The organism is Microcoleus sp. LAD1_D3 (assembly GCF_036702135.1).
Lineage (GTDB): Bacteria > Cyanobacteriota > Cyanobacteriia > Cyanobacteriales > Microcoleaceae > Microcoleus.
Map to the genome: position 1 here is coordinate 1 of NZ_JAUBSB010000009.1, position 57671 is coordinate 57671.

Consider the following 57671-nt stretch of genomic DNA (forward strand, 5'->3'; position numbering starts at 1 on the left):
TAAATCCCACAACCGGGCTGTTTTGTCCGATGATGCCGTAGCGATGTATTTGCCGTCGGGACTAAAACTGACACTCCTTACCCAACGTTGATGGCCTTTAAATTCTTGTATCAGCTTGCCTGTTAAATCCCACAACCGGGCTGTTTTGTCCGATGATGCCGTAGCGATGTATTTGCCGTCGGGACTAAAACTGACACTCCATACTAAATTTTGATGTCCTTTAAACCGATTTTGTTCTCGGATGTTGTCGAGAATCTGGTTGAGGGCAATCTGGGGAGTAGATATCGGGTAATCAGCAAGGGAACGAACATTTTTGACTGTAGCTTGGAGTTCTTTTCCAGTCTTCACGGCAGAGATTAAAGCATCTATTTGGTTATTGTGCAACTCAAACTGTCTCAAAGCATCACTTGCAGCGCGCTCTAATTCGGTCAATTTCTGTGATGCTGCTGACAACTGTTCTGCTTTCTGCCGCGCCTCTGCTAATATTTGCTTTTCGGCTTCAGTTTGCTTGAGTTTTTCACGTAATTCTAGTAATTCCGCACCGCGCTGTTTTCGGATAAAAGGTACTAAATAATCGTGGACAAGTTGGTAACGTTCAATCGGAGTTGCTGGCACTTCTAACACCAATCCCGATTTAACGACAATCTCTAAAACCAAATCTAATCTTTTTGACTCTGTTCCTAAGTCTGCTGCTAACTCAGCCAAAGTTTTCTGAGGACGAGTGTTGTTTTCATCCGTCAGCAAGTACAAGACAAGTTCGGCAATATCTTTATTCTCCTGGCCGCAGTCGGCGATAACTTCTGCTAAAAATTCCTCAACCAGTTTGACCTTAGCCTGACTGCCTAGTTGCTGATATTCAGTCAGTCGAGTAATCTGCCGTTTTTCTAGTTGCGTTCCCACAATTTGGAACTCAATCGGCCGCACTTCGCGCACTTCACCTGCTAAATCTTCTACCAGCGCGTTTACCAAATCTTCGGATAAGTCAAGTTGAGAGCGTTTTGTTAAGGTTTGGAGAACAATTTTCGCATCTGCTATCGAAAATTTACCCAAGTAATAGCATATTTTTTTATTGAGAATGTCGTTATCAATAATTGACAAATTGCTGGCGCGATTCCATTCTAACAAGTAGAAAAGATAATCTTCCCGCAGCAACAGGATAATTTTGAGTTCACCAATCTCATTTAAACATTCAGCCAAAAAATCATAGAACTCTCTCCGGCTAGTTTGGTCTGGATAAGCAAAGAAAAATTCCTCAAACTGGTCAAAGATTAGTACCGTCAATAAATTGCGATTTTGATTCAGTCGTAACTGTTCCAGAATAGCTGTCGGCGTGTCAATAGGACTAGATAAACTCTCACTTTTTATTTTTTTTATTCCCAAGCTCAAACACTGACCGCAATCCATCACCCAATCATGATAAGACTGCAATAAAATAGGCAATACGTCCCGCGCGTCAAAAGTTGTAAGTTGCAGGGCTGGAACTAACCCCGCTTGAATAATCGAACTTTTTCCTACTCCAGATTGTCCGTGAATGATTGTCAGCTTGCAAGCAGGTGTACCTATCCGTTCAATTATCCGTTTAACATCCTGCGAACGCCCGGAAGCGGCGACAATTTCCTCAACAATTTCAGCTTTTGACTGACCTGATTCTAAAGCAAGATTAATTGTTTGTTGCGGCGGCTGCAAACGGCCGACGCCAATAAAAGCTTGCAGTCGATATTTGATTTTAACTTCCTGTTGTTCTAGTTTTAAATCAAATGCTTTTAAATATTCGCTTTGCTCAAAATAGAGAGTGCTCAACTCTTCTAAAATCCTTAGATAAAGCTGCACATCATCTTGAGGCTGCGTATTGTCTTTAGCCGCTTCTAAGTTTTTAACAGCCTCCGACTGTTGACTGAGTTTTCGCTGCGCTTTTGCCCAAAGTAACAGATATAAACCAGTCTCTTTTTTGGCGGCTTCTGCTTGTTCTAAAACAGACAGTGCTGATTTAGATAATTCGCAAGCTTTTTCCCACTCATAACGTTGCAGCGCTACCTCAGCCAAAAAGCCGTAATCTTCAGCTACTTGACTCGAAGTGCCACAATATTCGTGCATTTCTAAGGCTTTGACTGCTAAACTTTGCAACTCTTCCCAAGCTTGTAAAAGTCGCAGCACTTCGCCAAGTTCGCTAATACATTTAGCCGCTAAATCATTTCGTTGTGCTTGCTCAAAACTCTCCAGAGATTGCTGCAAATACTGTCTAGATTTTTGCCAATAATCCTGACTTCCTGCCCGGTGCAATTCTGCTTTGCGGTTGTAAGCTTGAGCAATTTTCTGGGAGACAAGTCCTTGTCTTTCTAACTGGTGATTTTGCTGCCAAAATGTCAAACTTTGCTGATAATGTTCGAGTGCTGAATCTCTTTGATTTTTCTGAAGTTTAACTAAACCCTGAATAAATTGCCAACTAGCTTGCAATTCCGGGCCTAATGCTGCATTTAGCAGGTCATTCTCCAACAACTCAATTTCACAGTCATCTAACTTGAAATTCTCAACATTAGCAAAAGCTTGACTTGCTTGTTGTTGCAACAAATTCATCAAATCATCGGGCGGCATGGTAAACTGAATTGGAGGAGGAGCCCATGACTTCAAATCATTCGCCGATCGACTAAATTTAGACAGTACGGAATCCGTCACCCATAATATCAACGGAAAAGCAAAATCTTGTTTGAATTGATCTCGCGCTCTATTAGCCCCAGCTAGCAGGTCATCAAGAGCAACCACCGATTCGATACCCACAATTATTAAAGCTTTCGGCGGTTGCTCTTGGACGGCATTGAGAATAGTTTGATGAAGTATTTTAGTAGCAGGCTCAAGGACTAATTCTTGATATTCAACTGTCGAGCGATCGCGCAGCTTTTCCAGCATTGCAGAACGCAAGCTAGCATAATTGCAGCGCACTATAGTTAAAGAAAACTTTCCTTGAAAGCGGGCGATCGTCCGTACCAAAGTAGAGAGCGATCGCTCATTTTCTGCTGCAATATCTTCGGCTAGATTTGAGTTTACCATAATCTCAAGAATTTTGCTGCTGCCACAGCTTAAATTTGTCAGTTTCCATCAACAGCGGATTCAACGCAAACCAATTTCCTTGAGTGTCTACATATTCAAAAACCCACAGGTTTCGCAGCAAATCTTGGTATTCTTTATCTCCATTAATGCTTTGTTCTTTCACCACCTTAAACAGTAATTCCCACTCATCATTATCAATGCCACGACTCAGACTGTCGCGGAAACTGCGAATCACTGATTTCAACACATGTTGCGAAATAGGAGGGTCTTCTTGCTGCAAGCAACCAAACAGCATCCCCATCAAGTTTCGCAGATGACCTCCGCTGACTCGGCACAATTCATCTAAAGTTTCAGGACTGTCAAAAACTTGGGTAATTAATGTGATATGTTCCTCGGTTGGCACATCGGGAAAAGCCCGCGACATCACCATGCGCCGCAGCAAATTCATCCCCTCCACACATTTGCTGCCGTCTCTATTCTTTACTGGTACCATGGGCAAAACTTTCGGGTCAACTCCGCCCCCCAAGCGATTTTTCAAAATTTCACTTTCATTGCCAAAAATCAATCCCAACGGCAGGGTATAAACTAAATGGCAATTTAGTTTCCGTAACTGATCGCCCCGGTCAATAAAGATATATTCTGGCAACAGTCGCCCCGCTGCATTGGGTCGAGAAACTATCCTGTCTAAGTTGTCAACAATCACCACCAATCCTTTTTTACCCCGCTGCTTTAGCTGATTAATTGCTACATCAATAATTTCTTCATTAATCAGTTCTAACATTTTAGTAGCTTGCGGTTCCATGTACTGTCTCAGTTTCGATCGCAAGTCGGGATTACTTTTGGTTTTGGCAGTAATTTTGGCGATGCCTAAAGGCAGAGAAACTTCCAGATTTCCGTCTGTATTGCCCTTATATTTGCTGCCCAAAAGTTCTCCCTCAGCTTCTAAGATCACAGGGGTTTGTAAAAAATCCCAACTATTTTTTAAGAATTCTTTAAAGCGCTGGGGCTGCAAGGAAATTTTGCCCTCTTCCAAGCTTTGCGTGACTCGCCGTGCGATCGCTAACATGATATCTGTCAAATCCAGATCCATTTCATCGAGGTCTTGTGTTGACTCGAAGTAAACTACATGAAACCCCTCATCTGTCAACTCTTTTTCCAATCGCGACAATTCAGTAGACTTGCCGCAACCAATATGTCCGCTAAATAATTGGCAAGTCCGTTTATCTGGTGACACGCGGGTAATTGTTCGTTTGAGTATGTTAATAACTTTTCCGCCGCGCACCTCAGAAAAATCAATGTAGTAGCGCTGATCTTCGGCATTGCCCAACATCAGGGAGTGACTGGGGTTGCAGGCGTCGCAGAATCGATCGAAATCTAGGTTCATAAAATTTTCTAAATTAGTTATTGTAGTTATTGTAGGGTGGGTCAGGGCTGAATGTTTTGACCAGACACTAAACATTTTTCCCGCTAAGCACCCTACGGTTAGTTAGCTGACCACCCATACGCCCAAGACTATTAGTGTGAACCTGGATGCTGTTTCCAATATTGGTAGGCGGCATAGGCCAAGGTGACCGCGCCGGTCACGATCGCAGATTCATCGACCTCAAATTGCGGGTGATGGAGGGGATAGTTCGGTTTGTCAGTCAGTCCCACTCCTAAGCGAAACATGGTTCCCGGTGCGTGTTCTAAGTACATCGAAAAATCTTCCGCGCCGAGGGATGGTTCTGGTAAAATCTGGACGCGCGATCGACCTAAAGCTTCTACGGCCGCAGTTTCGACTAATTGCGTGAGTTTGGGGTCGTTTTGGACTCCGGGCACGCCGCGCTTGTAGGTGAGTTCGTACTTAGCGCCGTAAGTCGCGCAAACGCTAGAAACAATTTGTTCGATCCAAGCCGGCAGTTTTTCGTGGGTTTCGGGATGCAGCGATCGCACGGTTCCCAATAATTTTACTCGATCGGCAATCACGTTCGGCGCTCGTCCGCCGTTAATTTGCCCGATCGTCAAAACCAGTGGCCTCAAAGGATTTTGCGTGCGGCTAATTGCCTGCTGCAAGGTGGTAATTATCTGAGAAGCAATCCAAATTGCGTCGATCGCCTCGTGGGGACGCGCACCGTGGCCGGATTCGCCCATCACAATCAATTCTAGGTCATCTGCCGCCGCCGTCAGGGCCCCGTGGCGGATACCAATGCAACCGCCGGGAATCGTCGGAAAAACGTGCACTCCGAGGATGCCGTCAACATCTTGCATCGCCCCATCTTTAATCATCCATTGAGCACCTTGGGCAATCTCTTCCGCCGGCTGAAACAAGAAGCGGACGTGACCGGGCAATTTTTCCCCTAGCTGAGACAATATCATGGCTGCGCCCAAACCGACTGTGGTGTGGATGTCGTGGCCGCAGGCGTGCATGACTCCCTCGTTGCGGGAGGCAAATTCTAAGTTTGTGCGTTCTTGAATCGGCAAAGCGTCCATATCGGTGCGAATTGCCAGCCACCGGGACTCGCTGCTGTTGCCTTTGAGTTCGCCGAGCACTCCTGTTTTGCCGATTCCTTCGATCGCGCGGACTCCGCTGGATGCGAGAACTCCGGCTACATAGGCGGCGGTTTGATATTCTTGACCGCTGAGTTCGGGGTGGGAGTGGATGTGCCGGCGAATTTCGATTAAGCGGGGTGCTAGGGTGGCGGCTAATTCTTGGATGCGGGGAAGCATGAATTTAGTTGGGGAATGCGGTACAAGCTGTAGTCAACTAGGTTAACGCAAATGTTTGGGGGTGAACAGGGTTATAAGGGGCAAAAGTGCGATCGGGCTTTTAGATGGCAATGCTATTTCGTTTGTGAATAAGATTTTTTTTTCTAACCGCAGAGGGCGCAGAGGACGCAGAGAAAAGAGAGAAAAGAGAGTTAGGTATAAACGGGAAATAAACGTCTAGATTCTAGATTCTAAGGCTGAGTTTTAGTTGATAATATCATGTCCGGTCGAGCAACCGCGATTTTTGTAGGGGCGGGTTCACCAACAATACCTGCCAATAATTTACCATCTCAAAAACCCGCCCCGACCTGGATATTATGGTTAAGCGATCGGACATGATATAATTTCGGGTTATGATATCATCAAAGAGTAATTTTATTACAATTATTACCTATGATTAGCTTTGGGTTTTGGAATATAATTATTATAATTACAGTCGCTTTATTTTTCAAATTTAATTGGCGATTAGATAGCGAAAAAGCAGCATGGCAAGATTCTTTGTTTTTAAAACATCCTTCGATGCAAAGGTTGACTCAGTTTTTTAGTCAACCTATTGTTAACTTTATTTTGCAAGCAGTTATTGTATTAGTTCTCACCCGATTTCTCAGTTATACTGGTTGGTTGGTTTACAATCTGACTAATCGGCCCGATCCGCCTTACTGGGATTTTAAGTGGTTTTATGTAGCGAGTAGATTAGCCCATCAGCATTTGAGTCCCTTTAATGTGGAGGTGTTTAACATCGGTTTCTGTAGCATCACAAAAGTGTGTGGGTTTATTCCTTCTTTTGTTTATCCACCTAATATCATTCCTCCGCTGTGGTTTGTGGGCTATTTCCCGATGAAGACTGCATTCACAATCTGGATTTGGCTGCATCTTATTGCCACAGGTTTTGTTTTATGGGGAGCGAATATCTTGTTGGTGTCGCACTCACGAGCTTTTAGGACTATTTGTAGTATATCAGTTGCATTCCTCTACGGTTTTGTCTTCGATCTTCAAGTTGGCAATGTGGCAACTTTTATTGCCGTTCTGCTGTTATGGATGTTTATTTATGCTAGAACAAATCACGATGTAATTGCAGGAATTTTATTAGGAGTTGCCCTTTTTAAACCAACATTAGTTATATTGTTTATTCCTTATTTTTTAATCAAAAGACGGTTTCAGCTAGTTTTTATATCTCTAGTGACGGTAACTTTTTTGGCAGTTATAGGTCTAGCTGTAACGGGCAATTCTTTAACAGGATTTATACAGGATGCGACTCGTGGATTTCCACTCTGGCTCAATGATCCATCGAATAATGCTTATATTTCTATGAGTCGCCTTGATTTAAGGGTTATGGGGCCGAGATTTTTCCCCGATAGTCCCTTCGTGGCGAAGCTATTTTCTGACTTGATTGTTCTGCTGCTAGTTGGTTTAGTGAGTTGGTATTTTTACAAAAAACAATCTCGCAATGCTTGGTCAAAAAAGGTTGACTTATCTGAAATGGTGCTAATTTCTACTTTGAGTATTGCTATCAACTATTCTCAGCCCACGAGTTCTGTGATGTTAGCACCGGCGGTGGTTTTTTTGCTGAATGATTTATGTTTTCAGATTAAAAATTGTGCGTTCTCTAGGCAAAGAATGTCGGTTTGGTTATTGGGCGTTGGCTGTGTCATGGTGCAAACCGCAGTGATTCATGGCGGGCTGTTGGTGTTTCTAGGAAAGCGGTGGAACTGGAAGGGGGGGGAATTGCCTTATTTGTTTAAAGTAACTATTTTTTCACTACCGAGTTATGCGATTTTAGGCCTTACGTTAAGTGTTTTAGTCTTAGCAATTACATCTCTTCGTCAAAAACAGGTTGCTGAATTTGACCCTTTGGATCAGGTTTCGGGTTAGAGGAAAAACACAACCGGATCAAAATATTTGTAGAAGAGCCAAAGAATATCTCTAAAAGGGAATGCCTAGTAGTCCACTCTCATCACTTTCGTCTGTAAGTCTAAGTCTTACAAATGAATTAAAATTAAAATCTGCTGCAAACTCAGAGTATGGAACACTATCTGAATTTAAAGTACAGATATATTGAAAGCCACATCTTCTAGATTCTGCATCGGCAAATTCAAGAGCAAGTCTCACTTGTCTCTCATCAACACCATCAAAAATGGTACTGTCATGAATTAATATACGTGGTGAAGGATCGCGTTCAGACCAAAGCTGTGCCAGCATTAAGTCATAACAAAATATTTTCATGTTATCGATACCTTCGCTGCCATCACGGCTAATCTCTACATTGAACTGAAAACCATTGTCGCCTACATTAATAATTAACCTTCCTGGGGCACCGTAAAGACGCCGAGAGTTTGTATTGAATAGCTTTCTAGCTTTTTCTGCTTGAACACGTCGTTCTTGATAGTCACGACGTGCGCGTTGTAGTAAGCGTTCTTTTTCAATATTTAAAGCACTTTTTCCTTCTTCAAATTTATTTAATTCTTCTATGCGTTTATTAATTTCATTTAGATTAGATACAATTTCTAGATAAAGTTCTTGGAGTCTTGTGTACTCTTCTAAAGCACCATGTGTTTGTAGCACTTCCAATAAAGAAGCACGTTGTTCGGTTTTTTCACGTATGAGACGTTCTCTAGATGATACATCTCTCCTGATACGCTCAATTTCATTCGATAGAAAATCGCGACGATTTTCTATAAGTCTACGATGAAAAATTTCTACTTCTTCCAATCTTCTAACTACCAAACCCGGGAGTTCAATACCGACACTTTCGTATATATGAGTTACATCATCTGGGGATGGTTCATTTTCTGCTTCCAGGCTAGATTGATAAAATTCTAATATTTTTTTATCGGCAATATTGTTATTAGTGGCTTCATGAATTTCCGCAGTCAACCGATTAGCATTAGCCTCTAGTTCGTGGTATTGAGGAGCTACGCGAAAATTACTTAAGGTTTGTTTTCTCTCGCGTAACTGTGACTCGACTTGGACTTTTAAAGCTTCGAGTTCGCCTAGAGAACCAAATATGCCAATTGCAACTCCTGTATCTGTGTCTTTTTTGAGTTTTTTTATATCATCTAGTAATTTTTTTTGATCTTTTAAAAGTTGTAAATCTCTCGCATCTTCCCAAGCCAAACCTAGTAAAAAAGCATTATTAACTTGCTTCTCCCAATCAAACTGCTTTCTGTAATGTTCAAAGGGAGTAGAAAAGGCGTCTCGTCCACGGCGGATAAAATAAGAAATTAGACCTCTAAACGTAGGTTGGAATTTTTTATCTTCATTATCACTTGGCAAACCAAACAAAAGGTTTCCTAGTATTGCCTTCCAATGTATCACGCTCAGAACTCTTTGCCCTTCTTTTTCTTTTGGCTGAATTGGCCAGGAAGTAGTATCTCCTTGAATTACTACTTTTGACTTGTCCGCAGTATTTCTAGTTACTGTAATAACTTGATTAGAAAGTGTCAACTCTAGGCTAAATGCCCAACCTCGTAAATTTATAGAATCCAGTCCTTTAGCTTTTTGTAATCTAGAGCCTAAGCAAAAGTGAATTATTTCAATTAGAGTTGATTTACCTAAACCATTACGAGAGTCTTTGCTCCCAGACTCTTCTGTACGATCGGCCAATACTACATTAAAGCCGGGCGTAAACTCGACAGTTTTAAATGAAGTATGATTACAACGAATAGCACGAATCATCGACGACTCCTACGAAGTATTCCTGCATCCATTTCAATTGCCCCAATAGCGTATAGGATATCCAGAGTCAAAACAAACCGTTCAAAGGTTGCGACTTCCGGTATTGTCGAAACAGCACTCCAAAGTGACGAGACTGTACGTGGATATTGCAAGTGTTCTAATATTGTAGCACCTACACCTAATAGAGAATAACGGGTTGAGATGTGCTTCGTGGGCAAAATAATTGAAAAGTTATAAGTTGAAGTGGTATCTGTAGAAAAAGTCATCTTTCAAAAACCTCGCACCTCTCAAAAAGATAGGATAATACTGCTAACCCTGCTGCTGTCTTCTTCAAATCTGAGCTATTACCACATGAGAACTTGTGCAAAGATTCAAATAAAGCATCTCCCCTAATGTCTGCTTTCAATAATCTTTGGTATTCAGTTACAAACCCTGCCTTCAGTTTTTCGGGAAAGTCAGGACGTAAAACGGCATTAACTTCAATAAAACGATGAACTTCTTTGACTTTAACCATACCCATTATTAGTAAAAAATGAACCTCCTGAGTCAGATTATTTTTCGAGATTTTCTGTGTTACGTCTGTAATATTGAAGTTGATTTCCGGAGAAGCAGGTTGCATACCCAGGATAAATTTAGTTACGATATCTAGCTCATCAAAGGAGACATATGGCATCTCACGGGCAAGTGCTTCTCGTTTTTGCAAGCTAATTGTAGTCAATTCTTTTTGATAAGTAGATCGCTTTTTGATGAGTGCTTCAATTTGTCTTTCTAGCTTGGCTTCCTCCTTGGAGTCGTTGGCATGGAGCAAATCGTCTTCTAGTTTTTTTTGTAATTCTAAATTTTTCTCAATGTGTTGGTTCAAGTCTTGTTCACGTTGATGGTGCGACTCCACAATTTACTCTCCTATAAACCGCACCATAAACTGTTTTAAACCTTGTTTGAGATTTATTCCTGTACCTAGTTCTAATTCACCTTCATAGTCCAAGATAAAAGGAATAAGAGGCACCGCAACCTTTAATCTATGCTTAAAATCTATTTGAGGTGCATTAATCACTTGGACGATCTCTTCCTGACTACCAGTTAGAGTAATGCCGCGTTGTTGTAATATACTTAAACCCTCCTGGATAGTCGGTAAAATATTCTGCATTTCTGCATCTGACACTTTGTTAGCTTCTATTGCATCTAACAAAGCAGAAATAGTAGTCATTTGAGATTCATTCAACTGATATGTGATTGCAGAAATAATATTTTTTTCACCAGCCTCATAATGGGCTAGTAATCCTTGTCGCAGGTTGTTAATGTTTGCATAAATAGCTTTCTGCCCAGCAGATAATCGGTCTAATCTGTTGTTCACCTCTTCTAACTGGATAGCTACGCTGTGCATTTGTACAGTTGATTCCCCAGTTATCTGCTGATGCAGTTGATCGTATTCCTGCTGATAGCGATTCGCTGATTCCCTTAATTGCTCAATTTCTCGATTGTATTTAACCTGGCGACGTGGATCATCTTCATAGTGTAAGGCATCTTCGTACTTTTTGAGTAAAGCTAAAATTTGTTTAATATTGTCTTCCAAGTCTTTCAGTCGCCGGGTAAGGTGAGATGGTTCCATTGGAGCAGCCTTTTGCTTTTACAAAAAAGATTTGTAAATAATGTAGCACTTAACGCACGTGTTCGGATCTGCGATCGCACCAATACGCTCAGAAACCATGTTTTTCAACTAGAATAAAGGACTAGAAGCAAGTCTTTTCGTAAAAAACCCGGTTTCCAGTCAGTCCTATGGGGTTCACACGCGCACCTCCTGACCCAAATCCTCCCGCACTCTTTGCAGTATTTCCCGTTCAAGTCTGATTACTTTTGTTTGCAACTCCCACTTTTCCAAACGATAAAGAACTAAGTCCGTCTCCGTATCGCTAGCACCCAACATCGCATCAACTGTTTCTAAACTGTGGGTAGTTGCAAATAGCTGCACATCCAATCGCTGACACCACTGCACCATCCAAGTAAAGGAACTGCAAAGTGAATCAGTATGAATAGCTTTTTCTATTTCGTCAATTAGTAAAACTCCACCTCGAACTTTGCTCAGCCTTAAAGCAATGCACAACAGACGACGCACACCATCACCAACAGCACTTAACGGCAAAATTCCCAATTGTTTATGATCGATATAAAGACTGGGGCGCTGGCCCCTATGCGACAGAATGGCTAAATCAATAATTCCTGAATCTATCCCTTGCAGTAACTTAATCACTTCCGACTTAAAACGCTGAAAAGTTGCTTCTGAGAGCAATTCTTCGCTCCCATAAGAAAAAGGTGTGACTGTATCCACAGTCAGCACGGCATTTAAACAATGTGTTGATATTGCCTCTAAAACGCTGGTTTTCCCTGAGTTATTCGCACCAACCAAGAGGTTGATTTGACCCAAGTCCTGCAAGGTTAAATCTCGCAGGCCTCGGAACTGATGAATGGTTAAATTGTCAAGGTGTTTCATAATTATGACTTAGGCATTTCAACTGAGATGCTTCCCTTCTCTCAGCATGATACATAGGCTTTGCCTAAGTCCCGATCGACTTATGACTTGGGCGTATAAGTCGATCGCACTTGCAACTCCTTCAACTGCTTCTCATCCACCCCAGCCGGCGCATTCGTCAGCAAACAACCCGCCTGCTGCGTCTTCGGAAACGCAATCACATCGCGAATCGATTCCTCACCAGCCAACAGCATCACCAACCGATCCAAACCGTAAGCAATGCCTCCGTGGGGCGGAGTTCCATACTCAAACGCATCCAACAAAAAGCCAAACTTATTGTAAGCTTCCTCAGTCGATAAGCCGATCGCCTCAAACACCTTTTCCTGAACTTCCCGCTGATAAATCCGCAGAGAACCGCCGCCGATTTCTGTACCGTTTAACACCAAATCGTAAGCTTGAGCCCTCGCAGTTTTCAAATCATTAATATCGTCAGGATGCGGCGCAGTAAACGGGTGGTGCAATGCTTCTAAACGCTTCTCGTCAGCATTCCATTCAAACATCGGGAAATCTGTCACCCACAGCAGATTCATCTTGTCTTTATCTATCAATCCCAATTCGTTACCGACAAACAAACGCAATCTATCCAAAGTCTTATTGACAGTTGTCACATCAGCCGCTGCGAATAACAACAAATGACCTGGTTGCGCGCCAGTGCGATCGAGCAATTGCTGTTTTTGTGCTTCCGTCAAATTGTCCTTAATTGCGCCGATCGTATCAATTTCGCCGTTATCCCGCACCCGAATGTAAGCCAATCCCTTCGCACCGGCGTCGCTGGCTTCCTTAAACAAATCGCCTTTCGGGCCCGGTTTAATCCGCACGTTAGAAATCGCATCATTCCCGCCCGGAATCGGCAAAACTTTCACAATTCCGCCCGCAGCAACCGCCCCGGAAAATACCTTAAATCCCGAATCTTTCATCAAATCGGAAACATCGACTAATTCCATACCGAAGCGAGTATCCGGTTTGTCGCTACCGTAGCGATCCATTGCTTCAGCGTAAGTCAAGCGCGGGAAAGGACGAGGCAATTCTACGCCTTTGACACTTTGGAAAATCTGGGAGACTAAACCTTCGTTTAATTCGATAACTTCTTCTAAAGACATGAAACTCATTTCCATGTCTAATTGTGTGAATTCCGGCTGTCTGTCGGCGCGCAAATCTTCATCGCGGAAACAGCGGGCAATCTGATAATATCTGTCCAAACCCGAAACCATTAACAATTGTTTGAACAACTGCGGCGACTGCGGCAAAGCGTACCATTCGCCCAAATTGACGCGGCTGGGAACTAAATAATCTCTCGCACCTTCGGGAGTCGATCTCGTTAAAATCGGTGTTTCAACTTCAATAAAACCTCCCACATCTTCCAGGTGGCGGCGCATCGCTTTGACTACTTGGTGGCGAAGCTGCAAATTGCGACTCATACGATCGCGCCGCAAGTCCAAATAGCGATATTTCAGGCGCAAATCTTCCCGCACGCTTTCATTTTCCGCCGTCGCCACCTGAAACGGTAACTGTTTGCGAACCGCATTCAACAACTCAATTTCGTCAGCGTAAATTTCCACCTCACCCGTAGGCAATTTCGGGTTGAGGGAATCTTCGGGGCGGCTGCTGACTCGCCCGGTAATTTTAAGCACGTATTCGCTGCGTAAAGCCTCAGCCCCGTGATAGGAATCGGGGGTGCGTTCAGGATCGCTGACAATTTGCACAATACCCGATCGATCGCGCACATCCAGAAAAATCACCCCGCCATGATCGCGGCGGCGATCCACCCAGCCGTAAAGGGTGACAGTCTCTCCGATGTGTTCGCTTCGCAGTTCGCCGCAGTAGTAACTTCTCATAATTGGGGGTTGTGGACTAAAAATAAAGCTTTTTAATTATGCAGTATGCCTGAAACTTCTGCTGAATGCAAATGCACCCACGATCGGCATTAGCTTTGGAATTAATTCCAAAGCTAACTACCCTCACAACCCGCTGGGAGTTCCCAACCCCCGGCTGGCCCTTCTAGGAATCCCCGCGATCGCTGTGAGACTTGTCAAAAAACGCCGTCAGCGCCGTCCATGCAGACTTAGCCGCATCCGTCAAGCGAGTGCCGATCGACTCAATTTGCCTCACAATAACGTGCCAATTCTTTTCAGCTTCCGTGTGAATGTGGTCAACAGCTTGTTCGATGCGATCGCGTTCGATCAATTTATTTTGTTCCACCGCTTCTCGCGCTTGTCGCACTGCTTTCAAATAAGCTTCGCGACTGACTTCGCCGGCATCTTGCACCTGCGCTTGCGCCCGCGTTTTAATCGCATCTACCACCAGCCAATTTTTCTCAGTTTCTTTTTTAATCAGCCTGACTGCTTCTGTGAATCTATCGTGGGCGAGATCCTTATTTTCTTCGATCGCCCCGGAGGCCTTATTGACAGCTTTTAAATAAGCTTCGCGGGTGAGTTCGCCCGCTGCTTGCACTTCGGCGGTGGCACGTTTTTTAATTGCTTCAAACAGCGCCGCAGTTTCTGCGATCGCCTCATCAGTCGCGTCGGGCATCTCTTGTTTGACGAGCTCCGTCGTTTCGATAGTTGCCTCTAAAACTGGTTCCTCGGTTACTTTTGGATCTGTCATATCAATCTTCTCCTGTGGTAGTAAACATTTTCAAAAAATCTCACAGTCCCTGGATGCAGACTTTGTAGGTGTAGCGCCAGAAGGAATTGTGGTCTTTTATACAGACTTTGTAGGTGTAGCGCCAGAAGGAATTCTGGCATTTAATAAGAACTAGGCAATTCTTGTTTCAGCTTTATCAACTTTTGTATCCGCGCTTACCTAGTTGGAATGACCTTAGTTCTATTACATTATATCTACCAAAGTTGCTCTCGTGTGTAGGATACCGCCAACTTGTAGGTACGGTTTAGCGCACTTAAATTTGTGATAAGTCTCTATACCTAAAAAAACACACACCAATCAACTTGGTTTCTCAACCCAATAAAACTGGCCAATTTAATAGTTTCAATTTTCTAACTGCCAATCTTTGCTCTCGTCCGTATATAACAAGTGGTGACATCTTTGAGCGTTCAGTAAAGATTGAGGAAATTCGTACTTAGATAAGAGGATCTCTTCGAGCGCAACTTTCATTTGATTGGCGCAGATATGTGGCGGTACTTTGCCTGTTCCCGTACCCATGCCGGGAATAGCGATAGTTTCAATTATATGTTTGACTGGAGTTCCATCTGCGACTGAGCCAAATTTTACGAGAGTCAAAATAGCGCGGGTTGCTAGATAAACATTTACTGTTTCTCTTAAAACTGTGGGAACGCGCATAATTGGTGCAGCTATTAAATAGGGAATTTCAGCATGATCGGTGTCTAAAACTTCTGCCATTCCTACTAATAGTTCACCGTGATGTCGATCCTGAATTAGTTTTTGCAGCCGTTCAAGAACCTGCCCTCCAAAATATTCCGAAATTTCTAAATCTAAGCCGTCATCCATGAAACCAAAACTATTCCCCGGACTAACAATAGCATCGCATTTCACATCAAATATTGAACCGCGATGTATTTTTACATTTTCCATACTGCCGCAAGTGCTTTCCCACGCTCTAACTAAACCATCGTCTAAGGTAGCCAGCACAATTTGCATAAATACTCTCTCTTAATTTTAATTGCGAACAGCTAGAGCGATCGCCAATTTAATCCTACAATACTTTACATAAGTCTGCTGCATCTCAAATTCATCTCAATTTCAACTCGCAATTCTTCCATAGCTGTATGCCGCAACACCCAAATCTCCGCCACGCGATCGCAATTAGTTTAGGTTCCGTTGCCGGCGCTTTGAGCCGGTATTATAATCACCTTGTGGTTTGCCAATCGTTTCGGGACGGCTTTTCCCTAGAGCTTTTAACCCGGTTGCTCCCCTGTCAGGTTTAGGTGTGATGATGTGTACTGCATCGTGTTTTCCGGCTGAGGAGCTAAAGTTTTCAAGCTATTTTTCTATCTTGTTTTCAGTTTACTCTTTCTCGGTTAAACTCACATTTAATAAATAATGCTTATGGCGCTCCGATATCCCGGTCCTCAAAAGAACGGTTAAGAATTCAAACAGCGTTTGGTGCGTTTATGCTCGTACATTAGTTTGTCAGCCTTTGCGAGCAATTGTTCTAATAAAACTTCATTATTTAACTCCCCAAACTGCACACCAAGACTTATTGATATATAAGCTCGCTCGGACTGTTGATTAAAGCAATCTATATTTTCTTGCAGGCGACTCTGAAAATTAGTAGATGAATCACTAGAAAAATTAGTAATAAATAAAGCAAATTCATCTCCTCCCAGTCGAGCTACAATATCCGCATCACGAAAGGTTTGCTTCAATATTTGAGCTGCGTCAACGATTACTCTGTCTCCCATTTCGTGCCCGAAAGTATCGTTAATCTTTTTCAAACCATCTAAGTCAGCGAACAAAATACAATAGGAGGTTTGCGTGCGTTGAGCAATTTTCAGTTGTTGTTCTGCTAGTAAAAAGAAGCCACGTCGGTTATATAATCCAGTTAATTGATCGGTCACGGATAGCTGCCTTACTTCTGCTTCTGCCTTTAGACGTTCCTGAATTTCGTGTTCTAAACGTTGATTTTGTTCTATCAGTTGTTGGCGTTGCTGTTGGATAAGTAATTGATTTTTTACTCGCATCAGCACTTCCTGCTCTTGAAAGGGTTTGGTAATATAATCTACACCACCCAGTTCAAAGGCTCGTAGCTTGTTTTCCAGTCGTTCGATCGCACTGATAAAAATAACCGGGATCTGAGCACTCGCTTCCAATGCTTTTAACTTTTGACAGACTTCGTACCCATTCATCTCCGGCATATTGATGTCAAGTAAAATCAGACTCGGTGGGTCGCGATGAACACCTTGGAGTGCCATTCTGCCGTTGAGCGCTTTACGCACAATATAGCCGTGTGACTCTAGAATTTTGGCTAACAAGCGCAGATTGTCTGGGGTATCATCCACGATGAGAATATTCGTTTGGGCGGCAAGTTTGAATAGAGTTGTCATGATCTTCTTCCTAAATCTGGGTGAGAGTTGCGATCGTTTCAAGCTGAAAGTTATCGACCAGAGATGTCATCGCTTCGATGAAATCTTGTTTCTCCTGGGGAATTTGAGCAATAAGTTGATAAAGCTTATTATCACTAAGATCGAGTGCTGCTTCATGAACTTCTGCAATCCACTGGGTGGGCATGGTTTTCAAGTCAGGAGTAAATATGTTTGGTGGCGAAGCTGATGAGTCTGGCGGAACTTTTTCGGCGTAGCAGTAGCGGACGCCCAAGTGATGAGCTATTTTGTTGAAAAGTGTGTCTTCAGTAAACGGCTTGGCAATGTAGTCATCGCAACCAACTTGCAGGCTGGCGATACGATCGTCTTCAAAAGCATAGGCAGTGAGGGCAATGATGCGTGTCATTTGTCTGTTGTGCTGTGACATTTGCCCTGAGTTATCTGCTGATGACCCATGACTAATGACTAATGACTCTTGTGCTCGAATCTGTCTCGTCGCTTCATAACCATCCATGACAGGCATTTGAATGTCCATCAAAATCAGGTCAGGGTGCCATGTTTGCCAACGAGCGATCGCCTCTGCCCCATTCTCCACCCCACACACCTGAAACCCAACTGACTCCAGCAGTGTCACCAGCAGTTGCCGATTTTCTGGAACGTCTTCTGCTACTAGAATTCGGTAGATAGGTTGCCCCGGTTCGAGTCCGATAATCCGATCGCTCGTTTCAGGTTCCTCTAAATCAACGGACTCTGGTACTTCCAAAACGACTTTGCACGTAAAAGTCGAGCCTTGATCCAGGGTGCTTTCCACGGTGATATCGCCTCCCATCAGACGCGCAAACTCACGACTGATAGACAGTCCTAAACCTGTTCCTCGATCGTGACGACCGCGATTGGTTTGCATGAAAGCCTCAAAAATTGATTCTAAATCTGAGGGGGAAATGCCAGATCCGGTATCCTCAACTTCGAGACACAGGGTAATAGTTGGTTTAACATCGGGTGGATTAGTGGCGCGATCGCGATTTGTACCCGATGGCATATCATCTGATGAAAAAGCTCGTCCGCGCAGCACTATGCTTCCTTTTGTTGTAAATTTGATCGCGTTCCCAAGCAAATTAATCAAGATTTGCCGAAGTTTTGCTTGATCGCCACAGACATAACGGGGGACAGTAGCATCCCACTCGCTGCTCAGATGTAACCCTTTCTCAGGCGCTTTGAGGGTGAACATCTCGTTAATAGAACCCAGCAGTCGATGCAGATTAAAACAGCTTGCACTCAGTACCAATTGCCCTGCTTCAATCCTGGACATTTGCAAAACATCGTCGATCAATGTCAGCAGGTGTTCTCCACTACGGGTAATGATGCCTAAATGCTCTTGAAATTCTTCTGGGATATGGGGGCTGCGGTTCATAAGCTGGGTAAATCCCAGAATGGCGTTGAGTGGCGTTCTGAGCTCGTGGCTCATGTTGGCAAGGAACTGGCTTTTTGCACGGTTGGCTATTGCTGCCCTTTCGGCAGCTTGTTCTAGGGCAGCTTGCGAAAATTCTAACACCGCCAGCATGAGGATATGTCTCATTTCGGCGGCACCTTCTAACTCTGCAATCTGCCACGGCTCAGACATCTCCCGCACTGTCTCTTTCCACAGTTCAAAGGATTTGCGGGGACACAGGTGCATTTTTCCAATTTCGTTGATCGACACAGCATCCTGTGGATTACCAGCCCAGTTTATGGTTTGAATTTGTTCGGGTCGGAACCAGAGGATGTGGTATGACTTTTGTATGGCGTAGCATAGCAAGATTGAGATTGCTAAAACACCACTAGCTCGATCCTTAAATTGCTTGGCTTGGGGATACAACTGAGACAAAGAAGCTGTTGCAAACACTCGTTCTTTGTTCTGTTGCAGCAACCAATGTACGAGTTCGCAAACCTCAGCTTCAGATGGTGTTTTACCCACCAATGTCAGACGACCATCGAGCAGAATAGCAGCTCCCTGAGCATGAACTAAATCTAGCAGTTGAGAAGCATTTTCGGTCAATACCTGTTCGATAAAATTAGACTCTCGCCGGAATGCCTGCTGAAGTTGATCCTGAATGGTTTTCGCCTGCGATCGGTAAATGTTCAATTGTCGCTCTTGCTGATGCACCAGTTCGATCGAGGCAAATTGTCCTAAAAATTCACAGGTTTTGCGAGTTTCGTAATCTACCAATCGCGGGCTGTAATGGTGACAGGCAATTAATCCCCAGAGGCGCCGATCGTCAATTAACGAAATCGTCATTGTCCCAGCAACTCCCATATTCTGCAAATATTCAATGTGGTAGGGAGAGACTCCCCTTAACACACAAGCACTTAGATCCTGGGGTGTATCGGTTAGGGGATGGTTGGTGGGAATTAGGCGCGCTGGGGTGTAATTGATATTGGGAATTTGGCGTACCCAATTGCGGTAAAACAATTTGCGGGCGGGTATGGGAATATCGATCGCCGGGTAATGCAATCCCAGGTAGCTTTCTAGATAGCTTTCTTTCTCTTCAGCAATCACCACCCCATGCTCATGGGCTTCAAATCGATAAATCATCACGCGATCGAACCCGGTCATCGCTTTCACTTCTCTCGCAATGCTTTGAGCTAAATCCGAAAGATCGATCGCACTGCGAAAGTTGAGGATAACTGCTTGCAGATGATGATAAAAATCAATTGCATGATTATTTTCAATATTCAATTGGGGTTCTAGCTCCAGAATCAACTCATCTGGTAGCTGATGCACTGTGCTTCTAAATGTTTGAAATTTACCGTCTTTTAGAGGTATATTTATATCAAAACCATTATTAATGTTTATTTGTTCGTTACTTATCTGCCTAACCATTTCTTGTACTTGATCGTGACCCAATAACTTTGGCAAGGACTGACCTAGTAATTCTTCTGCTGCCATGCCAAAAAACTGTTCTACATTTTCACTAGCTTGTAAAATATTGAGGTTGTTTCGTTGCATAAATAAAATGATTCCGTGTGGCTGAATATGACCGGGAGCATACACGGATTCTTCAGTGCATTCCTCTAAATTTGTTAAATCGAAAGGAGTAAATTGGGAAATTTTGGGTATTTTATGAGGCATTTTAGAGCGGCAATTATCAATAAAAATTAAGAAGGTTTTTTTACAAGTTGCCAAGAATTAAATTTAATTATTGTTGGCTGTTCCTAATTTCCTAGTCCTAATCAAACGTTTAACTGCACAACACCTTATAAATCCAATGGACGGATTCCACTTGGGAAATTACGTTGAATTAGATTAAGGATTTTCTCAAATTGATACTGGTTGGCGAGTTCCGTCAGATGAATACCGAATTGAGCGAGGTCTGATGAAAGTTGAGCTACCAGTTCAACGATCGCAACATCATCCCCACATAAAGCAGCATCTTCCAACTGAACCAGCCATACTTCTGGTAATGTCGCCAGAAGCGTTGGATCTAGGGAATCTGAAACCCCAGAGGTAACAGAACACAGGTAAGAAGGCAAACAATTTGTTCCCCGTTCCCCGTTCTCTGTTTCCTCTTCCTGATATACATACTCTAAACCCAGGTATTGGGCCATCTTGAGAAATAGGGTCTGTTCCCGGAAGGGCTTGCTGATGTAGTCGTTGCAGCCAGTAGCCAAGGCGAGGGCGCGATCGCTCTGGGAAGCCTGGGCCGTAAGTGCAATAATGATACTGTTCTGTCCGTATTCCATTGCCCGAATTTGCTTCGTAGCTTCGTATCCATCTAACACGGGCATCCGAATGTCCATCCAGGTTAGGTCTGGTTGCCATTCTTGCCAAATCTGCACCGCTTCCTGTCCGTTAATAGCTTCTTTTACCTCTAATCCTAATTGTGTCAGTAATCTGACCATTAGCAAGCGATTTTCTGCTTGATCGTCAACCACCAAAATGCGATGATCCCCTTGACCGGGAGCCAGCCCAATCACGGGGCGATTATTCTGTTCTGGTGTAACATTAACTCCACTGATGGGGCTGACGGGAAGGGTAAAGGTGAAGGTACTCCCCTGTCCCACAGTGCTGCTGACAGAAATTTTGCCGCCCATGAGTTCCAACAATTTGCGGCTAATGGTTAGACCTAGCCCAGTACCGGTAGTCGATCGCCTCCCAGCTTGAGCTTGCACAAACGCATCGAAGATGCTATCGATCTCGAACGATGCCATCCCTACACCTGTGTCAGCGACTACAAACTGGAGAATCGGCCGAGTTGTGGTTAATGCCGCTGTACCGTCCGCCTCAATGCTGACTTGCAAAGTAACGCTTCCCCGATCAGTAAATTTGATGGCATTACTCAGCAGATTGAGCAAAACCTGGCGCAGTTTTTGAGCATCGACAAGCATAAATTGGGGAACTTCTGGCGCAATCTCGAAACAAAGGTCAAGTCCTTTAGAACTTGCTCGTTCCGCCAACATATTTCGGAGGGAATGCAGCAGCGAAATTAAGTCAAATCCGCTTTCTTCAACTGTGAAGTTTCCCGATTCAATTTTCGAGAGATCCAACACATCGTTAATCAAACTCAAGAGGTGATCCCCACTCCGTCGAATTGTTTGCAGGTCTTGTTTTTGGTTGGGAGTTAGGGAGGGGTCATGGGTCATCACTTGGGCAAATCCTAGAATTACGTTGAGAGGAGTGCGTAATTCATGGCTCATATTGGCTAGGAAGGTACTTTTTGCCAAGTTCGCTGCTTCTGCTGCTTCCATTGCGTGCTGCAGTGCGAGTTCTTTTTGTTTGCGATCGCTAATATCTTGCCCAATGCCCAGAAAATGCCCGCTAGAAAGCCGCACGTTTGCCCAAGATGTCTCTAATTGCTGTCCGGTGGCGGTCAGGGTTTTCATATCTTGCCACTTGCCGGTTGCTGATAGCATATGTTCTAAGACATTTTGGCAATAAACCGGGTCAGGATAACACTCAGCTAAGATATTTTTTTGCTGCCAATCTTCTAGCGACCAACCTAAAATTTTTTCAAATTCCGGGTTGAGCAATTCAATTTGACCTTGCGCGTTAAATAAAGCAATCATCACTGGGATATTATCGACGATCGCCTGAAACATCTCTTTCTGATAGCGCAGAGCTTCCTCTGCCTGTTGTCGAGCCGTAATATCTCGCAGAAAGGTAGTAAAAATAATTTCACCGTCGATCTCGATCTTGGAAATGGAAGCCTCTGCCGGAAACTCTGTGCCATCTTTGCGCCGTCCAAAAATGGCTCCTCGCTCTGCCATTTGCCTTGCAGAGCCTCCATTCTGGGCATAGTGGCTGACGTGCTGATCGTGAGCATCGGCAAGGCGCGAGGGCATCAACATCGCCAGGGGTTTCCCTAAAACTTCCTCAGCCGCGTAACCAAAAATTCGTTCTGCTCCTTTGTTAAACAGAGTAATTTGCTGATTGGTATTGATAGAAACGATCGCATCGCTGGCAATCTCTAAAATCCCAGCAAATCGCGCTTGAGAAATTTGTAATTCGATTTCAGCTTGTTTGCGTTCGCTAATATCTCGGCAGATACAGAAGTTCATCATCTCACCTTCTAATTCCACCCGGCTCCAGCTAATTTCCACGTCATATACAGAACCATCCTTGCGGCGATGTCGCGTCTCAAACAGCGGAATAGCCTCCTCTCTCTGGAGGATAAGTTGTAGTTCTTCCCTCGTGCATTCAGCGTCCCAATCAAACACACTCAGATTTAGGGTTTCTTCTAGGGTGTAGCCCAGCATTTGAGCAAAACTGGGACTAGCTTCGACAACTTTTCCGACCCAATCCATGACAACAACACCGTCCATTGAAGTGTTGAAGAAGGCTTTACTCCGCAGGAGTTCCTGTTCGAGTGCAAGTTCGGCTTTTTTGCGATCGCTAATATCTTTCATGAAGCAGTAATGCCCCATAAACTGGTGCTGTTCGTCGTAAGTTGAAATCATCACCAATTGCTTATAAAAAACCGAACCGTCTTTACGAACCCCTCTGGTTTCAACTTCAACTCTGCCCTCTTGCACCATCAGCCCATAGGCTGCAACCAGTTTTTTTAACTCATCGGGATATACGGTTTTTTCCCAGGACATCCCCATAATTTCTTCTGGGTGATAGCCTGTCATGTCAGCATAAGCTTTATTGACATAGAGGTAACGCCCTTGAGTGTCTATTTTGGAAATGCCGGACACAGCATTTTGCATCACCTCACTCATTTCTTTACGCTCTGCTTCTGCGTGTTTGCGATCGGTGATATCTTCTGAAAAACAAAGTAGGTACTGGGACTGATGCTGCTCGTCGTAAATGGGAATCTTCACAGTATGCAGCCAACGTTTGCCCAGACTATGACTGTCAATGAGTTCTTCAGCAATATCCTCAGTCTTACCTTTTTTAAAAGCTTCTCTATCCTTTTGGTCAAAAAAGATAGCCTGTTCTATTGGGAAAAAATCATAGCCACTCTTGCCGATCGCTTGTTCGGCTGAAATGCCAAATAACCGTTCGCTGGTTTTATTCCAAAACTGAAATACGCCAAATTGTTTAGGCTCTGCGTCCTTAACAAAAATTGCTATCGGTAGATGATCCAGCAGTGCTTGTAAGAAATTGCGAGTTTTTTGGATTTCTAGCTCTACTTTTTTGTGCTTGCTAATATCAATAAACGTAACTATAACTTGTGTGCTTTGACAGTTGTGATCGAACTCCGGGTAGGCATTAACTAATACCCACACACAACTATCAATTTCTTTTTTAATTCCTAAAACATAATTTTTGAGGGGACTTCCAGTGGATAAAACCTGATTTACCGGATATTCCTCTAGCGGCATAACGCTGCCATCTTCCCGCACAAAATGCCAGGCCGGAGATATCGCAGTTTTTCCCAGCATTTGATCCATTGAAAGCCCTAATAATTCACCGGCCGTTTCATTACATAATTGAATGCTGGTATCTGTCCCATGAATCACAAAACCCGCATTTAAGTTATCGATCAATTGCCGATATCTGGCTTCGCTGACCTGTAAAGCAAATTCAGCTTGCTTGCGCTCGGTAATGTCGGTGTGAGAGCCAGCCATCCGAATTACGTTACCTGCATCATCCCAAAGCGCCTGACCGCGATCGAACATCCATTTGTAGGAACCATCTTTGCAGCGAATGCGATGTTCTGTGAGATAGAAAGGGGTTTTCTTGGCAAAATGGTCTTGAACGGCTTGCATCACCCATCCCAAATCATCGGGATGTACCAGATTAGCCCATGCGTCTACAGTGTTTTGGATTTCGTGGTCTTCATAGCCCAGGATTTCTTTCGAGCGACTAGACAAGAATATCTCGTTGGTTTGAACATTCCAATCCCAAATGCCATCATTATTCCCGCGTACAGACAGTTCCCAGCGTTCTTCACTTTCACGTAGTGCTGCTTCGGCTTGTTTGCGGTCAGCAATATTCCGGGCAATCTTCGAGACTCCAATTATATTCCCTGTTTCGTCTTTAATGGGGGAGACACTCATCGATACATCGATTAATGTTCCATCTTTCCTCAGCCTTTTTGTATCGTAGTGTTCGATGCGTTCTCCTCGCTGGATTTTGGTGAGAATTTCGTTTACCTCATCTCGATAGTCTGCGGGAATCAGTTTTCTCCCTGATTGCCCTACTATTTCGGCCGCTGTATAGCCAAAAATTGTTTCGGCTCCTACATTCCAACTTGTAACTACACCCTCTAAATCTTTGCTGATAATGGCATCTTCCGAAGATTCAACGATCGCAGCTAGTCGAGCGATCGCAATTTCTGCCTGTTGTCGCTGGTAAATTTCCCATTGCAACTGGCGATTGGCTTTTGTGAATTTATCGACTTTGCAATAACTAACTTGTGCGAGATACACGACCACCATCAGCAGCCAAACTAAAATCAAGCCACCAATTAACACAACTATTGGTAAATAAAAATTTTCCTTTTCTACCAAATATGAAGTGGGATAAACATCTATTTGCCACTCTGCACTATAGGCTCTTATTACAACTGTTTTATGCTGTGAATAGTGAGATGAAAGCTCTTGACCGTAGATCAAATTCGTGCCATCATATATAGCCACCTTGTACCCAGGTGGCACTTTTAAAATACTGTCAAATAGAGTTTTAAACTGAAAAACTCCGACAATAAACCCATCAAACCGCTCCCCTACAAATAAAGGAAAACTTGCTAGAAATCCTTGACCCCCTTGAACGAGTGAAATGTTGCGGGTTAACATAGGTTGACGCAAATCACGAGCCACTTGCAAAGTGATTCTGCGACGCAGTTCCCGATTAAGATCTAGGTTTTGCGCTGCCTCATTCCCAGCCAGTGGCACAACCGATCGCACTTTAAATGAGCGATCGACTAATTCGATCGCCTGATAACCGTAGAAATCCTTTACATAAGCCTCAGCATCGGCTTCCCAAAGAGCCTTTGGTGTACCGCCATTGGCTTCCCAGCGATTCGCCATTTGCCGAAGTGTCAACACCCGAATTGATAATCCTTCGTTCAGTTGTGACTGAATCGCATTGGCTTCCTGCTGAATTAACTGCTCGATGTGAATTTGTCCGTTGATGGTTAGCTGTTGCCACGTAAGTAAAACAGCAAGAGAAGCCAGCACACCAAGCAAAAGAGGTAGAAATCTTTTAAATGGTGTTTGGCATAAGGTTCTAATCTGGTTGAGTCGAGTAATTACCATAAATTCAGCGATCTATTAATAGAGCAGCCTACAATTTGTTGGGCGAGATTTTGGTAATTTAATTATGCAACAGAGCAAAGAGTTGAGCGTGACAACCCGTTAGCGGTAGGACAATCTTTAAACTTTATCACCCCTAAATAGAAATGTTAAATTGCACCGATAAAGAATGTTGTTTTTTAAACCCTAGCTATCTAACTAAATTTAGAGAGAGCGATGAGCCACATCTGTTCAGATTGTAAAGAGGTATTGTTTGCCAAAATTGGCGACAAAACCAATAGATTTGATGTTGGCGAACTTGACGGAGCATTTGATTCGAGCAGCAGTGGCAGTGTGTCATAAAGATTTATTTTGTAACTCAGGGGTATTTCACTCCTGTTGCAAAGTGCTGTAAGCTCGCTTGAAGCACCAATAACATGACCCTAGAGAAAAAATAAAGATGGGGTAAAGAATACAACTGCTTAAGGAAAAGATACAAGTTTAAACATTTTGTAATAAAATTAAGAGCGCAAAGAATGTTTATCCCACAATACGCACATTGTTACACACCTTGTAATGTCACATCTGTTTTTTGAGAATTCTACATTATTCAGAGGCAATTTATGAAGGTATCACGGGCCGCAAGTCGGGTGTAAAAGATGCGGTATCCGGAACAATCGATGCCTTCACCAGCGACGGGATGCTGTTAGTCCCAGAAGCGCTGAGACATGGTGTAACTCAAAGCCAATATTCTCTTATACCGCCGTAGCCTTTAACCTGCATTTCCTACGGCATAATCTTGCCAGCAAGCGACACTGAATGGAAAGAAACAGTCAATAATTTTATTCGCAATCAAAGTTCGACGAACCTGTTGGAAAAAGTGATCGGGCGCAATTCTCCTTTCCTACCAATGAGTGTCGCCGATCAAGATAAATGTATTTAATCCCCAATCGGCTAAGGTGCTTCGCGCGCACCCGATGGATAGGGTAATACTAAATCCGCGTTAAAAACCCCTTGCTCCGGCTCGACGATTGAAATCGCTCAAGAGTCAAACTTTCGTCCTCGCTGAGAGCGACTAAAAAACAAAGGGGTATTTAAGCCGGATTTCATATAAGCTGCGGATATTGTCAAGGCAAGTGTGATCACCACTGCAACCAGTAGCGTCAATAGGCTCTAAACTGGATTCAGGAAGGCGCGCAGCACAGGTTTAGGAGGGTCATCAGTGACAGAAAAAAATTATCAATCGTCTTCTCTACCAACCTACGCGCGAAAGGAACTGCGGGAATTAGTTCGATCGCAGTTAAGGGCCCTGTTGGAAGAAGGAGACTTTAAAGGAGCAAAAGCGATTTTGCACCCGGTGCAGGAAGCAGACATAGCTGAAGCTATCGAAGGTCTGCCAGAAACCATGCAAGTAATAGCTTTTCGCTTGCTTTCCAAAGACGAAGCGATCGCAGTTTACGAATATCTCGACTCCAGCGTTCAGCAGTCCCTCTGCGAAAAATTCAAACGCCAAGAAGTCATTGATATTGTAGACAAAATGTCCCCGGACGATCGAGCTAAACTGTTTGACGAACTGCCGGCAATATTAGTCCGTCGCCTGTTGGGTGAATTGAGCCCGACGGAACGCGAAGCTACGGCTCAACTTTTGGGTTACGAAGCCAGTACCGCCGGTCGGATCATGACCCCGGAATATATTTCTATGAAAGAAAGCTTTACCGTCGCCCAAGCTTTAGACCGAATTCGCTCTTTGGCTAGAACTACCGAAACAATTTATTCTCTTTACGTCACCGACGCCGGACGCAGCTTGACCGGTATTTTATCCCTGCGGGATTTAGTCACTTCCCCCCTCGACAAAACTGTCGGCGAAATTATGACCCGCGACGTAGTTTCTGTTCAAACAGGAACGGATCAAGAAGAAGTAGCTAGGCTGATCCAGCGTTACGATTTTTTAGCTGTGCCCGTTGTAGACCGCGAACAGCGGCTGGTCGGGATCATTACAGTTGACGACGCGATCGACATTTTAGAACAAGAAGCAGCCAAAGATATTTATACCTTGGGCGGCGTCCAGTCCGGCGGCGACAATTATTTTCAGACCGATTTAATCACCGTTGCCCGGAAAAGAGTCGTGTGGCTGTTTGTTCTGCTTTTAACTAATACTGTCACGGGCGCAATTATTAGAGCTCAAGAAGATATTTTGAACCAAGTAGTCGCCTTAGCAGCCTTTATTCCCCTGCTGACTGGCACTGGAGGCAATGTCGGAGCTCAGTCCTCAACTGTTGTAATTCGCGGTTTGAACACTGACGAAATTACAGCAATGGGCCCGTTTCAAGTAATTATTCGGGAGGGGATGGCGGGAGCGCTGCTAGGAGCTATATTGGGGACTGTAGCGACGGGCTGGGCTTACACTCTGCAAGGGAGTTTAGAAGTGGCACTCGCGGTGGGAGTGAGTTTGTTTGCGATCGCAATTTTAGCTTCTATTGCCGGTTCAGCTCTGCCGTTTCTATTTCGTTCTTTGGGTTTAGACCCCGCTTTAATGTCTGCTCCTTTTATTACCACCGCAGTTGATGTCCTCGGGGTCTTGATTTATTTCACTTTAGCTCGACAAATTTTGCAGCTTTAATATATTTAAGTAGATTGGCATCAATAAAAAAACCATAGTAATTTTAAATTCGGTGATGTACAGCCTCCCAATGACTGATGACCAATGACCAATGCCCAATTCCCAATTCCCAATTCCCAATTAAGCTATGTCATCATCCAATTCACCAACGAAAATCCAAAATCCCACGTCCAGCAATTTGTTAGAAACTGCTGAATTGGTTTTTCTTGCTGCCTCTGCTGTGGGATTGGCTGCTAGTTTGGTTTGGGGGCAGAGCGTTTATGCTCAAGTGCCTGTAGTGATTTCGTTGGTGTTGAATTTTGTGAATCGGCAGAAGCTGCACAGGCAAGTTAAAGCAAGTACGGCGGCTACGTTCGATCGGGTAAATCAACAAGCAGCTACTACCGATCGCGCGATCGAGCAATTGCAACTTGCTGTAAATGCTTTAGACGAAGCTGTTGCTCAAACATCTCGCGAAAATCTCAATGTTGGGCCTGGAGAAAACGTACACTCTCTCATTTCAGCCATTGAGAACCTGCGCCAGCGACTAATAATTTTAGAAAAAACTATTAAAATGATTCAAAGCGAGATCGAACTCACCAGCCGCCAATTCAAACAGCGGCCGGAGTTGCAACAAGTCGAAACTTTGACCACAATAATTCTGGACTTGCAGCAGTTTATCAACGAACTGCCGCAGTGGGGCAGTTTGCAGCAGCGACAACTAACAGAACTTCAGCAAAAAGTAGACAATGCTTTGGCGGAGTTATCAGAAGAAATTGCTGTGATTCCCAACCGCGTGCAAGAGGCGCTAGCTAGTCGGGGTGCGGAAATTAGCCCACAGTTTGGTTCGGGTTTGAATGGCGAGCAAAAGAATGGTTATCGACCTAAAACCCCGAATGAGAAAATTCGCCAGAAATATCCCAGAGCTTATGTCAAGTGGAGTCAGGATGAAGACGAAAATTTGAAGAAAGAATATGCTAGCGGTCAACAAATTGACGAATTAGCTCAGAGATTTCAGCGACAGCCTAGTGCCATTCGTTCACGATTACAAAAATTAGGATTAATCGAATAATGGTAATTGGTAATTTGTAATTTGTAACCACAGAAAACAGTCAACAGTCAACAGTCAACTGACAACTGACAAATAACAAAGCGATCGCCCTTTTTTTTCAAAAGAGCGATCGCTTTGTTTCTGTATTCAGTACCTGCTGCCAACAGCGGGCCACTAACATCACATCTCAAGGCTTTTTAGCCTTGGTCTACCTCATTTTAGAAATCTTGGGGTAACAAAGAACTTAAACGCTCCAACAAAGGATCGGAATTCCGAGGAGGAACAACTTCAGCATCAGACACTACATTATCATCCGCAACAGACTCAGACTCAATCGGGCCAGGCTCTACTACTTTTGAAACTGGGGCAAAAGAAACTTGAGCAAACTTACTGTTAACACTCCCCTGCAACTGATCCAACTGCGCGCTGAGTTGACTAAGGTGATGTTCCAGTCCCTCCAAACGGCTTAATTCCTCTGCCGAAACATTGTGTTCAAACTCAGAAAATTTGACCACAAGTTCAGCAATACGCTGTTCCAACCGCTGAAAGCTCTGTGTAGAGCTCGTAAACTCAGATACAGACAAAAACTGCCACAAAGCCTGCTTGCAGAGATTGCTGAAAGTCTGATACTTCGTGAAAGCCAACTCTTTTTCAATAGCGGCCAGCAAAGTTTGATCCGCAGCATCTTCCGTAAACGCCACCGAGAAATTCGCCTTATTTTTTGCCCACAGTGCCATAGGGTTCAAGCCTTAATGCGTTACTTTATCGTGGCTAGCTGAGCCTCAGCATAAATAAACTGTCCCAAAGCATTAGCTTTCCGAGAAGGCTGAGCCAAGTGAGCCTTAAGATTGGCGTCTTTAAGCAAAGGTTGCAACACCTCCCAGAAAAACTCGCCGCCACCGCCCGTCAGAACCACATCCGTCACCCGTTCCGGCAGCCACTGCACCAAACGTTCGGACAGTTCGTTAGCGAAAGCCTCCCGCAAATCCTTAATAATCGGATCTAAATTAGTCGGCTTAGTCGCTCCTCTGGGACGGTAAAAACGCTGGCCCTCGGGTTTATTCACTGCTTCCAGTAAAGACAGAGATTGAGGGTCTGCCCCCGGAATCTTTGAGGCAACTTGTTCGTAGAACTTGTTCATTGCGAAGGAATCGCTCTTTGAAGCCGCCCGGGCGAACCGGAAACGATCGACCATTAACAAATCGGTAGTTTGGTGTCCGATATCAACAACAGCCACCGACAGTTCGGGCAACTCCGGCGTAAACTCCTTGTTATCTTGAGCCTCGCACCAAATCAGGCTGCCGAACCCTTCCGGCATCACCCAAACGTGACTGATATTAATATCCACCCGCTCGCCCCGGTACACCACAACGTGGGGAGAGCGCAGTTGGCTGATAATCTCTTCCTTTTCCTTCTCAAACTGATCCTGCGAATAAAACGGCAAACCCAGCACAACTGCTATGTCGCCCTTCATCTGGAAATATCCTGCACAGGAAAAGACCTTAACCAAAGCATCTACTACTTTCGACTGGTCAGCGCCACCGAGATTAGCGCCAAAATCTGCTGCCAATTGACCTATAGCGTAACCCCTGCCCTGGTACTCCAGCCACATATCCAACAGAGGGTCTGTTGCTTTGGACTCAAAGCTGCCACCCCGCACCTTTTCCACGGGCATAGTAGCCACGTTGGCAGGGATGAAAACAACGCTACTCGGGTTGCGACTCACGCAAGCTTTAGTTGCCGTCCGACCCAAATCAGCACTAATAATCGATTTGTTAGAAGCGACTTTAGTCTGCTGGGTCAGCATAGCCGAATTAGGAACAAGCTGTCTAGTTGTCATTGAAATGTGTTACCTCACTGAGCCTCACCATTATCATGCCTTATCCCTTGACACTGCCACGCTTAAAGACAGTGGGTGAAAGCGGCGATTCTTCTAACTCTACCTAGATCGGTATCGAAATCAGCACCAAACATTATATTCGGGACGATCGCCCTTAATTGATTTTAGATTTTAGATTTTAGATTTTAGAGGCGACAACAGGGGCCGCGGTCCGGGGGCTTGTACCCTGGATGGTTTCGGTCGAGGAGTATTCTCGATCGATCGCGGCAATACGGCCTGTTGCCTGAGAGTGCATTGTTAAGTTAAATTTAGTTAAGATTCTGAGTGTAAACTTTTGTCGCACTTCTCCCACACCGCGATCTTACCCGATCTGTCCCCAATTCAAGGCATCCTCATTTATGAAAATTTCTTGGCGAACTATACTACTTTGGACTTTACCCGCCTTAGTCATCGGCTTTTTCTTGTGGCAGGGGGCCTTTGCCCCATCCCCCGCAGAAATGAGCAAGAACACCGCCAGCACCCGCCTGAGCTACGGTCGATTCTTAGATTACTTAAACGCCGGTCGAGTGACCAGCGTTGACCTTTACGACGGAGGTCGGACGGCTATTGTCCTAGCAGTCGATCCCGAACTGGACAATCACGAGCAGCGGTGGCGGGTAGACTTGCCCTCAAATGCCCCGGAACTGGTTTCTAGGCTCAGAGACTCCAAAATCAGCTTCGACACTCACCCACTACGCAACGACGGTGCTGTCTGGGGACTTTTAGGCAATCTAGTGTTTCCCCTCTTGTTAGTAGGAGGGCTGTTTTTCCTCTTCCGCCGCGGTGGCAACGTTCCCGGCGGCCCGGGCCAAGCCATGAATTTTGGCAAGTCCAAAGCTCGCTTTCAAATGGAAGCTAAAACAGGCGTACTGTTCGACGACGTAGCAGGCGTTGAGGAAGCCAAAGAAGAACTACAAGAAGTAGTGACATTCCTCAAAAAACCCGAACGCTTCACCGCAGTCGGGGCGAAGATTCCCAAAGGCGTGCTGCTAGTGGGCCCTCCCGGAACCGGTAAAACCCTGCTGGCAAAAGCGATCGCAGGCGAAGCTGGCGTGCCTTTCTTCAGTATCTCCGGTTCGGAATTTGTCGAAATGTTCGTCGGTGTCGGCGCTTCCCGCGTCCGCGACTTGTTCAAGAAAGCTAAAGAAAATGCTCCTTGCATCATCTTTATCGATGAAATCGATGCAGTGGGCCGCCAGCGTGGCGCCGGTATCGGTGGCGGTAACGACGAACGGGAACAAACCCTGAACCAGTTGCTGACCGAAATGGACGGTTTTGAGGGCAATACTGGGATTATCATCATTGCTGCCACGAACCGCCCCGACGTGCTCGACTCAGCGTTGCTGCGTCCGGGACGTTTTGACCGCCAAGTTAGCGTAGATACGCCGGATATCAAGGGCAGGTTGGAAATTTTGGAAGTGCACGCGCGCAACAAGAAGCTGTCTGCAGAGATTTCTTTGGACGCCATCGCCCGTCGTACTCCTGGTTTTACCGGCGCTGATTTGGCTAACTTGCTCAACGAAGCGGCTATTTTAACCGCCCGCCGCCGCAAAGAAGCGATTACGATGCTCGAAGTTGACGATGCAGTCGATCGCGTGGTAGCAGGTATGGAAGGCACTCCTTTGGTGGACAGCAAGAGCAAGCGCTTGATTGCTTACCACGAAATCGGCCACGCGATCGTCGGTACAATCATTCAAGCCCACGATCCAGTTCAAAAAGTTACCTTAGTTCCTCGCGGACAGGCCCGCGGCTTGACTTGGTTCATGCCCAGCGAAGACCAAGGTTTGATTTCTCGATCGCAAATTTTAGCCCGGATTAGCGGTGCTTTGGGTGGCCGCGCAGCCGAAGAAGTAGTTTTCGGCGATGCCGAAGTAACCACGGGTGCCGGCAACGACTTGCAGCAAGTCAGCGGTATGGCACGCCAAATGGTGACTCGCTACGGGATGTCTACCTTGGGCCCGATCGCCTTGGAAGCCCAGCAAAGCGAAATTTTCCTCGGCCGCGACTACACAGCGCGATCGGAATATTCCGAAGAAATAGCCTCTCGGATTGACGGACAAGTTCGATCGATTGTCGATCACTGCTACGAGGACGCGCGCCGAATTATTCGCGAAAATCGCACCGTGATCGATCGCTTAGTCGATTTGTTGATCGAAAAAGAAACCATCGACGGCGAAGAGTTGCGCCTAATCGTCTCTGAATACACTTTTGTTCCTGAAAAAGAACAATACGTTCCTCAGCTTTAAGACTTGTTTAAAAAGTAGGGACACGGTACTGCCGTGTCTTTAAAAAGTAGGGACGCAACACTATTGCCACGTCCCTACTTTTTTATTAAACTGTCAATAATATTAAACCGCCCCTAAACGCCAATTAACGCAGATGAATACTACATTTGCCCTACATACTAAGAATTCGCCATTTTTTTTATTAATAGCAGCTTTTATTTGTGTTGGTGTCAATACTTTGAGCGCCCGCGCCGAAAAATTAAGATGTTTTGTAGATATTTGCATCGACTCCAGCAGCGTTGAATTAAGCAAATCCGAGATGCCCGGTGCTCCCTCTTATCCAGTCAGAACTATTTTAGTAACTCAACAGTTTAGTAACGATAAATTGTTGGCGCAAATGGAAGTTGACTGCAAGCAACGACAGTTGAGAACTGTCAGAGTTAGCCAAGATGGCGAAAATTGGTCGAATTTCGATCCGAGATGGACTTTAGTCGATGGCAACTCATCTTTGTCTCGGCTAGTTGACTATACTTGTAAATTGGCGATCGCAGAACAAGAGAATAAATAAGTAGACCAAGAAAAAAAACAGATCGCCTATATCTTCAACCCTTGCCCCTGGCGGGTGCAAGTTTGACAGCGCTTGAAACCGCCGAGTGTTAATATTACACTCAATCTAAAATCTAAAATCTAAAATCTAAAATCGGATGACAAACCCCACCGAATACCGACAAAGACGCGAACAGTTAATGGCAAAAATTGGCAGCGGGACGGCGATATTTCGCAGCGCGCCCGCAGCCGTCATGCACAACGATGTAGAATACGCATACAGACAAGATAGCGATTTTTTCTACTTGACCGGTTTCAACGAAGCTGCGGCGGTAGCAGTGCTCGCACCGCACCACGAAGAACACAAATTTGTTTTGTTTGTGCAGCCAAAAGACTTGGAAAAAGAAACTTGGCACGGTTATCGCGCCGGAGTAGAAGGCGCTAAGGAATTGTACGGCGCGGATGAAGCTTTCCCGATTAATGAACTTGCCGAAAAACTGCCGAAATATTTAGAAAAAGCCGATCGCATATACTATCACTTCGGGCGCGATCAAACTTTCGACCAAACAGTGCTCAATCACTGGCAGCGCTTGATGGCAACCTATCCGAAACGCGGCACAGGCCCGACAGCAATCGAAGATTCCAACATTATTTTACACCCGATGCGGCTGGTGAAAAGCGAAACAGAATTAGCATTAATGCGAAAAGCTGCTAATATCTCAGTTGCAGCGCACAACCGCGCCCAAGAATTCGCTAAACCGGGCAGATACGAATATGAAATTCAAGCTGAAATAGAACATACTTTTGGCTTAAATGGCTGCACTCCCGCTTACCCTTCAATTGTTGCATCCGGTTACAATTCTTGCGTCCTACACTACATCGAAAACAACCGACAAATGCAGGAAAACGATTTGTTGCTAATAGATGCCGGTTGTGCTTGCGGGTACTACAACGCCGATATTACTCGCACCTTTCCTGTTAGCGGCAAATTTACAGCCGAACAACAGATAATCTATGACTTAGTTTTGCAAGCACAATTGCAGGCAATTAGTCAAGTCTATCCGGGAAATCCTTACAGCAAAATTCATGAAACAGCAGTGCGCGTTTTGGTGGAAGGTTTAATGGATTTAAAACTTTTGGTGGGGGACATTGAAGAGATAATTAAAGAAGAGAAATACAAGCCATTTTATATGCACCGAACTGGTCATTGGCTGGGATTGGACGTTCACGATGTCGGCGTTTATCAGTACGGCGACAATCCCCAAGTTTTGCAGGCCGGACAAGTGCTGACGGTGGAACCAGGGATTTATATTTCTCCTTATATTAAACCCGTGGAAGGACAGCCGGAGGTTCCTGAAAAATGGCGCGGTATTGGCGTGAGAATTGAAGATGATGTTTTGGTGACATTGGAAAGTCATGAAGTCTTGACGGCGGGAGTTTTTAAATAAAGGAAAAGTACAAGGCTTTCGGCCGAAGTCAAGAAAGATTGACTAATTAAGTTAGCAGTGAAGGCTTGAGCTTTGTTAGTATTGGCTTGAAAAAGCTCCAGTCCGCAACTGCCAAACAAAGAGCGCTTATGTGTATTGATCCTACCAAGATCGATCGACCTCTGGAAACCTGCGAAGCATTAGTAGCAGAGCAAAAAGCAAAAGTTCGGCAACTCGAAGAGCATTTGCACCAGCAGAGAGAATTGTGCCAGAAATTAGAAGCACAACTCAAAGCAGTCGAAAATGCTGGCTTTTCGGGTTCGGCAACTGAATTTGATATCACCGAGGACGATCGGATTCAGTTAATCGCATCTCTGGAAAAAAGCCAGGAAATGTACCGAACTCTCATCAAACATTATCCGAATGGTTCGGTGTTTTTGTTCGATCGCGATTTGCGCTATACTCTGGTTGACGGTCAAGGTTTAGCAGCAGTTGGTTTGTCCAAAGAACTGTTGGAAGGCAAAACGTTGTGGGAAGTATCGCCACCTGAAGATTGGCAACTTTTTGAGACTACATATCGCGCGGCTTTGGTAGGAAAAGAGAATAGTTTTGAATATAAATACCGCGATCGCGTTTATTCAACAACAATTGCTCCCGTCAAAAACGACCGGGAAGAAATTTTTGCAGGCATGGTAGTTACTCAAGATATTACCGAAAAAAAACAGGCAGAAATAGCGCTGGAAGAAATCAAAAATCAGCTAGAAATTAAATATCAAAAGCGCACTGAGGACTTGAAAACAGCCAACGCTCAATTGCAGGAAGAAATTCTCTCTCGCTGGCGCGCCGAAGAAGCTCTGCGGGAAAGCCAGGAACAGCTAGAATTGTTTTTCTCTCAATCTTTAGATGGTTTTTTCTTTATGATGCTGGACGAACCAGTGCACTGGGACGATACAGTTGACAAAGAAAAAGCCTTGGATTACGTATTTGCTAACGGGCGGGTAACGAAGGCAAATGATGCTTTGATAGCTCAATACGGAGGTATTAGGGAACAGTTTATTGGCCGCACGCTTGACTATTTATTCTCCCACAACTTTACTGGCTGCAGAGAGATAATCAAGCAATTTTTTGATGAAGGCAGAATTCATATCGAAAATGACAATCGCAAGTTTGACGGGGATATAATTTGGGTGGAAGGCGACTATATTTGCATTTACGATTCCCACGGCAGAATCGTGGGCTATTTTGGCGTGCAGCGCGATATTAGCGATCGCAAAAAAGCAGAAGCAACCCTCAGAGATAGCGAAGAACGCTTTCGAGCAACCGTCGAACAAGCGGCAGTCGGCATTACCCACCCTGACCAAACAGGCCGCTATTTGCGAGTCAATCAAAAATTCTGCGAGATAGTCGGATATACTGCGACTGAACTGCTGTCACGAACTTGGATGGACGTTACTTACCCAGAAGATATAGATGCAGATTTAGAACAAAACAAGAAATTATTTGCCGAGGAAGTTGACAGTTTTAAAATGGAAAAACGCTTGCTGCACAAAGACGGCAATGTAGTTTGGGTAAATATTACAGTATCGCTAATCAAAGAACCGCTGAGTGGGGCAATTTATAATGTAGTAGTGACAGAAGATATTAGCGATCGCAAAGAAACTGAAGCAGCGCTGAAAGAAAGCGAAGAAAGGTTCCGACAGCTAGCAGAAAACATTGAAAGCGTGTTTTGGATGGTAAACGTTCAACCCCAGGAAATTATTTATATCAGTCCGGGTTACGAAAAGATTTGGGGCAGAAGCTGCGCTGATTTGTATGCTAACGGGCGCTTTTTTGCAGATTCCCTCCATCCAGAAGATCGCGAGCGGGTTATTGCTAATTTAACTAGAAAAATCGAGTATGAAGACGAGATAGAATATCGCATTGTCAGGCCGGACGGCAAAATTCGCTGGATTCGCGATCGGGCTTTTCCGATTATAAATCAATCTGGTAAAGTTTACCGCATCGTGGGCATTGCAGTAGATATTACCGCACGCAAACACGCAGAAAAAACCATCCAGGAAAATGAAGAACGCTTCCGCCAGTTAGCCGAAAATATCCAAGATTCCTTCTGGCTAATGTCTGCTGAATTCACAGATTTATTGTATCTGAGTCCAGCTTACGAACAAATTTGGGGGCGCAGTCGCGAAGAATTGTATGCTGATCCCTTAAAAATGATGGAGTGGGTGCATTCAGAAGATAAACTCCGGTTGGAAGAGGCAATGGGGCGAGTGTTGCAGGGCGAGTCCACCAATACCGAATATCGGATTTTTCTGCCAGACGGCACAATTCGCTGGGTGTGCGATCGAGCTTTTCCCATTTACGACGAATCGGGCAAAATTTACCGCATCGCGGGTATTGGCGAAGATATTAGCGATCGCAAATTTAGCGAAGCCCGCATTCAAGCAGCACTCCGCGAAAAAGAAGTATTGCTCAAAGAAATTCACCACCGAGTCAAAAATAATATGCAGGTAATTTCCAGCCTGCTGCAACTTCAAGCTCAATATATTGAAGACGAAGCGACGCTAACTTTATTTGAAGAAAGCCAGACTCGCATTCATTCAATGGCTCTGATTCACGAGCAACTTTATCAATCCGAAAATCTCGATCACATCGCCCTGTCTCCCTACGTCGAAAACTTGGTTGCTAATTTGTATCAATCTTTTGGTTGCGGCAACACTTCAATCAAATTTAATCTCAAAATTGACCCCATTTCTTTAAACATAGAAACAGCAATTCCGTGCGGTTTAATTATTAACGAACTGGTTTCTAACTCTTTAAAATATGCCTTTGGCTCTAATTTAGATGGTGAAATAACTATTGACTTTCATGAAATAAATTACCACCAATTTTATTTAACTATTCAAGATAACGGTTGCGGATTTCCGGCGGAATTTGACGTGGAAAATACTGAAACATTAGGATTGCGATTAGTAAGAATGTTGGCTTACCAATTAGAGGCAAGTATTGCCATTGACAGTCAGCGTGGAACCTGCTACACTCTAATTTTCCAAGAGTTAAATTATCGGCAGCGTATTTAACGAAAAATGAACCCTATACAAATTTTGGTTGTAGAAGACGAAGTTATTGTAGCTCAAGACATAGCAGGTCGATTAAAAAAACTGGGATATGCAGTAACAGCTACAGTTTCTTCAGGAGAAGAAGCAATTCAAAAAGCGATAGAAAACCCCCCCGACTTAGTGTTGATGGATATCGTGCTTAAAGGTGACATGGACGGGGTAACAGCAGCCGAGAAAATCCGAACTAATAGGAATGTGCCGACAGTATTTTTAACAGCTTATGCCGACGATCAAACGCTGCAAAGAGCGAAACTTACAGACCCATTCGGTTATATTATCAAACCATTTCAACAAAATGATTTGCGGGTGGCGATCGAGATTGCCCTGCACAGACACGAAATCGAAACCAAGATGCGAGAATCTCTCAAAGCCGCGGAAGCAGTCAGAGAGTCGGTGGAAGAAAAATCGCACCGCCAAAACCAGTATATTTCAATGGCCGCTCACGAATTGCGGAACCCGCTCAACGCGATTTTAATTTCTGCGGAACTTCTCGATCGAACTCGCAGCAGTGACGAATCCCAAGTTAGAACCCTGCGACTGGTGCACTCAGCTACCCAAAAGATGAACCAGCTAATCGACGATATGCTGTTCATGGGTCGAGCAGAATCAGGCCAACTCAAATGCAATCCATTACCGATAAATTTAGTCGAATTTTGTCAAGACTTGCTCGCTCAATTGCAGTTAGGAAATGAAGCCAAACACAAACTAACATTAATCCCGTCCGATGTTACCAGCGCGATGTTAGATCAACAATTGCTGCACGGGATTATTTCTAACTTAATCGTCAACGCCATCAAATATTCCCCCAACGGCGGGCTAGTCACCTTGGAATTGGAATGCCGTCTAGCAGGCGAGGGAGACAAAGAACCTATTTTCTGCTTGTCTCCTCAGTGTTTGTTTCCAAATTCCCAATTTACAAATATTAGCTCTCCCTTACTAATTATGCGTATCCGAGACGAAGGTATCGGCATCCCAGAAACTGAAGTAGGGAAAATATTTGAAATGTTTTACCGCTGCCAAAATACGGGAAAGATTAAAGGTAATGGTTTGGGATTAACCATTGTTAAAAAAGCTGTGGAATTGCAAGGAGGGGCGATCGCCTGCGAAAGCAAAATGGGCGTGGGTACAACCTTCACAGTCGCCCTTCCTTACGTCGCACTTTCCTGTAAGACTCCACGATCAACAACTTAAATACCACTACAAACATTAATCAAAGTGTGGCAAAATCCACTCCACCGCCACCGCTAAATTTGCTGCAATAAAATCCGGTTTAGTATGGTGCTGATACTCCCCACTCAACACGCTTTCCCCGTAACCAGTCTGCACCAAAATTCCTGTACATCCGGCATTGTGAGCCATATCAACATCAGTCGCTTTATCCCCCACCATAAAACTATTTCGCAAATCTAAATCCTGTTCCCAAGCCGCCGCTACCAACATCCCTGTATTTGGTTTTCGCCACGTTGTATACCGCGTAAATTCTGGGTTGGTTCCGCCTTCGGCTGCGCTTAAATAAGGACAGTAATAAAGAGCATCTAACTTTGCTCCGGCTTCATTTTCTAATAGCTGACAAAGGCGTTTGTGCAAAGCTTCTACGTGGCTAACCGGATAATAACCCCTCGCTGGGCCGGATTGATTGGAAACCAAACAGCAAAATATTTTTTTGTCATTTAAACGGCGTACAGCTTGGGCTACTCCGGGGATTAAATGCAAATCTTCTACTTTGTGAATGTAGCCCGCTTCGATATTGAGAACGCCATCTCTGTCAAGAAATACTGCTCGTTTCATTGTTGTATTGTTTTTGATATAATATAAAACTCGGTGGCATCGGAATTGATATTACCGAGATTCAGGAGATGGCAATGTCCATTGGTGTCAACTTAAGCTTTTCGTCCGCTAGCCCTCCCGCCTACCCGCCAGTCCGCCAGGGAATGAATTCCCTGTCTAATAGCGAAAGTCCTCTCAAAGAGGACTGAATCATTCATTAGTCCTCGGAAGCGAGGACTTCAGCTTTGAGGCAGGGGTTTCAACCCCTGTCGGACTATCGATGTAACGTTAAGTTGACTCCAATGGACACTGCCGTGTCCTCATTATGATTCTAAAATAGATTGTTTGCCTAACCATTCGCGGAAACTATTATGATACAAACTATAGCAAATTTCTCCTTCGATTTCCTGCTTATTTAAGAACGCGATCCAATTGTCTAACGCTTTTTCAACATCGTATTCATCCTCATCAATTATATTGGATATGGCACTTACAGACAAACCTGTTGGGGATTTTACCAAAACATTCAGCACAGCCAAGTCAACTGCCGATAAGCCATCACCTGTCATCCGCAGCCAGTGGTTTTGATAATACGCTGCTAAACCGGGAGGAAGTTCAGGGAAAAGTGAGGACTCTCCCAGATTAGCATCGGGGTGTGAATTCTCGCCGATCGCCCTTAGCATCTGACTCAGATACATGAAATTGTTTTCGCTGACAGTGGCGAGTTGTTGGCAGAATTCGGGTTGAGTTAAATCCGGTGCGGTTGATAGGTATTGCTGAATGTAGTTCAGGACATCCTCCCGATTTTGGGCGGGATAATCTCTTAAATCGAGAGTTTGAGAGGGGGTTTCAATTAACAAACCGGATTTCTCTCTCAAAAACGGGCGGCGGGCGAGGATAAAATAAGTACGATCGCCCAAATATCTCGGCAGATAAAACAGATTTGAGCTGGGAGGCTGACTCGTGCGGGCGATCGCGTCTACAGAATCAATGACTATTATCAACTTTTGGCGATCGGCTAATTTATCGCTAATTTGCTGAAGCAACAAAGACAGAAACCAACTGCCATCATCGGATTCGAGATTTTGAAGTTGAGATATTAGCTTGACAATTTCCGATGTTTCCCCATTGGCGGCAAGGTATTTGTCAATCAGTTGAGTGCAGACAGAAGCGAGAAAATCTTCAGCTCGATTTTTGCCTTCAACTGCAGCGTTGTAATAGATACTGCGAGGATGGGCGGTGACATATTGGGCGAGGATGGAACTTTTGCCGCAGCCGGCAGTGCCGACTATTGTGAAATAACCGCGGCTGTGGGAGTGCAGAAAGTCGGATATGGCAGAAAAAACAAACTTGCGCCCTGCAAAATTCTCGGTTTTTTCTCGCAGGAGTGGCTGAAATTCTTTTGGGTAAGCAGCGGTAGAGATGGGAGTTGGCAGAGGTGAGGAATTCATGTTAGTTCCTCCACCCCTTCTAGCCGCAGGAAATATACGCGGCCGGATGCGTCGCCTGCCACAATTGTTACTCCATCGGGTGCAATAGCGCAAGAGGCGATCGGGCTTTCAGCCGTGAAACTGGCCATGAATTTTCCAGTTGTTAAATCCCAGACTTTGAGAGTGTCATCTGAACCAAAAATAACCCGTTTGCCGTCGTGAGTGACGGCTACTGCTGTTACCAAGTCGCTATGACATTGTAGAGTAAATAGTTCCTTTCGAGTTGTTAAATCCCAAACTTTGATGGTGTTGTCCCAGGAACCAGAAATCGCCCGACCATCAGCAGTGATGGCTACTGCTGTTACCCAATTGCTGTGACCTTTAAGAGTAAACAGTTCCTTTCGAGTTGTTAAATCCCAGACTTTGATGATTTTGTCAGATGAACCAGAAATCGCTCGCTTGCCATCAGCAGTTACGGCTACTGCATTTACTGACCTCAAGTGACCTTCAAGAGTAAACAGTTCCTTTCGAGTTGTTAAATCCCAAACTTTGAGAGTATCATCTGAACCGAAAATAACCCAGTTGCCGTCGTGGCTGACGGCTCCTGCTGTTACTAAATTGCTGTGACCTTTAAGCGTAAACAGTTCTTTTCTAGTTGTTAAATCCCAGACTTTTAGGGTTTTGTCCCATGAACTAGAAATCGCCCGCTTACCATCAGCAGTGACAGCTACTGCATTTACCGAGTCGCTGTGACCTTTAGGAGTAAATTGTTGCTTTCCAGTGCTTAAATCCCAGACTTTGATGGTGCTGTCCAATGAACCAGAAATCGCTCGCTTCCCATCAGCAGTGACAACTACTGCATTTACCGAGTCGCTGTGACCTTTAAGAGTAAATTGTTGCTTTCCAGTGCTTAAATCCCAGACTTTGAGGGTGTTGTCATTTGAACCAGAAATCGCTCGCTTGCCATCAGCAGTGATGGCTAATGTATATACCAAGTCGCTGTGACCTTGAAGAATAAACTGTTCCTTTCCAGTGTTTAAATCCCAGACTTTGAGAATTTGGTCAGATGAACCAGAAATTACCCACTTCCCATCAGCAGTAACTGCTACTGAGTTTACCCAGTGGCTGTGACCTTCTAGGGTAAACAGTTCATCTCCAGTGTTTAAATCCCAGACTTTGAGAGTTTTGTCAGATGAACCAGAAATCGCCCGCTTGCCATCAGTAGTGACGGCTACTGCATTTACCGAGTCGCTGTGACCTTCTAGGGTAAAGAGTTCATCTCCAGTTGTTAAATCCCAGACTTTGATGGTGCTGTCCAATGAACCAGAAATCGCTCGCTTGCCATCAGTAGTGACGGCTACTGCATTTACCGAGTCGCTGTGATCTTTGAGAGTGCGTAGCAATCCCCTACGAGGAGGAGTTAAACATGGTGTCACAGGACGCAACCAAGGTGCTGCTTTCCGCTGCTTTGCTACCTCTAGCATTGCCTGAATTGCCGGAATATTAAAGTGCAGCAAGCGCCCTAAAAATTGCCCTGCCAGTTGTGTCTTATCTCGCTTCAAAATATCGGCTGACATCCACAGTACCCTTTGAATCAAGTCCAGGGCTTTCGCTTTTTCTGGATTATACTCTGGGTTACTTAATGCTTCTGAATCGTCAACGAAATTGAAATCATCAATCAGGGCCTGCACTCCAAACTCAGGATGCTGAATCTTTGCCATCAGGAAGTGAAAATCTGTCAGCGTCTGATAATACTTTTCTAAATTCCCTGACTTGACATAATTTTGCAGCAAGCTGCCCAGATAAGCACGTTGATAGAAAAGCGGTTTGGTCTCGAACTTGTCAGCAAATTCTCCCATCTCACGCCATCCCCTTTTCTAAATATTCAGCAATTTGTTGATTTACTGCCTTAAAAATCTTTCGCTTTGCATCCATCTCCCGTTTGGCTTTCAGAAAATCAAGGAAACTAGCGTGATAGATGGTATAGCAGATTTCTCCATCTACCTGCTGCTTTTTCAAATATTCAACCCACTCATCTAAAACCTGTGCCACATCGCATTCATCTACCTCGGAAATTCCAGCAATCATCTCGCAGGGAATCGGCGTGCCCATCTCTAGTAAAATATACAATACAATCTCCATCAATTGCCCTGGCTTAGCTTCCATTCCCATCCGCACCCAATGGTTTTGATAATACTCTTGCAGCCCATCTGGTAATTGCTTTAAACTCAAATCGTTGTAATCGCCCTTAGCAATTGCTGGGAAAACATACCGCAAATACATAAAATTGTTTTCGCTTTTGCTGGCTAATTCCTCGACAAAAGTTGTATCGGAAATGCTGCGGGTTTGAATCCAGTTTCTCAGTCTATCTTTATAATCGGAATCGGTATTTAGAACAAAGCGAATATATTCTTTGATATCATCCTGATTAGAATTAACATACTTGTTGTCTCTTAAATCTAGCTCGTTTACCGGAACTCCCGGAGATACGGACAGCCGCTTTTTACCGAGGTGATAAGGTCGCCTCGTCAGCAAGAAATAAACCCGATCTGGCAGAGTTGTCGGTAAATGTAAAAGATTTTCTCCCGCTTCCTGTTCGACTTCATCCAGTGCATCAATCGCAATTACCAAACGTTCGCCCAAAGTGAGTTTTTCCGCCACCTTTGCCAGTAAAGTTGGTAAATCGGCATCTTCTGAATTTGGCAATTGATAGCGGTCAATTAATTGCTGGCCAATGCTCTTCAAAAACAATTCGGGTCTGTTACGGCGTTCGACGAGAATATTGAAATAGCAGGGAGATTTATGTTCGGAGACGTATTTGGCAACGATCGAACTTTTGCCCATTCCCGCATCCCCGATAATTGTAAAATAACCGCAAGGATTTTCGGTGATAAATTGCTGAAAAGTTTCAAAAACAAATCGGCGACCGCAAAAGGTTTTAATCTTTTCTTCTATTAACGATATAAATTCTTCGGGGTAGGGAGAGGAGTTAGAAGCTTGGGTAGCAACTACGGGTTGTGATGGTTGATAATACTTTTGTTTTAATTTAGTATGCAGAGTCCTCAACTTACCGGCACCTTGTTGGCTAGCAAGTTCAGGAAAACTATTTGAAAATTTCTTGTAAATCTCTCCCAATCGTTTTTTTACATTATCATCTGATGTGCTTAATTTCACTTGAAGCTTTGCCTGATTTAGCGGTGCTTTTTCAGGAGATAAGAGTGCTGATAATAATGTTTCTGTTTGTTCGGGAGATAACTCATGTATCCCAGATTCGCGTTGAAGAAATTTTTGCCAATCCATAGTTTAATTATACCTTGACTATACTTTGATTAGACCGACCTCTAATAGACCTAAGTTTATACCTCTGGTCAACTTCACTCAATTAAAGTGATGTAATGATTTTATCAGAACACAAAAGCAATTATTGATAAACAAGAGAGGTCAGTCAAATGAATTTTAACTTATTCGGCAACTCGCAACCTGATCAAGATTATAGCGACCTTGCAGAAGAAATACTGGAAGAATTGCTGCGACAAGTTCGCCAAAGCTACAATGTCGCCCTTACCGTCATCGGTACATCGGCAATTCTTGCTTTCGTAGGTGTGGGACTTGTTTATGCTAATAAAGTTCAGGAAGGTGCTGTCACTACTGCCGCGGGAGGAGTGACAACTGTTGCCGCCACTCGGTTTGCCAACCAAAAGAAGAAGGAATTACAGGAGATGATGGAGCTTGTTGAAAAACGAAGAGCGAAAGAGGAATTACGGAAAAAGATTCCTCGTCCCCAGGCTCTGCCTCCTGTGAAGCCCCGATAAGCGAGGCAGAGCCTCTAGATATGGGTTCCCAGACAGAGCCTGGGAACCAGCTAAAAGTCCTTACTGCGAACTTTTGTTCTTAGCCGCCCCAAACCTTTTTCAAAACATCTTGAGGAGAGATGTCTGCCATTTTGCCAGTAGGAGATTTAATGCCCAAAAATCGATCGCTCTTTGGCAACAATTTCGCCGGTTCAGTCGGGCCAAACAAAGCTATTGTATAAGTTTGAACCGCCACAGCTAAGTGCATCGGCGCACTGTCAGTACATATCATCAAATTAGCAGCAGCAATAGTCGCCGCCAACTTGCCGACATCATCCGGCGAGATAACTTTTACATTCGGACATAACTCGACTAACTTTGTCACGAAGTCTGCATCTTCTGGGCCTTTCACAACAACAACAGGCAAATTCGGCTGCCGTTGCTGACAGTCTTCGATGATTTGCTTCCACTTGTCTGTAGGGTAAATTTTGTCAATACCTTTAGACACAGCTAATTGACTCGAACCGCCGTGAATCAAAATGTAGCCGCTTTCTTTTACCCCCAACCGCTGCTGTTCGGCTTCCGCCCACTGAATGTCCTGTTTTGGTACATTAATTGCCACTGGCGGACAAGGATTTTTAATGTTAAATCCTTGCAGCAAATCGTGGTACATTGAAGCGGCGTACTGTTCAGTTTTCAGCGGTACAGCAGCAGTGAGAAATCGAGCACCGTTGGTTCCAGAATAGCCAACTCTCTGCGGAATGCCGGTCAGCCACAGCAGCAGCCCTACAGTCCACCGCTGGCCTAGGGAAATAACTGCTTCGTATTCGCGATCGCGAATTACGCCCAGTAAATTGCCCAAATCTGCCATAGCGTTGCGGTCTTTGAAATTGTACGTCAAGACTTCTTTGACGGATTTGCAGACTCGGTAAGCGCCCTTCGCCCTCGGTTCAACAATGACATCAATTTGCGCGTCGGGATAAGACTGCTTGAGGTCATCAAGAGTGGGGAAAAATAAAATTTGGTCGCCAATCCCGCCAGGGACAAGTGCTAGTATTCGCATCATAAACGATCGGGCTATTATTGATCGAGGTAGCTCTCAGAGATCGGCTCTCAACTATCAGCTTATAGTATTTCTAGACCTTAAAAGCTACTGGCTGACAGCTAAACAACTGACTCAAAAGTACAGGACGCTCTTATTATATATATCTAGTTGGGTTAAAAACGGTTAGTAAATGCACTTATTAATTCCTGCAGCGGGTTCGGGGCGACGGATGGGGAGTCAGCGGAACAAACTGCTGCTGACTTTGCTGGGAAAACCTTTGCTGAGTTGGACTTTGGCTGCTGCTGAAGCTTCGCAGCACATTAGCTGGATTGGCATCATGGGTCAGCCAGACGATTTTCCTGATTTTAAAGCAATTGTGAGCGATTTATCTTTGGTTAAGCCCGTGGAACTGATTAAAGGAGGCGCCACCAGGCAAGAGTCAGTTTACAACGGTTTGCAGGCTTTGCCTCCGTCGGGCGATCGAGTGTTGATTCACGACGGCGCGAGGTGTTTGGCAACTGCTGAATTGTTCGATCGATCTGCCGAGGCCCTCTTGAGCTGTCCCGGCTTGATTGTCGCCGTCCCGGTCAAGGATACGATTAAGGTCGTAGATGAGCGTCGAATCGTGCGAGACACTCCAGACAGAAGCAATTTGTGGGCAGCCCAGACTCCCCAAGGATTTGAAGTGAAATTGTTAAAGCAGTGTCACGAAGAAGGGCGACAAAAAGGTTGGGAAGTGACAGACGATGCGGCTTTGTTTGAAAAATGCGGTTTACCAGTGCAAATTGTGGAGGGGGAAGAGACGAATTTGAAAGTCACAACACCCGTTGATTTGGCGCTAGCTGAATTTATTTTGCGGCAGAGATACGGGGAATAGTTTTGAGTTGTGTAATCGGGAATGCGACTCAGCTATGTTGTGGTCATTGTGAGAAAATCTGTAATACAAGTGGAGGATGAAAGAAATGCAATATAGCGGTAAATGGCGGATCACAGAGATGGCAATGTGGGATAGTGATTACTTGGACATGGAAGTTGAAGCCTATATCGAGATTGAACCCACAGGTTCGGGAGAATTTCAATTCGGTTTAGTATCAGGTGAAATTGACGGCGAAGTGGTAAAAGACCGAGATGATGAGCGATTCGAGTTTACATGGGATGGCAATGACGAATGTGACCCTGCATCTGGTAGCGGTTGGCTGAGATTAAAGGGTAAAAATTCACTAGACGGTCGAATCAAATTCCACCAAGGCGACAGTTCTAGTCTTGTTGCAAAACGCATGAAATAGGCAATCAGCGATCGTACTATTGCTGAGGCGTATTTTTTTCAACTGCAGATGAACGCAGATAAAAGCAGATAAAATCCCATCCGCATTCATCTGTGTTCATCTGCTGATATCTGCGGTTAAAAAGTACAATCTAACCAACCACCCATAACTTAGGTTTCTCATGAAGGATTAATCGCAAACTCGCCCTCACAATCAACCTCTGCGGCACTTTTAACTAAATCCAAAAACGCAAACACAGCCGGAATCAACAACCCATCCCTCAAAACAGCCACCCCAATTACCCTTTCAAAATCCGCAGGCAAACTGCAAACTTTCACCGAAGACGGTATCGGTTCCGCCGCCAAACGCGGCAGAATTGCTGTACCCAAACCTTGCATCACCATACTGACAATAGTTGAATCTTCGCTGAGTTCGTAAGCGATATTTAAGGGAAACCCCGAAGTTGTCAAATATTTTCGCAGCGGTACAGAACAAGAATTTTCTGCAGGCTGCAAAATCAACGGATAAGCCGCTAATTCTTCCCAGGTAATCTTAGCAGTTGACAATTTGGCAGTTGGCGGCAGCAACACAACATATTTATCCCGCAAAATTTCCCTCGTTTCAAATTCATTGGAGATGGGAAGAGAGACAAAGCCGATATCTGCTTTGCCCGATCGCAAAGCTTCTTCCACAGCTTGGGTATAATAAACTTCGGTAATGCTGACGGCAATTTTGGGAAAGCGATCGCGAAATTTAGCAATCATACCGGGTAGGATATGAGTTGCAACACTGCGAAAAGTCACTATCCGCACCAGGCCTCCCTGCAAACCTTTTTCTAAATCCGCTTCTTTGACCATCATTTCTAAAGCGCGGGCTATTTGACGCCCGTGACTCACTACCCTTTCCCCCACTGGTGTCAGTTGAGCACCGTGTCGTCCCCGGTGAAACAGTTGCACTCCCAATTCTGTTTCTAAAGAAGCGATGGCGTGGCTGACTGCTGATTGTGACAGTTCCAATTGCAAAGCCGCCTCGCTAAAGTTTTCACAGTCTGCTACAGCTATCAAAGCTTGAATCTGAGAGAGTTTCATCCGCCGCGTATTGATTTCGCTCATAGCGTTTGTGCCAGTAGTACCCAAATTGTCACAAGGGCTTCGATATATCGATTTTATTCATACAACCTATGCAAGCAATGCTTTGATTGTCAATTGCCCCAGAGTTAAGGTTAATTTATCAGGTAACAGATAGACTTTTACAGAACTTGCACGACAACAATATTGTGCTGTAATTGCGATGGCATTATTGCAGTTAAAAGCTATTTCTTGTAATTTTATTGGTGCAATTTTTGTAGGAGTTATCACTTTAAGGTGTTGGCTATGTTTACTTACAAAAATCGGATTGACCCCCGAATAATGAGGTTTTTTTCGATTGCCGATCGAGCTAAACCATCCGAAAAACCGAAAGGGCAATCTCTCTGTTCAGCCATAAATCAAATTGGGCAGTTTTTGCTCTACCTCACTTCTGGTGAGGACGCTCTGAGAATTTGGCAGACGCGCGATCGCTATGGTAACACTTGGTGGCACGGTTGCGATCGGGCGACTGGTCGTTCTACCTGCGTGGCGACGGATCATGAAATGCGCGCTTGGATCGATCGGCGTTATTGCCAATAGTAGTGTGTGGGTTGCGTGGAAATGAAGTGAAATACAGTTCTCAATTAGCAATTAGCAATTACCCATTACCCCTTAGCAATTACCCATTACCCTTTACCAATTACCCATTACCAATTACCCATTACCAAGTAGGAGATGCTATGCTTCAAATATCTTCCGAATGTGCAGCGCCAGATCGCATTATTCTGATGGAAAACGAGGTATATAGATTGCCTCAAACTCATCGAGAAATTCAAGTGGTGTCAGGAATTGCTTGGATCACGCTTGACCAACAGGACATCATCTTAGAAAGCCCTGAAAAAGCATCGCTTCCACCCAGCAAAAACTTTGCTCTCATCTCCCCTCTCAACAATATGCCACTGATTATGGCCGTCTGGGAAGACAAAAACCCAGTCAGAGCCTAGGGATTGAGAAAAAATTCGGCAGGAACACCCCAAAAAGCTCTATCTTAATAGTTATCACTTAGCTATTGGAGGACTCGATCGGTGCACTGCCGCTCTTACCACTTCAGCTATCTCGCAGCTATAAGTATTGTCTTATCGCCCGCACTCAGCTTGCTGGCAATTTCAGACGCCCGGGCTTATGTCCCAATTATCAATGCGAGGCACACCCAAGCGAGCGATTCCCTACGGGATAGCTTCGCTTCACTCGCTCAGGCAACAGACCCCAAAACGCAAGCAGACGAACTCTTTGAAACAGGAGTAAAACAGCACCGCGAGGGTTTGTTTCGAGAAGCAATCGAGACTTTTGAGCAAGTTTTGGCAATCCGCCAGCAACTCGGCGACCAAGCCGGAATCGGAGAAACTCTCAATAATATGGGGGAAGTTTATGGCGAAATGGGTTTGAGGCCCAAAGCTTTGGAAGTTCTGCAGCAAGCTTTAGTCATTCACCGAGAAATCAGCGGAGGGCGTCGTATCGCGCGCACTCTCAATCTCATCGGTTTCGTTAACCGGATTGGGGACAATTTTTCCGAAGCGATGAAACTGCACCAAGAAGCTTTGGAACTTGCCCAAACTACCGACGACCAAATTGAAATTGGAGAATCCCTCCACAACATCGCGGCCGTGTACACAGAACAGGTCAATTACGCCAAGGCGATCGAATTTTACCAGCAAGCGCGGACGATTCGCACGGCTGTCGGCGATCAGCGCGATTTAGGTCGTACCCTCAATAACATGGGCGGCGTCTACTACAACATCGGCGACTTTAATAGAGCGATGGAATTTTACCACCAAGCTTTAGCAATTCGCCGAGAAATCGGAGACCGGGCTGGCGTCGGCCGCCTCCTCAACAACATGGCACTTACCTCTCGCAAACTCGGCAAAGATACTCAAGCGCTGATCTATTTTCAGCAAGCAATACCGATGTTAGAAGCAATTGGTGACAAGACAAGTATCGGACGCTTGCTCAACAATATGGGCGCAATTCATGAAAGTCTCGGTCAATATGCTCAAGCTCTCGAATCCTACGAGGGAGCTTTAAAAATTGCTCGTGAGGGCGGTGACAAAGCCGGAGAAACTACAGCAATGGAGGGCATTAAGCGATTGTCTTCCGGTCAGCTTGTACCGCAATAATGACTGTTAGTTGCTCGAACAATCAATCAATATAAGCTATGGAGATCCGTACTGAAAAGCCAGAAGATGTCGAATCTGTTCGCCACCTCAATATTGCGGCATTCGGGCGAGAAAATGAGGCTAACTTAGTCGATCGCTTGCGGGGAATTGCATCTACACTTTCCTTAGTTGCCGTACAAGCCGATCGCATTGTCGGACACATTTTCTTCAGTCCGGTTGTCGTCGCAGGAAAATGTTCTAAAAATTTGTCTATTCTGGGGTTGGCGCCAGTCGCAGTTCTACCAAACTATCAGCGCCAAGGTATAGGAACGCTGCTGATCCGGGAGGGTTTAGAAGAGTGCAGGCGATTGGGATTTCAGGCAGTGGTTGTGCTTGGTAATCCAGATTTTTATTTGCGTTTTGGGTTCATTCCTGCTAGTAGAAATAGCTTGAAATGTGAATATGATGTGCCCGATGAAGCTTTTATGGTGTTGGAGTTAGAAAGTGGAGCTTTGCAGGATTGCAGCGGAACGGTGAAGTATCGATCGGAGTTTAATCTATGCGAGTGATATTAATTCCGCCCTTCATCGGAATTATTCATCTCTTTCTGATCTCCCTCTGCGTTCTCTGCGGTTAAATGATTCCGATGCAACGGGAACTGATCTGACGAAGTGGCGGTTTTTATTGTGATGTATCGTAAAAAATTATAAAAATAACATTAGGAGTCACAGTGGAAAGCGGTTGTGCTGTACTTGCCTTGGTGAACCATAAAACCTGTACAACTATTACCCAGCAAAGTTATTTAAACGCCCCCTTTTCCCTTCTCCCCTTTTGCACGTTGCAAAATAAAAATCGGAGTCAGAGCAGATTTCCCCTTCAGAGAAACAGCTCCCAAAGCCTCGCAAATGAAGTTTAGCCCGATCGACTCACACACCCTTTCACCAATCAAAATTTGGTTTTCCCCCGCCTTGCTCATCAACCGAGCCGCCGTATTCACCGTATCGCCGAGGATATTAAACTCCCTGCGCCCTCGCGCTTCCCCAACCTCAGCAGCAAACACCGGCCCCAGGGATAGCCCTATTTGACAGCTTACTTCCACCTCTTTACCGCCGATAATTACTGGCGGCAAAGCTGCAATCATATCTCGGATTGCAATCGCCGCACTAGCGGCGCGGCTGGCGTCATCCCTGTGAGCATCGGGTACGCCAAAATAAATCAGCATATCGGAACCGTCTAAGTGCGCCGTTACTTTTTGCAATACGCCCCCTTTAGCTGAGACTACAGCATCGATCGACGCAAACACCCGAGAAAAAGCCACTATCAGATTGACTTCTTCCTCCAGCGACGCTTTGTCCACAGACTCCGGTAAACCAATCAAGTTGACAAACATCACCGTCGGTTCAGGAAAATCCGGCGGGATTTTGCGCTGATCAGCATTTTCCACCAGCAGTCTCAGAATCGCTTTGGGAATATAACTAGCAAGGGGTTCAAGCCGCTGCACAGCTTCCCCGATTTCTTTTACCAAGCCCGCAACGCTGCGATCGAGCAATACCGAACTCGGCATCCGCCGCCCCGTCAAAGTGATATCATACTCTCCGAGTTGATCGTCCGTGAAATCGTCCGCCACCAAGAAATAACCCTGTTTCCCCGGTTCAAAACGAAATTGCTCTCCCAAAGACTCTCTAGCAGTTTCAGTCACACACACCCGCCCCACAGTCCCAGAACCCTCAGCTTGCTTGGCTTCCTGGACTGAATGCCCCAGCAGTACGTGAGCCATCCGCAGCGGGGTACCGATGTCAGCACTAATATAGCGGCCGCAGTGGATGCCCACCCGCATCCTCAAAGCCAAAACACCCCGCGCCGTTTCAATATTCGCAAATTCAGCCATCGCCCGCTGCATCCGCAAACCCGCCCGCACCGCCCTAGCTGTATCCTCTTGATGAACCCCTGACAGAAACTGCACCAGCATCGCATCTCCGGTAAACTCCAGCAAATCCCCGCCCGATTTGCTGACAATTTCAATCATCGAGGCAAAATAGTCGTTAATCACGCCCAGCAGGCTTTCAGCTCCCTTGCGCCCCTGGGTCGCATTCGCTTCCAACAGCGAGGTAAACCCTGCCAAATCCGTGAACAGCAAGGTGCCTGTTTGCCACTGGTAGCGCACCTCCCCTGGGTTGGGCGGAGATTCGGACACGGGCCGGGGCACGTAGTCGTGGAGGATGTAGCGGAGAGTACGCAGGTGCTCGAAAACCCCCATTAGCGTTGCGGGGGACGGATCTACCCACGCAGCAGCGTATAGTTGGGCGGAAAGAAGCGATCGCAGCCGCAGTTCGATCGCAGCCAAGGGAGGATTGTAAGTTAATCTATTAATTTCCACCTAGTATATTCTTAAAAAATAAGGTCAATCGATTTGAGATTTTAGATTTTAGATTAAAGAATTGAAGCATTGACCCCACGGATAAATTCGGGGGCTTGTGGATCGGATACAGGTTTTTTATTTCTGGACGGATGAATCCGGGGGCTTGTATCCTGGATGCTTTCGGTCAGTTCCATCTAGAGGCAACACCAATAGCTAGACCTATACCATTATGATAAGTTTCCAGTGACCAGATACCAGCCGCACCCAGAACCCTGGATAGAAACTTCCGAAAGTCACAGCTTGCTAGCTCCCGATTTGATCCGAGCGGCTCGATCGGCCTATGGTATGTATCTGAAAGTGCATTCCGAGCAGATCCAGCGTCCGATCGGTGTAGTTGTTAGTCTAGGAAGAGATCGAGGGCAGCTAATTTTTGCTTCGCAGCCGATTTTGTTGCCCGGTGAACGTTTTGTTACTTTTGACGAAATTGAATCTCAAATGTATTAGTCAGTAGTCAGTAGTCAGTAGTTATTTGTTGGTTGTTAGTTGTTGGTTCTAATCGCCAATGCCCTTCGGCCCTTCGGCCAAATGCCCAACCAATTACCAATTATCAATTACCAATTAATGGAAATAATTTTTAATTGTATTGTTTATGTCATTGTATTTACTTTCGGATCGGCTATTGGCAGTTTTCTAAATGTGGTAGTCTATCGGTTGCCTGCGGGTTTGTCGGTGATCCACCCTCCTTCTCGCTGTCCCAAGTGTTTAAATCAACTCAGAACTTACGAAAATATACCCGTTTTCGGTTGGCTGTGGCTGCGGGGACGCTGCAATCACTGCCGCAGTCGGATTTCTGCCCGCTATCCGCTGGTGGAAGCAGCTACGGGTTTGCTGTTTTTGCTCATCTTCTGGCGGTTTGGGGCGGGTGTGCAAACTCTGGGTTTTTGGGCTTTGTTTAGCTGGCTGTTGGCTTTGTCTTTGATTGATTGCGATACAATGACTTTGCCTAATTCTTTAACTCGATCGGGTTTGGTGGTCGGATTGGTTTTCCAAGTGGCGAAAGGTTGGTGGCCGACTTTTAGTTTGATCGACTCGATACACTATCTGGTACTCGACGGGATCGCGGGAGCAGTTGTCGGGTTGTGGCTGTTTGACGCCATCGGACTCGCCGGGACGATCGGCCTCGGCCAGAATGCTATGGGGGCCGGAGATACCAAATTGGCCGCCTTGATGGGAGCTTGGCTGGGCTGGAAATACTTGCTGCTAGCGGGATTTATTGCCTGTGTCGCCGGAGCTTTTGTAGGTGGTGGGGCGATCGCTATCGGGTTACTCGATCGGCGTCAACCCATGCCTTTCGGCCCGTTTCTGGCTCTCGGTACAGCAATTACTACTCTGTGGGGCGAAGCGATCTTATCTAGTTACTGGCAGTTGTTTTTCCCGAATTTTAGTTTCTGATCCGCAGGTAGTCAGGCGCGATCGAACATAACATTGTCTCAAAAATTGGTAAAATTGTTCCGTGTCTTGGATTACACTTACAACTACTAGCTTTCGTTGGGAAGCGGAATTAATGCAGCAGCTCCTAGCTGCTCATGAAATCCCGGCCCGGATTGTAGACTTGGGCATAGCATCTTATTTCGGGGCTGGAAGTGCTACAGCCCTGCAAGTTCTTCCACAACACCAGCAAACAGCATCGCTCCTCATCAGTCCCATTGAAGAGGACAATAGTCAGTAGTCAAGTCTGTTGTTTATTGTCAGTTGTTATGGGTTATTGGTTATTAGTTATGAGTTATTAGTTATTAGTTATTGGTAGCAGCTAACAACTCACAAATAACAACAGCCAACAGCCAACAGTCAACAGTCAACAGTCAACAGTCAACAGTCAACAGTTAACAATTACCAAGTTTTAATGTCTCTATTTGATTGGTTTGCAAATCGACGAAAATCAGTACCGAACTCCCAAGAACGGCCGGAACGAGAAATTGCGGACGGACTTTGGAATAAATGCGAAGCTTGCGATGCCCTGAGTTATACCAAAGACCTGCGAGCAAATCAAATGGTTTGCTTGGAATGCGGGCATCATATCAGAGTTTACAGTGACGATCGCATCGAGCAGTTGATCGATCCCAATACCTGGGTACCCATTAACGAAGGACTGCACGCCACCGATCCCCTGAAATTTCGCGATCGAAAAAAATATAGCGATCGACTCCGAGAATTTCAAGAAAAAACAGGCCACCTAGACGCCGTAGAAACAGGCATCGGCAAACTAGAAAATTTGCCAGTCGCCCTCGGAGTCATGGAATTTCAGTTCATCGGCGGCAGCATGGGCTCAGTTGTCGGAGAAAAGCTGACTCGCCTCATCGAACACGCCACGCGGGAACGCTTGTCCGTGATCATTGTCTGCGCTTCCGGTGGTGCAAGAATGCAAGAAGGAATGCTCAGCTTGATGCAAATGGCTAAAATTTCCGGGGCTCTGGAACGCCATCGGGAAGCGAGACTGCTTTACATCCCGATTTTGACCCACCCGACCACCGGTGGCGTCACCGCCAGTTTTGCCATGTTGGGAGACATTATAATTGCAGAGCCAAAAGCTACTGTGGCCTTTACGGGCGGCCGGGTAATCGAGCAAACTCTGCGGGAAAAGCTGCCGGAAAATTATCAAACTTCCGAATACTCCTTCGCCCACGGTTTTGTAGATTTGATTGTACCCCGGACTCAATTAAAGAAAACTCTTGGTCAGCTCATCAGCCTCCACCAGCCCCAGCCTTTCTTGGCCGGCTCGGAATTCCCCGCCCTCGAAGCCAGCGATAACCACGCTTTGCCCCCGCAGACTCACGCCTTCAAACTTTCTCCCTAAGCTGCTGCGCCAGAGGATTGTCTGTTGGTGAGTGCGGGGCACAGAGGAAATTGCTGAGGAATTGCGAAAAACCCGCCTTCTACCAACAATATTGAGTTTGGTAACGAGACGTTCACGCAGACACCGGCTTTTGAGCCCCGCGCGCGCAAGTCCTATTGGTAATAACGACGCAGCAGTGGGATGATATTGATCGGAAGTTGATTGGCCCTGGAGTTTGGCTGGGCAAAAATGCCTAGTAGCAGTTAGCGGTTAGTTAGCTTGCGATAGATCAAACAAAATCTCAGAACAAACTAACAGAACAAGCTAACAGCGCTTTCTAAAATTGTCCGGCTTTCAGTTAATAGCCGTCAACTCAATTTTGACCTGTCAGCGACCTAAAAATTATGGGTTTTGCAGACCTGTCCATCGCAGAAATAGCAGAGGACTTCAACGTCCCTGTTGAAGAGGTGATCCGCTTGTGCGATGAGTTGGAAATTGCCTACAAGCACCCTCAAACCCGTTTGGCTTTGGAGGATGTTAAGGCAATTATGTCCACTCTCGAAAAAAGGCGCGACTCAAAACTTCTTGCAGATTAGATCGCAAAATTCCTCTACCTTTAAAGGTATGGCTGCACCAACTTTCGCCAGTTGTTGCAGAAAGAGGGAATTTTGAACACACATCTGTTTGCCAGGTACGATCTCTTAGCGTTCAATAATTTGCCGGATTTTTTTAAGGAGAACCATGCTTAAAAGATATTTCATTGCTCTGACCGCTGTATTCTTGAGCTTTCAGTTATTTGTCAGCAGTGCGATGGCTGTCGAACTGAGTCCTGAACTTCGCACTGTGACTTTGAATGACAAGGGTGCTCCAGTGGTGCTGAGCCTCAAACAAGTTCAGCAAGGCAAACGCCTATTCAATTCGGCTTGCGCTCAATGTCACGCTGCGGGCATGACAAAAACTGACCCGAACGTGAATTTGAGCCCGGAAACTCTGGCTTTGGCCAACCCGCCCCGGAATAGTATTGAGTCGCTGGTGGACTTTATGAAAAATCCCACCACTTATGACGGCTTTGAAGAAATTTCGGAACTGCATCCGAGTATGAAGAGTGCGGATATTTTCGCTGAGATGAGAAATCTCTCGGATGACGATTTGTACGCGATTGCCGGTCACATTCTGTTACAGCCGAAAATTGTCTCCAAGCAGTGGGCTGGTGGCAAAGGCGCTCGCTAATCGATTTTAGATTTTAGATTTTAGATTTTGGATTTTGGATTGGGAGAGGGCTGAAGTTCGGCAATAATTGCTGGCTGGTCGTTTTTCGCTCTAAAATCTGAAATCTAAAATTTACCTCCAGCTCATTGATTCTCGCAAAAGGTTGTAGTCCCTCATGCTGCGTCGTGGTGCTTTTGTCTGCTTTCTGTTGGGGATGTTAATTATTTTGCCGCTCGTGCTG

At 45.1% G+C, this 57671-nt stretch carries 47 protein-coding genes (1 of these 47 running past the window's edge); 23 read left to right on the top strand and 24 right to left on the bottom strand.

The genetic code is table 11. The features are described 5' to 3' along the window. The 3 genes from QUA74_RS07430 to QUA74_RS07440 all read right to left on the bottom strand — a co-directional run. The coding region (locus tag QUA74_RS07430) for an nSTAND1 domain-containing NTPase (RefSeq protein ID WP_445302129.1) at positions 1-3045 on the bottom strand (3045 nt) is incomplete at its 3' end. A gap of 4 nt (positions 3046-3049) precedes the next feature. Next, a complete protein-coding gene (locus QUA74_RS07435; RefSeq protein ID WP_333326594.1) occupies positions 3050-4429 on the bottom strand; it encodes a P-loop NTPase fold protein in 1380 nt (459 codons plus the stop codon). Between the two features lie 131 nt (positions 4430-4560). Next, positions 4561-5751, bottom strand: a complete 1191-nt coding sequence (locus QUA74_RS07440) for a M20 family metallopeptidase (RefSeq protein WP_333326596.1) — start codon at positions 5749-5751, stop codon at positions 4561-4563. 558 nt (positions 5752-6309) lie between these two features. Between QUA74_RS07440 and QUA74_RS07445 the strand changes: the two genes are divergently transcribed. Next, positions 6310-7662 (top strand): glycosyltransferase family 87 protein, encoded by a 1353-nt coding sequence (locus tag QUA74_RS07445; protein ID WP_333326834.1) that lies wholly within the window; start codon positions 6310-6312, stop codon positions 7660-7662. Between the two features lie 51 nt (positions 7663-7713). Here QUA74_RS07445 and QUA74_RS07450 read toward each other — a convergent pair whose 3' ends face one another. The 11 genes from QUA74_RS07450 to QUA74_RS07495 form a co-directional block, all read right to left on the bottom strand. Then, positions 7714-9465, bottom strand: coding sequence for an ABC-three component system protein (locus QUA74_RS07450; RefSeq protein ID WP_333326598.1), 1752 nt, complete (start codon positions 9463-9465; stop codon positions 7714-7716). Beyond that, positions 9462-9731: an ABC-three component system middle component 6 gene (locus tag QUA74_RS29825; RefSeq protein WP_445302130.1), complete on the bottom strand. Its 270-nt coding sequence runs from the start codon at positions 9729-9731 to the stop codon at positions 9462-9464. The genes QUA74_RS07450 and QUA74_RS29825 overlap by 4 nt, the downstream gene beginning before the upstream one ends. Next, positions 9728-10357, bottom strand: coding sequence for a hypothetical protein (locus QUA74_RS07455; protein WP_333326600.1), 630 nt, complete (start codon positions 10355-10357; stop codon positions 9728-9730). Before QUA74_RS07455 ends, QUA74_RS29825 begins: the two co-directional genes overlap by 4 nt. A 3-nt stretch (positions 10358-10360) precedes the next feature. Further along, on the bottom strand, positions 10361-11074 hold the full coding sequence (locus QUA74_RS07460; RefSeq protein ID WP_333326602.1) for a hypothetical protein: 714 nt from the start codon (positions 11072-11074) through the stop codon (positions 10361-10363). 174 nt (positions 11075-11248) lie between these two features. After that, positions 11249-11953: an AAA family ATPase gene (locus QUA74_RS07465; RefSeq protein WP_333326604.1), complete on the bottom strand. Its 705-nt coding sequence runs from the start codon at positions 11951-11953 to the stop codon at positions 11249-11251. 80 nt (positions 11954-12033) lie between these two features. Then, positions 12034-13827, bottom strand: a complete 1794-nt coding sequence (gene aspS, locus QUA74_RS07470; protein ID WP_333326606.1) for an aspartate--tRNA ligase — start codon at positions 13825-13827, stop codon at positions 12034-12036. A gap of 163 nt (positions 13828-13990) precedes the next feature. After that, positions 13991-14596 carry a hypothetical protein gene (locus QUA74_RS07475; protein WP_333326608.1) on the bottom strand — a complete coding sequence of 202 codons (606 nt, stop codon included), beginning with the start codon at positions 14594-14596 and terminating at the stop codon, positions 13991-13993. 381 nt (positions 14597-14977) lie between these two features. Further along, positions 14978-15607: a macro domain-containing protein gene (locus QUA74_RS07480; protein WP_333326610.1), complete on the bottom strand. Its 630-nt coding sequence runs from the start codon at positions 15605-15607 to the stop codon at positions 14978-14980. Between the two features lie 443 nt (positions 15608-16050). Further along, a complete protein-coding gene (locus tag QUA74_RS07485) occupies positions 16051-17013 on the bottom strand; it encodes a diguanylate cyclase (protein WP_333326612.1) in 963 nt (320 codons plus the stop codon). 10 nt (positions 17014-17023) lie between these two features. After that, positions 17024-20119, bottom strand: coding sequence for a response regulator (locus QUA74_RS07490; protein ID WP_333326614.1), 3096 nt, complete (start codon positions 20117-20119; stop codon positions 17024-17026). A gap of 125 nt (positions 20120-20244) precedes the next feature. Then, complete coding sequence (locus QUA74_RS07495) at positions 20245-25692, bottom strand: PAS domain S-box protein (protein ID WP_333326616.1); 5448 nt, start codon at positions 25690-25692, stop codon at positions 20245-20247. 568 nt (positions 25693-26260) lie between these two features. Between QUA74_RS07495 and QUA74_RS07500 the strand changes: the two genes are divergently transcribed. The 3 genes from QUA74_RS07500 (at position 26261) to QUA74_RS07510 (ending at position 29339) form a co-directional block, all read left to right on the top strand. Further along, positions 26261-26437 carry a hypothetical protein gene (locus tag QUA74_RS07500; protein ID WP_333326618.1) on the top strand — a complete coding sequence of 59 codons (177 nt, stop codon included), beginning with the start codon at positions 26261-26263 and terminating at the stop codon, positions 26435-26437. Between the two features lie 453 nt (positions 26438-26890). After that, entirely contained in the window at positions 26891-28288 is a 1398-nt protein-coding gene (gene mgtE / locus QUA74_RS07505; RefSeq protein ID WP_333326620.1) for a magnesium transporter, read from the top strand. A 127-nt stretch (positions 28289-28415) separates the two neighbouring features. Then, positions 28416-29339, top strand: a complete 924-nt coding sequence (locus QUA74_RS07510) for a hypothetical protein (protein ID WP_333326622.1) — start codon at positions 28416-28418, stop codon at positions 29337-29339. A 197-nt stretch (positions 29340-29536) separates the two neighbouring features. Here the strand turns inward: QUA74_RS07510 and QUA74_RS07515 are convergent, their stop codons facing one another. After that, complete coding sequence (locus tag QUA74_RS07515; protein ID WP_333326624.1) at positions 29537-30055, bottom strand: hypothetical protein; 519 nt, start codon at positions 30053-30055, stop codon at positions 29537-29539. A gap of 20 nt (positions 30056-30075) precedes the next feature. Beyond that, the gene (locus QUA74_RS07520; protein WP_333326626.1) at positions 30076-31158 is read right to left on the bottom strand and encodes a ParM/StbA family protein; all 1083 of its coding nucleotides are present in this window, start codon (positions 31156-31158) and stop codon (positions 30076-30078) included. A gap of 398 nt (positions 31159-31556) precedes the next feature. Here QUA74_RS07520 and ftsH2 point away from each other — a divergent pair, with 398 nt between their 5' ends. From ftsH2 to QUA74_RS07545, 5 genes are all read left to right on the top strand, one after another. Beyond that, on the top strand, positions 31557-33443 hold the full coding sequence (gene ftsH2, locus QUA74_RS07525; RefSeq protein WP_333326629.1) for an ATP-dependent zinc metalloprotease FtsH2: 1887 nt from the start codon (positions 31557-31559) through the stop codon (positions 33441-33443). Positions 33444-33576: 133 nt separating this feature from the next. After that, positions 33577-33990 carry a hypothetical protein gene (locus tag QUA74_RS07530; protein ID WP_333326630.1) on the top strand — a complete coding sequence of 138 codons (414 nt, stop codon included), beginning with the start codon at positions 33577-33579 and terminating at the stop codon, positions 33988-33990. 136 nt (positions 33991-34126) lie between these two features. Beyond that, positions 34127-35416 (top strand): aminopeptidase P N-terminal domain-containing protein, encoded by a 1290-nt coding sequence (locus QUA74_RS07535; protein WP_333326632.1) that lies wholly within the window; start codon positions 34127-34129, stop codon positions 35414-35416. Positions 35417-35544: 128 nt separating this feature from the next. Then, a complete protein-coding gene (locus QUA74_RS07540) occupies positions 35545-38472 on the top strand; it encodes a PAS domain S-box protein (RefSeq protein ID WP_333326634.1) in 2928 nt (975 codons plus the stop codon). 6 nt (positions 38473-38478) lie between these two features. Next, positions 38479-39702 carry a response regulator gene (locus QUA74_RS07545; protein ID WP_333326637.1) on the top strand — a complete coding sequence of 408 codons (1224 nt, stop codon included), beginning with the start codon at positions 38479-38481 and terminating at the stop codon, positions 39700-39702. 15 nt (positions 39703-39717) lie between these two features. Here the strand turns inward: QUA74_RS07545 and QUA74_RS07550 are convergent, their stop codons facing one another. The 4 genes from QUA74_RS07550 to QUA74_RS07565 form a co-directional block, all read right to left on the bottom strand. Then, positions 39718-40299, bottom strand: coding sequence for an HAD family hydrolase (locus QUA74_RS07550; protein ID WP_333326639.1), 582 nt, complete (start codon positions 40297-40299; stop codon positions 39718-39720). Between the two features lie 302 nt (positions 40300-40601). Then, complete coding sequence (locus tag QUA74_RS07555) at positions 40602-41729, bottom strand: ATP-binding protein (RefSeq protein WP_333326641.1); 1128 nt, start codon at positions 41727-41729, stop codon at positions 40602-40604. Then, positions 41726-43567 (bottom strand): WD40 repeat domain-containing protein, encoded by a 1842-nt coding sequence (locus QUA74_RS07560; protein WP_333326643.1) that lies wholly within the window; start codon positions 43565-43567, stop codon positions 41726-41728. Before QUA74_RS07560 ends, QUA74_RS07555 begins: the two co-directional genes overlap by 4 nt. 1 nt (position 43568) lies before the next feature. Beyond that, positions 43569-45008: an ATP-binding protein gene (locus tag QUA74_RS07565; RefSeq protein ID WP_333326645.1), complete on the bottom strand. Its 1440-nt coding sequence runs from the start codon at positions 45006-45008 to the stop codon at positions 43569-43571. Positions 45009-45157: 149 nt separating this feature from the next. Here QUA74_RS07565 and QUA74_RS07570 point away from each other — a divergent pair, with 149 nt between their 5' ends. Then, the gene (locus QUA74_RS07570; protein WP_333326647.1) at positions 45158-45520 is read left to right on the top strand and encodes a TRADD-N-associated membrane domain-containing protein; all 363 of its coding nucleotides are present in this window, start codon (positions 45158-45160) and stop codon (positions 45518-45520) included. A gap of 79 nt (positions 45521-45599) precedes the next feature. On the opposite strand, the gene QUA74_RS07575 is transcribed toward QUA74_RS07570, so the two are convergent. Continuing rightward, positions 45600-46562: a glycosyltransferase family 9 protein gene (locus QUA74_RS07575; RefSeq protein ID WP_333326837.1), complete on the bottom strand. Its 963-nt coding sequence runs from the start codon at positions 46560-46562 to the stop codon at positions 45600-45602. Between the two features lie 172 nt (positions 46563-46734). Here QUA74_RS07575 and ispD point away from each other — a divergent pair, with 172 nt between their 5' ends. Both ispD and QUA74_RS07585 read left to right on the top strand, forming a co-directional pair. Continuing rightward, positions 46735-47421 (top strand): 2-C-methyl-D-erythritol 4-phosphate cytidylyltransferase, encoded by a 687-nt coding sequence (gene ispD, locus QUA74_RS07580; RefSeq protein WP_333326649.1) that lies wholly within the window; start codon positions 46735-46737, stop codon positions 47419-47421. Positions 47422-47506: 85 nt separating this feature from the next. Beyond that, positions 47507-47830 (top strand): hypothetical protein, encoded by a 324-nt coding sequence (locus QUA74_RS07585; RefSeq protein ID WP_333326651.1) that lies wholly within the window; start codon positions 47507-47509, stop codon positions 47828-47830. A 158-nt stretch (positions 47831-47988) separates the two neighbouring features. Here the strand turns inward: QUA74_RS07585 and QUA74_RS07590 are convergent, their stop codons facing one another. Further along, positions 47989-48921: a LysR family transcriptional regulator gene (locus QUA74_RS07590; RefSeq protein ID WP_333326653.1), complete on the bottom strand. Its 933-nt coding sequence runs from the start codon at positions 48919-48921 to the stop codon at positions 47989-47991. Between the two features lie 66 nt (positions 48922-48987). After that, the gene (locus QUA74_RS07595; protein ID WP_333326655.1) at positions 48988-49167 is read right to left on the bottom strand and encodes a hypothetical protein; all 180 of its coding nucleotides are present in this window, start codon (positions 49165-49167) and stop codon (positions 48988-48990) included. A gap of 15 nt (positions 49168-49182) precedes the next feature. Here QUA74_RS07595 and QUA74_RS07600 point away from each other — a divergent pair, with 15 nt between their 5' ends. The 4 genes from QUA74_RS07600 to QUA74_RS07615 all read left to right on the top strand — a co-directional run bounded on the left by QUA74_RS07600 (position 49183) and on the right by QUA74_RS07615 (position 51598). Next, positions 49183-49476 (top strand): hypothetical protein, encoded by a 294-nt coding sequence (locus QUA74_RS07600; protein WP_333326657.1) that lies wholly within the window; start codon positions 49183-49185, stop codon positions 49474-49476. A 140-nt stretch (positions 49477-49616) separates the two neighbouring features. Next, positions 49617-49880 (top strand): hypothetical protein, encoded by a 264-nt coding sequence (locus QUA74_RS07605; protein WP_333326659.1) that lies wholly within the window; start codon positions 49617-49619, stop codon positions 49878-49880. Positions 49881-49961: 81 nt separating this feature from the next. Next, positions 49962-51050, top strand: a complete 1089-nt coding sequence (locus tag QUA74_RS07610; protein WP_333326661.1) for a tetratricopeptide repeat protein — start codon at positions 49962-49964, stop codon at positions 51048-51050. A 38-nt stretch (positions 51051-51088) separates the two neighbouring features. Continuing rightward, positions 51089-51598: an N-acetyltransferase gene (locus QUA74_RS07615; protein WP_333326663.1), complete on the top strand. Its 510-nt coding sequence runs from the start codon at positions 51089-51091 to the stop codon at positions 51596-51598. A 233-nt stretch (positions 51599-51831) separates the two neighbouring features. On the opposite strand, the gene QUA74_RS07620 is transcribed toward QUA74_RS07615, so the two are convergent. Continuing rightward, positions 51832-53406, bottom strand: coding sequence for an adenylate/guanylate cyclase domain-containing protein (locus tag QUA74_RS07620; protein ID WP_333326666.1), 1575 nt, complete (start codon positions 53404-53406; stop codon positions 51832-51834). Positions 53407-53631: 225 nt separating this feature from the next. On the opposite strand from QUA74_RS07620, the gene QUA74_RS07625 reads away from it, so the two are divergent. The 7 genes from QUA74_RS07625 to psbV2 form a co-directional block, all read left to right on the top strand. Next, the gene (locus QUA74_RS07625) at positions 53632-53892 is read left to right on the top strand and encodes a hypothetical protein (RefSeq protein WP_333326668.1); all 261 of its coding nucleotides are present in this window, start codon (positions 53632-53634) and stop codon (positions 53890-53892) included. Between the two features lie 117 nt (positions 53893-54009). Then, the gene (locus QUA74_RS07630) at positions 54010-54840 is read left to right on the top strand and encodes a prepilin peptidase (RefSeq protein WP_333326670.1); all 831 of its coding nucleotides are present in this window, start codon (positions 54010-54012) and stop codon (positions 54838-54840) included. A gap of 61 nt (positions 54841-54901) precedes the next feature. After that, a complete protein-coding gene (locus QUA74_RS07635) occupies positions 54902-55117 on the top strand; it encodes a hypothetical protein (RefSeq protein WP_333326672.1) in 216 nt (71 codons plus the stop codon). Positions 55118-55291: 174 nt separating this feature from the next. Then, positions 55292-56242 (top strand): acetyl-CoA carboxylase, carboxyltransferase subunit beta, encoded by a 951-nt coding sequence (gene accD, locus QUA74_RS07640; protein ID WP_333216841.1) that lies wholly within the window; start codon positions 55292-55294, stop codon positions 56240-56242. Between the two features lie 383 nt (positions 56243-56625). Beyond that, entirely contained in the window at positions 56626-56817 is a 192-nt protein-coding gene (locus QUA74_RS07645) for a translation initiation factor IF-2 (RefSeq protein WP_333058460.1), read from the top strand. Between the two features lie 145 nt (positions 56818-56962). Continuing rightward, positions 56963-57451 carry a photosystem II cytochrome c-550 gene (gene psbV, locus QUA74_RS07650; RefSeq protein ID WP_333326675.1) on the top strand — a complete coding sequence of 163 codons (489 nt, stop codon included), beginning with the start codon at positions 56963-56965 and terminating at the stop codon, positions 57449-57451. 154 nt (positions 57452-57605) lie between these two features. Further along, positions 57606-57671, top strand: the beginning of a protein-coding gene (gene psbV2, locus QUA74_RS07655; RefSeq protein WP_333326677.1) for a photosystem II cytochrome PsbV2. 435 nt of this gene lie beyond the right edge of the window; the window shows 66 of its 501 coding nt (coding positions 1-66); the start codon lies at positions 57606-57608; its stop codon lies beyond the right edge, outside the window.

Excerpts from the sequence above, each read along its gene's own strand:
- QUA74_RS07435 (WP_333326594.1), bottom strand. The coding sequence starts at position 4,429 with ATGAACCTAGATTTCGATCGATTCTGCGACGCCTGCAACCCCAGTCAC.
- QUA74_RS07440 (WP_333326596.1), bottom strand. The coding sequence starts at position 5,751 with ATGCTTCCCCGCATCCAAGAATTAGCCGCCACCCTAGCACCCCGCTTA.
- QUA74_RS07445 (WP_333326834.1), top strand. The coding sequence starts at position 6,310 with ATGCAAAGGTTGACTCAGTTTTTTAGTCAACCTATTGTTAACTTTATT.
- QUA74_RS07450 (WP_333326598.1), bottom strand. The coding sequence starts at position 9,465 with ATGATTCGTGCTATTCGTTGTAATCATACTTCATTTAAAACTGTCGAG.
- QUA74_RS29825 (WP_445302130.1), bottom strand. The coding sequence starts at position 9,731 with ATGACTTTTTCTACAGATACCACTTCAACTTATAACTTTTCAATTATT.
- QUA74_RS07460 (WP_333326602.1), bottom strand. The coding sequence starts at position 11,074 with ATGGAACCATCTCACCTTACCCGGCGACTGAAAGACTTGGAAGACAAT.
- QUA74_RS07465 (WP_333326604.1), bottom strand. The coding sequence starts at position 11,953 with ATGAAACACCTTGACAATTTAACCATTCATCAGTTCCGAGGCCTGCGA.
- aspS (WP_333326606.1), bottom strand. The coding sequence starts at position 13,827 with ATGAGAAGTTACTACTGCGGCGAACTGCGAAGCGAACACATCGGAGAG.
- QUA74_RS07475 (WP_333326608.1), bottom strand. The coding sequence starts at position 14,596 with ATGACAGATCCAAAAGTAACCGAGGAACCAGTTTTAGAGGCAACTATC.
- QUA74_RS07480 (WP_333326610.1), bottom strand. The coding sequence starts at position 15,607 with ATGCAAATTGTGCTGGCTACCTTAGACGATGGTTTAGTTAGAGCGTGG.
- QUA74_RS07485 (WP_333326612.1), bottom strand. The coding sequence starts at position 17,013 with ATGACAACTCTATTCAAACTTGCCGCCCAAACGAATATTCTCATCGTG.
- QUA74_RS07490 (WP_333326614.1), bottom strand. The coding sequence starts at position 20,119 with ATGCCTCATAAAATACCCAAAATTTCCCAATTTACTCCTTTCGATTTA.
- QUA74_RS07495 (WP_333326616.1), bottom strand. The coding sequence starts at position 25,692 with ATGGTAATTACTCGACTCAACCAGATTAGAACCTTATGCCAAACACCA.
- QUA74_RS07510 (WP_333326622.1), top strand. The coding sequence starts at position 28,416 with ATGTCATCATCCAATTCACCAACGAAAATCCAAAATCCCACGTCCAGC.
- QUA74_RS07515 (WP_333326624.1), bottom strand. The coding sequence starts at position 30,055 with ATGGCACTGTGGGCAAAAAATAAGGCGAATTTCTCGGTGGCGTTTACG.
- QUA74_RS07520 (WP_333326626.1), bottom strand. The coding sequence starts at position 31,158 with ATGACAACTAGACAGCTTGTTCCTAATTCGGCTATGCTGACCCAGCAG.
- ftsH2 (WP_333326629.1), top strand. The coding sequence starts at position 31,557 with ATGAAAATTTCTTGGCGAACTATACTACTTTGGACTTTACCCGCCTTA.
- QUA74_RS07530 (WP_333326630.1), top strand. The coding sequence starts at position 33,577 with ATGAATACTACATTTGCCCTACATACTAAGAATTCGCCATTTTTTTTA.
- QUA74_RS07535 (WP_333326632.1), top strand. The coding sequence starts at position 34,127 with ATGACAAACCCCACCGAATACCGACAAAGACGCGAACAGTTAATGGCA.
- QUA74_RS07540 (WP_333326634.1), top strand. The coding sequence starts at position 35,545 with ATGTGTATTGATCCTACCAAGATCGATCGACCTCTGGAAACCTGCGAA.
- QUA74_RS07545 (WP_333326637.1), top strand. The coding sequence starts at position 38,479 with ATGAACCCTATACAAATTTTGGTTGTAGAAGACGAAGTTATTGTAGCT.
- QUA74_RS07550 (WP_333326639.1), bottom strand. The coding sequence starts at position 40,299 with ATGAAACGAGCAGTATTTCTTGACAGAGATGGCGTTCTCAATATCGAA.
- QUA74_RS07555 (WP_333326641.1), bottom strand. The coding sequence starts at position 41,729 with ATGAATTCCTCACCTCTGCCAACTCCCATCTCTACCGCTGCTTACCCA.
- QUA74_RS07560 (WP_333326643.1), bottom strand. The coding sequence starts at position 43,567 with ATGGGAGAATTTGCTGACAAGTTCGAGACCAAACCGCTTTTCTATCAA.
- QUA74_RS07565 (WP_333326645.1), bottom strand. The coding sequence starts at position 45,008 with ATGGATTGGCAAAAATTTCTTCAACGCGAATCTGGGATACATGAGTTA.
- QUA74_RS07570 (WP_333326647.1), top strand. The coding sequence starts at position 45,158 with ATGAATTTTAACTTATTCGGCAACTCGCAACCTGATCAAGATTATAGC.
- QUA74_RS07575 (WP_333326837.1), bottom strand. The coding sequence starts at position 46,562 with ATGCGAATACTAGCACTTGTCCCTGGCGGGATTGGCGACCAAATTTTA.
- ispD (WP_333326649.1), top strand. The coding sequence starts at position 46,735 with ATGCACTTATTAATTCCTGCAGCGGGTTCGGGGCGACGGATGGGGAGT.
- QUA74_RS07585 (WP_333326651.1), top strand. The coding sequence starts at position 47,507 with ATGCAATATAGCGGTAAATGGCGGATCACAGAGATGGCAATGTGGGAT.
- QUA74_RS07590 (WP_333326653.1), bottom strand. The coding sequence starts at position 48,921 with ATGAGCGAAATCAATACGCGGCGGATGAAACTCTCTCAGATTCAAGCT.
- QUA74_RS07600 (WP_333326657.1), top strand. The coding sequence starts at position 49,183 with ATGTTTACTTACAAAAATCGGATTGACCCCCGAATAATGAGGTTTTTT.
- QUA74_RS07605 (WP_333326659.1), top strand. The coding sequence starts at position 49,617 with ATGCTTCAAATATCTTCCGAATGTGCAGCGCCAGATCGCATTATTCTG.
- QUA74_RS07615 (WP_333326663.1), top strand. The coding sequence starts at position 51,089 with ATGGAGATCCGTACTGAAAAGCCAGAAGATGTCGAATCTGTTCGCCAC.
- QUA74_RS07630 (WP_333326670.1), top strand. The coding sequence starts at position 54,010 with ATGGAAATAATTTTTAATTGTATTGTTTATGTCATTGTATTTACTTTC.
- accD (WP_333216841.1), top strand. The coding sequence starts at position 55,292 with ATGTCTCTATTTGATTGGTTTGCAAATCGACGAAAATCAGTACCGAAC.
- QUA74_RS07645 (WP_333058460.1), top strand. The coding sequence starts at position 56,626 with ATGGGTTTTGCAGACCTGTCCATCGCAGAAATAGCAGAGGACTTCAAC.
- psbV (WP_333326675.1), top strand. The coding sequence starts at position 56,963 with ATGCTTAAAAGATATTTCATTGCTCTGACCGCTGTATTCTTGAGCTTT.